The following is a 57,671-nucleotide window of genomic DNA, read 5'->3' on the forward strand; positions in this document are numbered from 1 at the left end:
AGAGGTTCTCAAATGCTGAAACCCGCTAAAACGACGGCACGATAAACTGCACGACCTCTTTGGGAGGGGGGAGACAGGTTGTGTCGCCGGTGCTGTTCAGGAAGCAAAGTTGCATGCGTTTTCAGAACGCCAATAGCAAACGTTCCACAGTCCAAGCGTTCTCCTCACGGTAGGTGTACCGCCAGCCAGAAGGCTGACGCTCGTTGACAGAGGGAATCGCATTTTGCTGCGAATGTTCACGGTGGTGGGTGACGGTCAACCAAGGAGAAAGCCAGCATGAAGCTGACGCATACCACACTGGCCCACAACGCCAATTCACCGAACTGAGGGATCAGTTTGATCGATTCTTCCATGCGGCGAACTCTCTTTTTGGTTTGAATCATTCACGTAGACACGCTGGCAGTTCAACGTCATTTGGATGGATTGGTTTCCGTGCGATTGCATTCGTGAATGGTGACGACCACTGCGGTGAGTTGCTTCGATCCAATGGTTGACACGAGTCGCATCTTGCCAGGAACACAGACAAGGGTCGTTTGGATGGTGCTGTTCAGAATGTCGGGCTTCGAGTCGCCCTTTGTGTCGTCTTCGATACGTGCTGTTATATAGTCGATGTTGACCAATGCGCCTCGAGGGTCCTCTCCCATTTGAATCCGAAGGGTGGTTCCAATTTCGATATCCTTGGTTTGGCGAGTGGTGACATCACCACGCGTCATCGTGGAGGTCACCACTGCGACCTGTTTTCCTTTTCGAACGTTACTCGGCATGTTAGGCATCGCGATCAGTCGGATCGTTTCGATTGGCTTGGCGCCGGACTGAAGGATGGTCTGAATCACTTCGGCTTCGTTCATACCGATCGCGATGGGTTCTTGGAGCTCAAATTCGGAAAGCTCGACGCAATACTGAGTTGAATCCGATTGAGGTTCGTTAGTTGCTTCCGCGATGGCAGCAACCTCGTCGCCGTGTAGGATTCCATTGAGAATGAAAAGCGAAGCAAGCAAGATCGAAAAGGATTTCATTTGAGCTTCCGATGTTGAAGGGTAGGAGGCATCTCATTCGACAGGACAATCCGTCAACCCTTGTTTGATCTGTCCGGGCGATCGGTCCAGCAATTTGGCAGTGATCTTCTCTCTGACGATTCTGGCCGAATGATGCGACGGGAGTCTTTTTGACTTGGATCCGCTGAGGACAATGCGTCGAACAAAGAGCGTCAATCGATGCATCTGATATTAGCGAACCTCGCATGGACATGTGGGGCGAAGGGGTATCGCGAGCCAAAGCGAGACGAGAATCGTTGATGGGAGGATCAGCAATAACCGGGCGTTGGCTCAGTGTTTGGTGGATCCAATGTCGGGTTTCTTGGTTGTCTTCGCTGTGTGGCGGATCTGCATGAACGCGCCTGCGATCGCGAGCAGCCATCCCAAGGTTTGTAAGCACGTGAGCGGGAGTCATTGGGCTTTATCACGTAGCGGCGTCTCTCCGAGACGCTGTCATTTGCGAGTCTCAGAGAGACTCGCCTACGTGAGGTTCTACCCGATCATTCCTGCCGAACTGCTTAGCATCAAGGAAATTGCAGCACTGGTTTGGTTGATTGTGAATCGAACGGAACCGTCTGGGAAATCAGTGCGGTCTTCATAGATGCCAAGCATCCATTGCTCGCCGAGGAAGGAAAGGAAGGATGCTGCGGCCAGGTAGAGGAGCAGGTGGGGAAATCGCGTGCGGTATGCACTGAACCCTGCTGCGATGGTGATTGCAAGCAGAGCCGCCACGGGAAGCCATGGACGAAGCATCTACAGATAGTGGTAGATGTTGATCATGTTGAATCCTTTCTGAGTCGTGGGAGCAACAATGCCTGCCGAAACAGTCCAAATGCCGAAAGACTGCTGCCGACCTGCTTAACGGGATCGAATGTAAACCTCCGATTCGCTTCGTGTGACGTTCCAAACGGAGGCGACTTGATCGTCGAGGTAGACCAGTCGCAGTTCAGCAGAGTAGTCGGTGTCAGGGACTGTAAGCGAAAGCGAACCCGCAGGAGTGACACGCCAGGAGACACCGCACATCTCCACTTCCATGATTTCCGTGTCGCCAGCCTTGATTCCAAGATGAGGCAAGTCCGTTTTGGGCGGACCGCCAATACTTGCGGTTCCAGCCTCCGCGTAAAAGCCAAAGTTCGCAATGCGTGACTCTGAAACAAGGGAATACTGCCAGCCAACAATCTGATCTTCGGACCAATGGATGGAGGGTGATTGATCGGTTGCGGTCGGGGCTGATGCAGCAATGCGAGAACGATTCAGTGCCCTTCCAATCTTCAGGAGCGGTTCTGAGAAACCGATGCAAAACACGATGGAAAGAGCAAATAGCCACGAGAATGTTGCTCTTCTACGCCTCATACTCTCCTCCACATATTGCAACAGGCAAGGCTGACCAGTCGTCGTCCAGTATAAGCAGGTTGGCAGCGGGGCTTCGGCATTCGAGCTGCTTGGTGAGCGTTGTTGCTTCCACGAACAACCGGGGCCAACGCCCAACCTGCGCACATTGCTATGCCCGACCATTCATGCCGACCTGCGTCAAACACATCAACCCCGCGGACTGATCGTTGGGCGGCCGAGTAATCCAACAGAGTCAGCGCGTCTTTCAGTCGACGCGAACAGCCCAAACGCGGACGGTCGGGTTGTTGGCTTTGGTGCCTTCCAGGACGCGGCCATTGGGAGAGAGCTTGACGTGGTCCGGTGACAATCTCTTCCATTGGAATTCGTAGACTTGTTCATGCGGGTTGATCAATCGCCAGCTTCCGTTTCCATTCGTTCGTCCGTTTTCGAGATTGCGGATATCGACGCCATTGCTCCAACGCCAAGTCCCTTGGATTCCTTTGGTGCGTGTAGAAACGCTTGCGTTGGTAGCGGTCGATTGCGACGTCGCCGGATGAGGCGGAACGATCTCTGTTGCTTCGATTTGTTCGATCTGCTCGCGGACCTGAATCGCTTGATCCAGTTTCCCTTTCTTGGTTAGGGCTTTTTGCTCCTTGGCCAGTGATTCGACAAGCGTTTGTTGCATCCGTTCTCGTTCAGAAAGGTAGGCTTCTTCCAAGCGAGCGAGATCCTCTTGGAACTTTCGATCCAGCGACCGGACATCGGTTCCATGTTGATCCAATTCGGCCGCCGTTCGAGCTTCCGAGGATTTCAGTTTCGAAACGTTTTCTTCACCCGTAGCCGGCGACATTGGCAAAGCAAACGCGGCAGCGACAGCGAACAATCGGAAGTTCATTTTGGCTCTTTCGAAAAATGGGGGGACCCAGGAAAGGGGCCGATTGTTGTGAATATTCGTTGGGGCGCAACGAAGGTTTCAGGCAAGCGTCTCGAGGGAAGTCGAATCTTGCGCGAGGATCGAGTGTTTTGGGTTCGGATCTCGCTCACGGATTTGGGAGTTGTGCTTTGCTTTCAAGGGTCATTCAACCAAAGATCGCAACTTCAAAACTCATGTGCCGGGTTACTAGGATACACCCTGCAGAGGATTCAGGGGGGTGAGGAATCGGACTGAACCCTTTTTCGCCTGCGCTTCGGGTTTCCAAAGACGAGTTTGAGTTTGTCCTCGCATACCGGCTTGTCGATTGGGTCGTCAACGAGGTTTCAACGCAGGTAGGATGGGCGCTCTTGCCCGTCGGAATGGCGGATGTCGGCCAGGAGTGGCCAACCTACCGCAAAATAAACGAGCCGTTCAGCGTGGCACTGCACTGCATCCCTACGCCGGCCCCATCCGGGGCGACCTTGTTTGTTCCCGCCACTGATCTCGGGGGCTTCTGCCCCGAGCTACTCACGACGGCCCCTCCGGGGCGCCTTCAGGAATCTCGACGCGTCATGGCTTGTCGATTGAGTCGTCAATGACGTTTCAACGCATGTAGGATGAGGGCTCTTGCCCGTCGGAGTAGCGGATGTTGGCCAAGAGTGGTCAACCCACAACAAAATCGACAAGAGCATACACTTCGGGTTTCCCGTCAGGAATGATTGAGTTGTCCAGCTCGTGAGCGAGAGAACTGTTCGAGTTTCTCGCTCACGTGTGGGCGGAGCTCATTGGCTGCCGTTGACGGCCAGGCGATTAGCCTTCGGCTGGGTCTTTGCCGTTGAGCCATGGACCGCCGTACTGCATATAGTCGGGGTCGCGTTGCTTGCTGCCGTATTCACCAGCGTTCCAGCCTGGGATGTGGGCGACGGGGCCGCCGTTGGCGGAACGCTCTTCCCACTTGGCTGCCCAACCGGGGTCTTGGTCGGAAATCTTGTGATCTTCGTCCACGAAGAACACTTTGCCTTGACGGTAGCTTTGGGCACCGAGGTTGACGACCGACATGGCTGCGGCACCAAGGTCAGGTTGGTTGTTGCAAAGCGATGGATCACCGGCTTCGCAAGCATCCAACCAGTTGGCGAAGTGAGCCATGGTGGTGTTGTCGATCGGGTTGGTGGTGATCCGCTCGGCTTCTTGTCGAACGTGGGTCACTGGACCGCGTTCAGGAATGAAGTCAAACCCATCGAAGGATTCGCCGTTGCCGAATGCGAACGTACCGTAGTGGCCACGGATCAGCTGATTGACGCGTGATTCTTGGTTGCACATCGTCGCGGTGATCAAGCCTTGAACACCTTCGTTGAAGTCGGCGACCACGGTGGCAACGTCTGGCACATCGCGTCCGTCGTACTCCAGGTAAACTCCGCCGGCACCGACGACGCGACCGGGCACGCGAAGGCCGGTGGCTTTCAACATGGAAGTGGTGCGGTGAACGAACAAGTCCGTGAACATGCCGCTGCCGAAGGGCCAGAAACGACGCCATTGCTTGTAGACTTCGCGGTCGAAGGGCACGTCTTCCGCAAGGTCATGTTCGGTGCCAAGCCAACGTTTCCAGTCGATGGTTTTGGGAGTCATGTCAGGCGTGAGTTTGTAGTAACGCCATTGTCCGACGTCGGAGTTGCGGAAGTATTCGGTTTGGAAACCCAAGACTTTGCCGAGTTTGCCTTCGCGAAGCAACGCGTTGACTTCGTTCCAAACCGGAAGGCTGGTCGACTGCACGCCGACCTGCATGACTTTGCCGCTGGCTCGCCATTTGTCTTCGACGTCGAAGGCTTCTTGGACCGTCTTCGTCATCGGCTTTTCGCAGTAGACGTTCAGTCCGGCTTCGAGCGCGTCGATGGTTTGGCGATGGTGCCAGTGGTCGGGAGTTCCGATGCAGACCGCGTCCAGATTTTCTTTCTCGATCATGTCGCGGTAGTCGACGTACTTGGCCGGTTTGGTCTTGGTGGCCTTTTCGATGTAGTCGGCGACTTTGTCGCGTTGGGATTCGAAGACTTCCGCGACGGCGACGAGGTCAATTTTGCGACCCGCTTCGTGATGTTTGCAGAGCGATTTGACGTGAGCGCCGAAACCGCGGCCACCGGGGCCGATGAAGCCAATTCGCATACGTTCGTTGCTGCCCGCGGGTGCGGCGGAGGCAGGTTGGCTGGTCGTGGTTGCTGCGGTGAGGGTCGCAGCTGAAATGGTCGCGGCAGCGGCGGAAGTTTTAAGGAATTCGCGTCGGTCGCTCATGGCGGAGTTTTCCGGGGTTGGGACTGGTGGGTGATTCAGGCCCATAGATTAACCGCCAAAGGACGTTGGGGCAATTTCCTACGCTAAAGCGTGGTTTGGGGAGTCGCTGATGCGCGGAGCGGGCGAAAGACGCCGAACCGCTCGTTGATAACTGGATAGAGACAGGTTGAGAGAGAGCACCCGCGATTGACGCGACTATCAATCGCATGAGTCACGTTGCGTTCACCAGAATGCGTTTCCGCGAAAACCGGGACTACCGTCCAAACGGCTCATTCATGATGGCGTTGTTGGGTTCAGCAGCGATCGGACCTGAGGAGGCTTTTCAGGTCACCGAGGCGGCGACGATTTTGGATTCGACGGCGAGGATTTCGCCGAGCGTTTCGTCGTCGCGGAAGATGGCGTCGTTGGTGCGGGAATTTGAGAAACTCGGTTGCGGCGCGTTCTGAGACGCGAATGAGGAGACCATTGCTCCGTTGGACGCTGTGGAATCCCCGGAGTCAGACGAATTGGAATCGGTAGGGCCGTTTGATTCCGAGGACGCGATGTATTCTCCGGCGGGTTCGGATCCACCATCGAGTTCGTTCAGTTTGTTGATGACTCGCAGAGCGTCTAACGCAGAAACATTGCCGTCGTTGGTGACATCGATTTTGAAACCGGCGGTTTCGGCAAACGTCAGCGTGCGATCCCCGTTGGCATTCAAGTCGTTGATGACTTGCAGTGCATCCAAGGCCGTTACCACTCCGTCGCCGTTGACGTCTTCGCCAAGGTCGGTGTTGTATCGTGGGCTGTCGACTCGTGTGGCGGCTACTGAAACCAGTCCCGCGGTTGTGGTGACTCCCGATGTGATTTCGCCACCAGACACGGTGATGGTCGCGTCGGCAATCGCGTGGATGACTTGTGTGGGTTGCCAACGCAATTGGTACTGGCCATCCGGCAAATTGGTTTGCGTGAATGCTCCCGAAGCATCGGTGACGACTTGCGGTTCGACACCATGACGCACCGCGGTGACTCCGATCGGTGTGTCAGCGTGGCCAGCGACTTCGATGCGAGCAATTCGGCCTTCGGGATCAACCAAGGTCAACGTCGAGGCTTCCCCATCGGCGAGACTTCCGCCGGCGGTGTTGCGAATGTCTGTCGTGACTCGGGTGAGCAAGTTGCCCGAAGCGTCGAAGGCTTGGACACGTCCGTAGCTGTCATCCTGCAGTCCGACAATGTCGACCTCGACGTATCCGACTGGTTCATCGAAGACGACGTCCAATCCGAGTCGGGAAGTCAGTGCCGGCCACCATCGATTCAGATTCTGATCCATGACGTGGATCAACGATTGATTGTCGAAGAGCGAGTTCTGTTTGACTTGCACTTCATTGCGAACGTTGTCACCGATGGCGGTGAACGTCATTCCGTTGGCGGCGGGAATGTCCGTGTCCAACGAAACGTCGTCGACATGGAACGATCCGCTGGCCAATTCGGTTCCGTTGGCGGCCAAGACGTCGAACTGGACTCCCGACAGCAGGGGCTCAAATTCGTTGCGGTTGGAGTCGTCGTCTTCATCGAGGTAGACAAACCCAGCGACCGGTGCTTCGGCGACGAGTGGCGTTGTGCGGGAAGCGGTCAGCGTTTGGCTGGTGATGCCCGTTGCGGCATCGATGACTCGCAACGAAACGCTCGTCATCGTCGGTGGAACGTCGAGCGAGAAATCGAACGTCGCCGTGGGACTGTCGGGCGTCTGCAGCGTCGTCCAATCACCACCATCGATGGAGACTTGCAGTTCGGACACAACATTTAGAGTGATGTCGCTTTGCGGGCCCGAGGGGTTTTCGTTGATCAGCGTTCCCGAAGAGGCTTCGCCGCGAAAATGCAGTTGGTTGGTTTCGGAGTCGTAGTGGCCGGTGCCTTCGAAGTTCAATGGCACGTCGAGCACATCAAAGATTCCGTCGCCGTCGGAATCTTGCCAGCCGATCATCGCGAAAGTGGACTCGGGGGAAACGAAGTTTTGGTAACCATTCACCAAGTTGTTTCCACCAGCCATGATGCTGGGTTGTTGAGTGAATCCGGGTGTCGGATTGTCAAAGGCATTGTCATTGGGCGTGTTGTAATAGCCGCGGCATTGATTGTACGAGCCACCGCCGCTGTATTCATCGAGTCCCCAAAAGATGTGCGAGATCTCGTGGGCAAACGTGCGAGCCGGCCGAGTTGAAGGCGCGATCACGTACAGGCCACCGGGGAATGCGAATGCGCCGGAGAAGGATCCACCGGAGGCAAAGAAGCCATCGGGATCATCTGACGAGTCACTGATGAAGAGTGAGAACGCCCAGTCGGTATCATGCGTTTCGCGTTGAGAATTGTTGAAGGCGAACATGCCTTCGTCCAATGACAGCGATGACGAGACGCCCATCCCGTCCAGGAACTGCCCCACGTAGGTGCTGTAGTTGTTGCTGGTTCGGTCGATCGGTTCGATGGGAATTTCAAACGGGTCGTTTGCGAACGTGTCGTCGATCACAAATTCCAGCGAGTGGACCGTGTCCAGTCGATCGAGGGCCTCCGTCCACCAGTTCAGCCCGACTGTGATCTCTTCCATCACCGCATCGATCTCACCGGCGGTCCAGTTTTGGGTCTTGGTGTCGGTTTGACCGTTTGAATCCAAGAAAATCGGTGTGACGGCGACTCGGCCCAAGAAAAACTCGGCTGTGTCGCTGGTCGTTGCACCGACGGGGATGCCAGCCGCCATGACTCGCCGTGTTTCCAACGGCTGGAGCGTCAGCGGCCGCCGGATCGCTTTGCGGCGACGTTTGGCGATTCGTTGGCTGGTTTTGTTGCTGGAAGCCCGTTTTCGCATGTCGGCCGATTGCAGGGAAAGCGTTTTGAATCGTGTTTGGCCGCCGTTTCCTAGTCCTTGGAGCCGACGAACGTGCAATTGGTTCCCAAATTCATTGCAGAAACGAAACAAGCGTGACGCAAAGTTCAATTGAATACGGTGGAACCGTCCAATCGAACTTTACGTCACGCCCGCGAAAATTGATTTCTGACCGGTGGTTTTCTTCGCGCCGATTAGTTCATCGACGCGAAGATTGAGTCCAATGCGGAAATTTCCGATTCCTCGGATTGATCCGCCTGATCCCGATCACTTGCCAAGGTTTCCACCACGTCGTCGAGGCTGATCACAGCCGCCGAATCGAAGACGCTGGAGGCATCCGCGACGGTTTTGGCGGCCGATTCGACGATTGGTTCGCCAGCAGGTTCGGACGACAAGGAGTCATCGTCATTGCGGGAAGTCGGATCGAACGCGATCGTTGCACTGGACGCCAGGACTCCATCGGAGACCGCCGAGTAGACCGAAGTGCTCGAGGACGAAGCGAGCAGAGGTTCGCCCGCACCGGTTGGGTCTTGGCCCGGTCCGGTGATCTCGTTCAGTCGGTTGATGACGATCAAAGCGTCCAACGCGGAGACGGTGCCGTTGCCGTTGACATCGGGGTACTGAGGCAACGTGATTCCCGCAGGAATGTTTGCCAGGTTGATGTCGCCGTCAGCTGCATTGATCGCGTTGATGATTAACAGAGCGTCGAGTGGTGTGATCGCTCCGCTGGCATTGACGTCGTGGATCAGCGATGGGTTCTGGTACGGGTTGTTGTTGATCGTGAACGTGTAGTCCTCGACCTCACCCGATTGAGCCAAGCCGCCGGACCCGAGTCCCGATTCGTTGGACAAACGGAATCGAGTTTGGATCTCACCCGTCACAGCCGTGGATGGCACGTTGATGTTGACGGTCGTTCCACCGGTTCCGATGACGCGAGCGACACCGGAGCCAATGCTGCCGAAGCGTTCGACTTCGGTTTCATCAAATGTTCCATCGCCGTTCCAATCGAACCAAGCGTCCAAGTAGAAGGCAGGTGTGACTCCGCCCACTGTTGGCGATTGAACATCGATGACGAACTGAGTCGAGAAGCCAGGTCGCATCGCACCCAGAATTGCGACTCCGTCATCGCCATCGGCGTTCGAGTCAGCCGTTCCGCTGCCATTGTCGACGCCACCGGCATCGGCAGTGATTCGGTCACCCAGTTGGAAGCCTTCGGTGATGACGTGGCGAGGACCGTTGTCATCGACACTGACTGGAGTGCGAGGATCGGCTGCGTCACCGAAGTCGAGCGGGTTGCCCACGAAGATGATCGCTTCACCGGCGAGCAATTGGTTGCCGACTTCATCGGTGATTCGTTCGCTGATCACGGACTGACCGCGAACCAAGGAGGCTCCTTCGATCAGGATGCGTGAATCAGGCTGTTGAACCACAACTGTTCCAGCAGCAATCTCGCTCGCGAAAGCGTCCGAGATGGCTTCGCCGTAGAGAGCAGCAATACGTTTGACGCCGGTTTGCGACATCGACAGGATGTCGATGATTGGCTGGATCGCAGCCAACTTGGTCGCACTGGATTGTTCCAGTCCGGTGACGACTGCACTGCGAACATCGTCCAGTGGCACGATCACAGGAATCGACGCGGGTTGGCCGGCGAATCCGGATTGTGACAACGATGTGTTGGCTAGGTTCAAGCTGTATTGATCGTCGCCACCGAGAGTCACGCGTCCGCCGCCAATGTTGACAGGGGACAGACCCGCGAAGTTGGCCGAGATAGCAGCCACCAAGGCATTGGCGACTTGATCCGGTGTTGATCCACCGAATCCGCCACCTGGGATCGAAACAGCAACCGCATTGGAATCGTTGAGGAATCCGTCGAAGTCGAGTTCGAAGGTGACAGCCTGTGCCGTGCCACGCGAAATCGTGAAGGTTTGACCGTCGGAAACCTGAGGTGAAACCTGGCCTTCTTCGGTTGGCACGATCAGACCAAAGCCGAACGAGGTGCCGATTTCGCTGTTGCCTTCCACAATGATCGAGTCGGTCAGCGAGGTGACAGAAATCGGTCCGTTGGTTCCCGAGATTCGGAAGTTGCCGGTGGCTCCGGAGGTTTCGACATTCAGTCCCGCGGTGCTGATCGCGGCCAGCAACTCAGCGGTGATTTGACGGGCGGTTGAATCCGTTCGGATTGCGACGACCACGTCAGCGTTCGCCGCGGCGACACCGTTGGAGTCAAATTCGAACGTGAGTTCTTGTTGTCCGTCGAAGATCGAAACTTGTTGACCGTCGAAGTCGTTGACGCCATTCGTCGTGGTGGTCAGCAGCGTGACGTCCAACACATGGTTGGTGTGACGCAGGAAGCTGTCCGCTTCGAACGAGACGTAACTGTTTTCGCTGGCGGCGGTGGTGCCGAGCAGTTGCAGACGACCCGTTTCGATCGTGGCATCATCAGCGACTTGCATGTGGATCGCAACGAGTTGCAATTCGGTGCCGTTGATTGCACGAGCGAAGATGTCGCTGATCTGTTCCGCGGTTGCGGCGGCAGGCAGACGAACGGGAACGTTTCCTTCGGCGACGTTGGCGATCGCTTCGGTGTCGAATTCGAACGTGACTTCGTTGACACCGTCAAAGATCGTCACGAGTTGTCCGTCAATGTTGGACTCGATCAGGTTGGTGAGCGGATTGACCCGAGTCAACTCGCTTGGCAGGATCGAGAGTCCGATGCCGGTGTCAGCTTCGAAGATCTTGTCACCGACTTGCGTGGTGGCACCATCGGCGTACACGCGGCCTTGTTCGGCTTTCAGGACACCGACCGAATCGCCGGACTGTGTGCTGCCGAGCAATTCGACGGTGTAGGTGGCGTTGTTTGGCCACACACCACCGATCGGAGTCAGGCGGATTTTGTTGTCGCCGGGCTCGTAGCTGAATCGATAGTCAACGCCTTCTGACAGCAATTCAACTTCGTTGCTGTCGGAGAAGAATCGAGTGACGCGAACCAGTTCGGAACGAACGGTCGAGTCGTCGATGCCAACTCCAGGTGCTGCGTCGGCGGGAGCGATTCCGTCGATGAGTTGAATTTCAAACGCATCGTGGATCGTTCCAACGCTGAAGGCTTGACCGGCCAAGTTGAACAGGTCGTCTCCGCGTGGCGATGTGACGACGAAGCGAGGCCCGTCGTTGTCGCCGCGTTCTTCGGCTCCGCGATCGACGAACACGTTGAAGCCGAGACCATTTGGCGAGGCAACGTTTGGATCGTCAGTACGAAGCTGACCGTTGAGGTCGTAGACCGGAGCAACGATTGGGCTTGGTGGCAAGCCGATCGCACCGCGAACGGTTTCGAGCGACGAGCGATCTTCCAGCGAGCTGATGCCGCTATCGATCGTTGCCGTGCCGGCTTGCGGAGTGAAGACCAGATTGACCGGGTCAACAAAGATTTGTTGGAACGGGCTGATGAATTGAGCAAACAATCCAGTGCTGCCAGCGGTCGCGTTGTTGGCGTTGCGGAAGAACGTGTTGCCACCGATGACGGTCAAGTCACCCGAGACATCGACGTCGCCAGGAACGTTGTTCTGAGGCGATGCAACGGCGATGCCCGTTTGGAAGTTGGCAACGATGTTATTCAGGATCGTCGGAGCTGAGTTCTGCTGAACGACGATGCCTTGGCTGCCCGGCGTGTAGATCTCACGAGCAATCGTGGAGATCGCACCGATGCCGTCGATGTCAGCACCAGCGGCACCGAAGTCGAACGTGCCCGAGGTGGACAAGTCGGTCAGGCGAACGAAGCCGAATTGATCGTTCGGGCCGAAGCCGAATGAATCGAGGTCGATCGTGTTGTCCGAGCCGAAGATTTGGCCAACCGAGAAGAACGTCACGCCATCGCGGCTGATTTCAACCGCAACGCGTTCTGGTGTTCCCGATTCGAAGATGACCAAGTCAGGGGCGGAGGTTCCGTCACCGACCAACAGGTTGTCTTGGAACAAGAACGTCGCTTGTCCGCCCGATCCCAACGAGAACGTGAATTGTCCCGAGGTCGGTTCTGGGCCGATGCCGTGGCAGTCAGGCGATCCCAACGCGGCTTCGGAATCCGTGAATTCGGAGCTGACGTCTGGGCCGAGCGACAACGTGTCTTGTACCACCGCGTCGGCGAACGAGATGCCACCTTGGTCGAACAAGATCGATTCGAAGACTTGGGGGCCGAGTTCCGCACCGCTTTCGATCGGTCCACCCACCAACGTGTTGTTGACAATGCGATCGAAGCCGACCGGGTCTTGTGCCGAAGCACCGTTGCCGTCCAAGCCGGTGATGCGAATTCCAGCGTCCGCGTTGAAGGCGATGACGTTGTTCTGAACGACCACACCTGGGATCAGGTTCTCAGTGTTGAGTTCGATCAGGTTGCGAGCGTAGGTAAGGATCGAAGGCGTCGCGTCACGCAAGTCGTCCGAGGTGACTCGGGCGGATGCGTCACGGTTGATGTCGACACCGGCGTTGGAGCTGAACAAGAACCGGTTGTTCTCGATCATGATCACGCCTTGCGATTCGTCGACACGGTTGGTGTCACCACGCAAGTCAGCGATTTCAATGTTCGCGAATGTTGGGCGTCCGGCTGTGTCAGGACGCAGGCTGAGGTCGCCGTACAGGTTGATACGTGTGTCAGCGTTGACCAAAGCGTTTGGCGAGCTGGCACTGGCTGGTGGCACGGTTCCGTTGGAACGAGCCGCACTGCCGTCGATCACCGCTTGGACTTGGTTGGAGTTGATCAAGCGAATGATTTCGTTGGCAACTTCGGCAGCCGATGCGGTTCGAGGCAATCGCACGACGACTCGGTTGTCATCGTTGACGAATCCATCGCTGGCACCGAAGTCGTTCAGGATATCGAATTCGAATGTCAAACGTGTGTTGGCGTCGGCCAACGTGAACGTTGCTCCGTCTTCGATTTCCGAGGCGGGCAGGGCGGTCAATGTGATGCCGCTGCTGAGCCGTTCGTTGGTGTCGAAGGTGCGGAAGCGAGCGTCGAAGGCGACACCGCGAAGTTGGACTGGTTCACCGGAAGTATCCAGGGCGACCAACGATCCGTCATCGATATTGATGCCGAACGGTCCGGTGAATCCGGTCAGATCCAGTGCCGCACCGTTGCCGTCCAAGAACTGGCCGTTCGCATTCGCTTGGACCTGCGTCCCATCGGGAGCAACGGCCACTTGAACCGCGGTGCCATTGGCGTTGCGTTGGACTTGTGGTGTGAAGGCAGGAACTTCGCCGCTGCTGACGTATTCCGATGCGTCGCGAATTTCTAGTTGATAGGAACCCGAAACGGTCGGCTGTGTTGGTTGGGCCGGAGTGGTCAAATTGACCGACTGATCCAACACGAAGTCTTCGTTGGCACCGATCGGGTTGGCCGCACTGACCATTTCGCCGCGTTCGGCGAATCCGATGATAATGTCATCGATGAAGGCTCCGTTGGATTCGTTGTCGGCGGCAGCACCACGGCCGTTGGCACCAAAGCGATCCCCGTATCGCTGCTCGGTGGAAGCAAACGGTCCGGAGTCGTTGATCGTCAAGTTTGGCAATCGAACGGCGGATCCAACCAATGGAATCAACGTTTCGTTGCCATCGGTGAATCGGTTTGCCAATGCTTGGCGAAGTGCCGCAGCGACTTCTTGCGAAGTAGCCGATTGGCTGATTCGAATCGGAATACCTGGCAGTGCGTTTTGCGATCCAACACGCAGTCCGCTGCCGGTCGAGACGGAGACCGAACCAACGCCGTTGAATTCAACCACGGAGGAGTTCGCACGAACGTCCAGTTGTGGGTTGATCGAAACGGTGACGTCGTAGCCGCCCACTTGAGCCGCACTGGTCGTTCCCGAAACGCGAGGATCGTAATCGCCGTTTTCAGGTCCGCTGATGCCGATGTAGATCACGCCATCCGAAGGTGCCGTGACGGAAACGGTTCCGTTGGCGGCGTTTTCAACCGCTAGCAAACCACCGGTTGGGCTTCGCAGTTCGACTCCGGTTGAATCGAAGAAGCGAACGTTCAGGTCGATGCCTGGGTTGTCGGCGAGCGTGCTGACAGTGATCGTCGTTCCAGCGGCCACTTCGACGCTGGACAAGTCCACGTCGCCGAGGTTGGTGACACCGGTTGGTGTGACGGTACCAAGCGTTCCGCGACCGGAGACTTGGGTATTGCCGTCGACATATGGAAGCGGTGTTGCTTGGAAGAGCAGGTCGTTGCGACCCACTGCACCGGCTGGGTTCGGGTTGCCAAACGGATCGACTGGATCCGATGCGTCACTGAAGTCGAAGTTGTCGACGGTGGTGAACTGAGGCGATTGAACGCCGGTGTTCTGTTCGACGACGGCTTGCAGTTCAGCTCCGATGTCCGATCGAGCGAAGTCGGCAATCGCGACGGAAACTTGACCGGTTTGGATCGATCGCGTTCCGTCGTTGAGCACGTACTCGACGCCGTCGATTTCGACGACGAAGGTTTCGGATGCGTCGCTGTACAGAGCGGAAAGTTGGTTCCCGGTTGGGACCAATTGATCGTAGTCGACCGTTCCGTCGGTTTCGCCGATGACAGCGGACAGGACACGAGCCACATCTTCTTGAGACAAGTCGACGACTTGATCGACATCTGGATCGGCGTCATCGAAGGTTTGGTAAACCGCCAGGATGTCGACGGGTACCAGAGCCGTTCCGGCGATCTGAGCCGTAGCATCCGCGGTGTCGCGGAAACCATCGTCCAACAGGAATTCAGTGCCGTTGATGAAAACGGTGCGGAATTCGTCCGGGTTATTCTGGTAGAAGACCGCCAGTTGAGCACCCGATGGAACCAAACGCTGGACGTTGACGCTGGTGTCGAATGTCGTGCTGACAGCCGCCGCGACATCGGCAGCGGTCAACGTGGCCAGGGCGGTCGGTTGACCGTCGGTCACATCGATTTCGATTTGGTCGGCCGAAACGGTGCGAGTTCCGTCGGTCAAGATGTACTCTTGGCCGTCGACGGTGAAGGTTGCTTCGGCGGTTGGTCCGCTGCTGAACAGTTGCGACAGTTGTGCTCCCGATGGGAACGCAATCGTTGGCGACAAATCGATCGAGAACAGTTGTCCGCCAATCGTGAATGTCTCGCCGTCGGTCAATCCGCTGGCGGCAACGGTTCGGATTTCTGCGGTGTTCGTCGCGGTGGTACCGGCGGTTGCGAATTCGATTCGCAGGGCGAGGTTGCTTTGACCGGCGAACTCGTTCAGCGGCACGCGAGCTTGACGCCATGTGCCGGTGTTGTCGAACAACTGTTGAACATCGACGTCAATGTCATCGTCGTAAATGCCGACTTGTGCCGGGTCATCGAACTCATCGTCGAAGCTGAAGTCGCCGCGGGATTCGTTGTTGGTCGCGACCAAGTGCTCGACACCGAACTGGTCGATGACGTAGACACGCAGGGTGTCACGATCTTCGGCGAACAAATCGTCGTCGTTGTCGGTTTGCGTGTCGTCGTCAACTCCATCTGTTTCCAGGAAGTAGTTGAAGTACATCGTCGGCAAGTCAGCCGACGCATATCCTTCCAGGCTGAAAGCGTTGGACTGAACGATCCCCTTGGCACCACCAGGCAGGTTGTAGGTGCTTTGAACGCTCTGGCCATCCTGACGGACGTTTTCGTTCACCGTGTTCAGGTTCTGAACAGGAGCTTCACCGAAGTTGTAGTTGCCGTTGAAGGCACCCGCGGTGTAGTTGAACTGCAGGGAGTTGCCGCCGGTGTAACCGACGCGAGTGTCGCTGAAGGTTTGGTTGTAGCCGTGCCCGGCGTCATCGGCGCGAGCACCGGCGACGTGCCAGAGGTTGTAGTCGAGGGTGCTGAAGTCCAGACCCAAGGCACCAAAGACTCCCGTTTCAATGAAGTTGCGTCCACCGGCGAAAATTGGCTGGAGTTCGCCCTGCGTGTTGAACGCGTAAATGCGTCCGTTGCTGGTCGTTCCGAACAAAATATCGCTGTAGGCACCATCTTCGACGCTGTTTGGTCCGGCACGCAGACCGGTGAAGTTCAATCCGATCAGGTCGGTCGCGGTCGAAACATAGTTTCCGACGAAGCGGCTGCCGGTTCCGCTGAGTTGTCCGCTCGGAACAAAGTACAAGCCACCGTTGTCGCTGACTCCGTACAGAGAGTTGCCGACGAGCTCGACGCCGGTGATCGTTCCGCCGTTTGGCGAACCACCCGCACGAATGGCTCCGGTCACGCTGCTGACGTTGGCAATCGCACCTGTGATGGCCAGCGAGTTGCCTTGTGGCGTCGCGGTGACGGTTGGCAGGGCTCCTCCCGTGTTGGCCGCTTGAACCGCTTGCGAGATGCGGAAAGCGATCGTTTCGGCGGTGTCGGTTGGCAGCAAGGTGACGGCGATGTTGCCGGCGGTGACGTTGTTGTTTCCGACCAATGCGATACCGTCAGCGGCGGTGGCACCAGGACCGGCCAACTGAACGTTGGTTGCGGTAGGCAATGCCAACTGAGTTCCCTTGGCGGAAACTGGAATCCCCTGTTGACGGATCACCGATGCCAAGTTGTCGATGAAGACAACGGCATCAGAGGTGCGATCCAGTTGGACTCGGATGTTGCCCGGTGGAATCGCGGCGGTGGAGTCCGTGATTTGGAATGTCACGGGAGCATTGCCGGGCGTTTCGACGGTCAACAACGTGTTGTTCAGAATGCTGGCAGGATCCAGCGTCGTGTCGGTCGCGATCGGAATCGCGGCGTTTGGCAACGTGGCTCCGGTCAAGGCGTCGGCTGGGGAAGCCGCCAAAATCGTGAAGCCTTGGTTCAGTTCGAACGTTTCGGTTTCGGTGCCGTTGGTCAGGCTGAACGTGTCACCGTCGAACAAACGGGCGACGGGTAAGCCGTTGGCGTTGTTGGCCGTTGCATTGGCGATGCCCAACTGGGTGTCTTGGTTGCCGATTGGAATCGACGTGTCGATCGCACCGATTTCGCGGCGATCTGTACCGGCACCTGAGTTGAACAGCGTGAGATCGAAGACCGGACCGGTCGCTTCACCTGTTTCCTCGTTGAAGGCATACAGGATGTTCTCGGTGTAGGTCAGACCTTGTTGTGCGGTCGGACGGTTACCGATGAAGAAGCCAGTTTCGGTTCCGAAACGTGCTCGGATCGTGATGCCTTCGACTTCGATTCCGTCATCACTGGCTTGATCCAGAATCTGCTGAGCCGGTGGGGCTTCGACGTCCAGGTCGTGGAACGTTTCGATGCCCGCACCAACGCTGAGCGGAGCACTGAGCTGACCGGTGGCGGTGTCGATTCGGTTGTAGGTCCACGTGGTGTCGCCAGCGGGACGGTCGTCGTACCCGGTGTAAGCGAACAGTTCGCCGTTGGCGGTGAACGCGATGTCGCGAATTTCGTCACCGAAGTTACCGATCGTGCCGTAGTTCTCGCCCGTGAATGGGTTGACCACGAACAACGTCGTTCCGGTGTTGACGTACAGCACGACGTCGTCGAGCGAGTAGTCGAGGATTGAGTTGTCATCGAACAAGACTGGCTGAACTGGAGTCGTTGCCGTTCCGGGATAGAAGAAGCTCGAGTTCGAGAAGTTCTCTTCCGCGATGCGTCGGATCGAGTCGACTGGTTCCAATCGCAACAATGGGTTGGCGGTGTCACGGTTGGTGAACTGATCCAACACAGCGGGTTGACGCGATTGGTTCGAAATCGCGACGTAGTAGGTGCCTTCGGGCAGTTCAGCCGAACCGATGTATGGGTCGGCCGTTCCGAACGAACCGCGTGACAGATCCGACGGGTCGAAGCCAGCACCAGCGGATGACTGGTCATCGGCAACGTTGCTGTCACCACCGATGAGAACCAGCTCACCAAGGGCGTTGAAGACATAAAGTGCGGTGTCGGCACGAGCCAATCCGTCGGAGTAGTCGAGGTCGAACACGGTCGCCAAGTACAACGCCGCGTCGTCTCGCGTGAGTTGCTTGTAGTCGATTTCGAATTCGTACCAGTCAACGTCGCCGCCGTCGGTCAACGATCCCGAGATGTTCTTCGACAGGCTGTCGCTGGACAATGGACCCGCGGCGTTTTCCAAGTCGATGTCGACTCGGTCGATGCCACCCGAATCACGGTTCAGCACGATGCTGCCATCGGCCAAGGTCGTGATAGTTCCATCGGACGTGTACTGACCGTCGTACAGACCCAAACGTTGTGCGTCGGCAAACGTGCCGTTGGGTGATTCGGTTTCGAAATCATCGCCGGCGAGTGGGCTGTGCATCGGACCGCCGATGACTTGAACGCCGTTGGTCGCGAAACGGACGTCGCTGTAGCGAACCTGTGTTCCTGCGAACACGTCGTCTTCGCCCAAGCGAATTTGCAATTGGTAGCTACCGGTCGTGCGGCCTTTGCCCAGCGAATCGCCGCTGGTCAGGAATCCGCCGCCATCGGGCAGAGTCACCGATTCAGCGGTGTCGGTCAGTCCGCTGCGAACTCGAACGTGATACAGCAAACGCTGTCCCGTCGTACCCGGCAGGATGATCCGCATGCCGGCATCACGGGCGTTGGTCGAGTAGTTGTCTTGGAACATCGAGTCGTCGGCGGTTGCGTCCACCAACGTGGTTCCGAGACCCAAGACTTGGTCGATATCGTAGCCGTTCAGGCCACCACCGCTACGACGAGCGATTTCTTCACGCAGAGCGGCACGGCGAGCGGCGGCGTTTGGATCGGTCGGGTCGACGGAAAGCAGTTCTTCAATCTGGCGGGCTTCTTCGAGCGAATCGTCCGACAGGATCAGCGTGTTGCCGTTGGCATCGATCAGTTCGATGACCGTGTCAAGGTTGGAATTCGTTCGGTCGATGTCCAGCCAAACTTGCGTGCCAGCTTCTGCGACAAAGGCGTAGACGTCTTCGTCACCACGGCTGCTGATTTCACCTTCGACGATCAAACCAATGCGACGTGATTCGTCGCCGGCTGCGATCGATGGGGCGAGTTCGCCGAGGTACTGCGATGTCGATGGGGTCGCGTTGGTGTCGCTGTTGCCAACGTTTCCAGGTTCGTTTTCGCTGGTGATTGAAACGTTCGCGTCAGATGCTGCTTCGCGAATCGTGATCCCGTCCCATGATCCCGCACCGTCGATGCTTTGCGGCAACGTGATGCTGGCTGGGTTGGCAGGATCGAATGGAATCCATTCGACAAACGAGGTCAGTCGAGCAGCGTCGGTGCCGCCGCTGAGTTGCCACACGTGAGCGGTTTCGATGTCGGCAGGTTGACCGTTTTGGCTGATCGCCGTTGTGCCGCTGGAAACGCCATCGAAGTTGGCGGAACCGGCAACGGGACCAAAAGCACCAGGGATGTCGCCGTTGATGTTGGCTGCGATGTCGAAGTTCAATCCGTTCTGAACGGTGTTCAGACGGTTGAGCAGATCGCCTGCGTCATCGGTGACCCAGCCGCTGTAAGAAGCGTTGAACTGGTTGATCGAATCGTTCTCGTAGACACCACCGTGAGTGAATCCAACGCGAGCGGTTTCGTTCAACGTCATCAAGCGGAAGTCGGCTTGGCCGGGCGTACCGATTTGATACAGAACATCCGCATCGTCGGCGGTGACACCTTGGTCAAGGTAGCTGATGACTCGGATCGCACCGATGTTTCCGGCAGTGAAGTTCGCACCGTCAACGGTTTCGAAATCGAGCTTGGTGTAGGCAACGGCGCGGTTATTGACGATGAACGTTTCCGCGGTGAAACGAATTTCACGGCCAAATGCGGTGAAGACGCCGCTGCTGCGAACGCGGTCGGGGCCAACCAGAATAGGGTTCGGGTTGTCGTTTGGTCCGAACGCATTGATCAATGGAATGCGTGTGCGTGTTCCGAAGTCGCTGGTGACTTCGATGAAGGTCGTGTACAAGAACGCGTAGTTTTGCTGAGCCAGCAATGCACCGCCGTTGTTCTGGTCGATGCCAGTGACAACGACGTTTTGCAGTTCACCACCGCCCAAGACGGTTGTGTTCAGGTAACCAGGCGAGTTGGGATCGATGTCGTTGTCGATCGTTGTGCCATTGTCGACTTCGGTTCGATCGGTGCGATCGTACTCTTGTCCCAGTGGCAACAACGCAGGCGTTTCTTGGCCTCCGCCGGTGTCGCTGGTCAGAATCGAGATTGGATTGCCATCGGCATCGACACGGACGCCGTTGTTGTCGGTGTCGATGTTGGCACGGCCGTCTGGAGTGAAGCCGGCACCCACGGTGTCATCGAGCAAGCTGGTCAACACGACGGGGAAGTCAGGCTGGCCGACGATTTGCAGGCTGCCACCGATTCGATCGGCGATGTCCAGCATTTCGTTCTCTGCCGTCAGCAGCGTACCACCGGCGACGATACCAGCTTGGCGACGCAGCAAGACGTCTTCGACATCGAGGTCTTGGTTTTGGAATTTGACAACCAACGATCCACGAGCGTCGCTTTCCAAACGCAACCCACCGTAGATGTGTTGGTTCGGGATTTCGATCATGTCGCGAACGATGTGAACGATATCGGTATCGTCCCAAACGACTTCGGTTGCCACGGTGCCGCCGCGAACTTCCAAGCCGTTCAGACCGGCGGTGATGATTCCCGCAGCGACATCGTCATCCGAAACGGTTGCGGAATCGATCGCATTACCAGCGATCAATGGACCGCTGTTGCCGGAAATCTCATAGCGATTGAGGCTGTCTTCAACCGGAGAACCGATTCCAAAGTCGCGCGACGCGGTTGAGCGACCAAGGTCGGTGACTTCTTGCCATGAGAAGCTGTTCACGTCGAAGCTCATCGCTGGGCCACTGCCATCGACGAATTCGTTGTCCACCACCACTGGTTGAGCACCGCGGACGAAGACCGTGCCGCTGGCGTTGTTGACTCGACCGACACGTTGTTCGCGTGGGTCTTCCGGGTTGTTGGTGTTGTTGCCGCTGTCGTTCAAGAAGCCACGGCCATCGGCGTTGCTTTCGAATCGCGAATTGGCGACTCGCAGACCGCTTTGATGAACTTCCAACACGTTGAAGCTGGCAAAGCCACCTTCGATTCGCGAGGTTCCACCGCCACCAGCCAACACAGCGTGGTCAAACGATGCGTCCGCACCGAAGGCCAGGTAGACGCCAGACCAATCGCCAGGCGACAGTTCATTCTGGCCGTCGTTGGTGCCCTGAGCGATGTTGTTGGTGTTGAACGCTCCGCCGGTTCCATACCGAGCGTCGTTCAGGCTGGTCAGGATGATCGGTTCTTTCGCTGTGCCTTCGGCGTACAGGTGCGATCCGAATGTCACGTCGATGCGTGCACCGTCGAGTTTGACAATCATGCCTGGATCGATCACCAAGCTCGGATCGAGACGACCAGCACGGGCTTGCAAAGGAGCCGTGACGGTGAGCAGATCCAAACGATCGGTACCGATCGAAGCGGCATCGGTGAAGGACGTTTGCGTTGCATTGAGAACGCTGACTTGGCGGTATTCGCCAACGGTTCCGTTGCTGGAAACTTCGGCACGGTAAACGATTCGCGATGCAAATCCGCTGCCGGCTGGAGCGGCTGGGATCCCGGAAACGCTGATCGAACCTTCGTCGATCGTTTCAATGATTTGCGATTCGCTACTTGGTCCCACTTCCGTGCCATCCGCGGTTGCGAATGTGAACCGGTAAACGTATTGGCCCGGCTCAACCATTCCCGTTCCGCCAGCGGCTGGGTTCGGGATCGAGCTGGTTTGAATCGTGCTGCTGGCTCCCGCCAACAACGTGCCCGCGATGATGCTTGGGTTCAGCAGGTTGCTGCCTTCGGCGGTCGAATCGCTAAACGACGTATCGCTGGTGTTCAAACGAGCGACCAAGCGGAATTCGCCAGGGTTTCCGTTGGCGTCAACGGTGGCTCGATACAGACGACGACCGGAGAACTCGCTGGAAGCCGGAACGGTTGGCAAGCCAGACAACTGAACCGAACCATTCGCTGGGACGGTGACCGCGGTGGTGTTGTCGCTTGGTGTCGATTCGAAACCGTTTTGGTCGACGAATGTCATGCGGTAGACATAGTTGCCCGCGTCCAATCCATCAGCGGTCGCCGGAGTGGCAGTTGCTGCGGTGCGAACCAACAAAACGCTTGGAGCTTCGTTGGCAGCGTTGACGCCACCAGGGTTGCCCTCGATCAACAGGTTCTCGGTCAGGACGTGAACGATGTCGGTGTCATCGAAGCGAGCGTTGACGTCGAGCGATTGAAGGTCACCGCCGGTGGGCGTCAGCAGACGAATTTGCAACCCGTTGATCGAGTTGTTCGTCAGGACGTTGCCGCGGATGTGTGGTCCGACGCGAGTGACATCGCTGGTGAAGTACGAAGGAGTCGACGCGCCAGGAGCGACCTGGTTTTGATACTGCGATTCGTCGAATCGTGTTTCGGCGAATGTGTTCGGCGTGGCTGCAATCGCGGCTTGGGCCGAGTTTCGGATCTGGTTGTTCAGAATCGTTGCGCGGACATCGGCGAGCTCGATTGGCGAGATCGTCAGGGTTTGGCCATCGACCGAAACCTGACCACCACCGTGCTGGATGTCGGCGTATTGGATGTGGTTGAGGAAGACGGCGTTGTCTTCCATGTTGGTCTTGCTGTCGTCGGCGTAGTCGATGTCGCCACGCAGATCGATACCGCCCCATGAGCCGACTTGTCCGTTCAGTCCGGCAAAGCTAACCGCATCGAAAGGCGTGCCCAAGATTTGCAATGAAGAGTTGCTGCGATCGACCGATTCGGAGGTGCTGCCAACGCCAATTCGGCTGCGCGACATCTTGAATTCCGAACCACCGTCGATGACCAACGCGATGTCCTGTGGAACATCGAGGCTGGTACCATCCTTCAAAGCGTTTCCAAACGCCGAACGTCCAATTTCGTAGCTACCGCCGCCGATCACGCGAATTTTGGTGACTGGCGTGCCGCCGTTGTTCAAACGGAACTCAGCCAAACGGATCGCGTCGTCAATTTCGGCGACGGGTTTGGTTGGCGTTCCCATCGTGACGAACAAGTCAAACTGGTTGACGTCCGACGTGGTGAAGTTGCGGTCGGGAAGGTTCGTGCCCGTGACACTGTCGACGTAAATGACCGCGTCGGGGTTGGTTGGGTTGAACCAGAAGTTGAATTCGCCACCGGGTTGTCCGTCCGCATCGCCGTCGAGCGGTTGAGCCGCGGTTCCGTTGACCGGCGTGTCCAGTAAGTTGCTGGCAGCTGCCGTTTCGTAGGACATGACCAATTCGTAAGTCCCCTCGGTCACACCGCCAATTCCGGTTCCGGTGATCACAGGGTTGTACGAGTTGTTGCCAGACGCACTGACACCGACGACGTAGTCGCCAGCTTCCAAAATGTCGATTTCGATCAGCGAATCGTCGCTGAAGTAATCGTCGTTGGCGGCGATTTCGATGTATTCGTCAGCACCGACTTGTTTGTACAGGCGAAGGGCCGTGTCCAGCGTGCTGGAGAGACTCAAACGCTGAGCAACCGTCGAGATCGAGAGCTTGCCCGGTTCGGTCAATTCGAATCGGTACAAGTCAATGTCGTTGGCTTCCGGACGGAACAAGTATTGTCCGTTGACGATGTCCGATGGGCTGGGGAACAACGCTTCGTTGTCATCGCCCAGTTGCGACGAGAAGTCGACCACGTCGGGTGACTCGGGGTTCACGCCTTCGAGCACCGAACCGGTCGACTGGGTGACAGGTTGTGGAAGGTGATCGGAGTAGCCGTATCCAAGCAGTTGGCCAATGCCCAAGAACGCACCGCGGAAGAACTCGCCGCCTGTTTGATCATCGACGCTGGCGTCAAAGTCTTGCGCATCCATCACCAAGAGCTGACGATCACCGATCGAAGCAGCGTTTGGATCGACGCCCAAGAATGTCTGGCCGTTGATGTCGAGCGGACGCGTGTCCAACGTCACTCCGCCAACCGCACTGTTGACGGTCAGGTTGTCATCGACGCTGCCGTAGAGCTCACCCAGGGTGATGCTCAACAAAGGGCTGCCCGATGGGATGCTGGTGACGGCACCCGATGCGGTGTCACCGATTTCAACAAACTGAACGCCCAAGTATTCGCTGAACAGCGACATGACTTCGCGAACGCGTTGTTTTTGTTCCGCGGTGATCTGGTTGATGTAAGTCTTGTCGAGATCCAAACCGCTGCTGCTCGGATCGTCGCCCAACCAACTGGTAGGGAAGTTGTAGTAAGCGGTCGTCACGCCATCGAACGTGTCCGCACCTCGACGCCACACGTCCAACGGAACGGTGCGTTCCAAGCGACTCGGATCGTCTTCGCGAATGTTGCGAACGCCTTGGTAGTCCGTACCACCAGGGAAGTCGAGCGTGTAGAGCGGATCGTTTGGATTGGGATTGTCGATCTCGCCCCCGGTCAAACGAACGCTGGCGGTTTGTCCTTGGCCAATTCCGGCCAGGTTGTTGATGACCGCTGCGGTGTCAAAGCTGTCGCCAGCGTCGGCTGCCACCGAAACATTGCCCGGAGTCATGGGCAACGCGCTGTCGTTGCCGACTTTCAATCGAATAGCGCCCGGGATCTTGGGCAGCTGGTCGATTGGCATCGGTGGGTTGGTTTGCTGAGTCAGGTCAGGAACTTCGGAGAAGCTGAAGTTACTGTTGCCGTCATTCAGGAAGTCGTCGAACGTCAAGCGAACCGCATTGGGTTTGCCAGCGATGGGCGAGATGTCCGTTGGAGTGAAGACATCGTCATCCGCACCCGTGACCGTATCGCGGGTGAAGATCAGTTGGAACAACTCGGTTTGGTTGGCCAAGTTGGCGACATCGACGTCTTCGGTGAAGTACACATCGATCATGTTCAACCGTGGCGTCCGTTGGCCTTGGTTGTCGACATCGATTGGTTCAGGAACCACTGCTAGGACTTGCGGTGGTTTGTTCAGGATGAATGGAACGGCGAAGTCGACGCCATCGTTGAACGCTTCGCCCGCGAGGTTTCGCAGAGCGCGATCGCCAGCACCAAAGATTTCGATTTGGTAGGCGTCATCGGGAAGTGGTTCCGCGAAACGGAAGACGACTTCGTTGGGGTTGCTGCCCAAACCGATGTAGCCCGCGTTGACGGGAGTGTCCGTCGCGCCGGTCAGTGGCAATGTGCCCGCGAAGGTGCCGATCGTTTGGCTGGTGCTTCCGCGTTCTTGTGTCGCGGTGACCAATTCGGCTGCGGTCGGAGTTGTGTTGATCGCGTTGATGAAATCAGCGATGGTCGTTGGGCTGGCTGCGTTGCGGTTGACTTGAACCGTGATGGTCTTGCCGCTGACGGAAACCAATGGAGCCGTTGGGCCACCGAAGTCACGCGACTGAACGATGACCGAGATGCCTTGTCCGCCGACGCCGGATTGGTTGGCGACGATCTTGGTGCTGAACGCGTTGCCCAAACCCAAGTCCGTGAACGTCTGGGCGGCGTTTGCACCCGACAATGTCAGCGAGATGGGGTTGCTGGCAACCGATTGACCGATGGGTGTAGAGGAAGGTCCGCTGACTTGGAAACCATCGGCGACCGTGTCGCGGTTCAGGTTCCGCTGGGTTGCGTTGTAGTCCTGAAGTGCCAAAGTCAAATCGCGGACCGTCGCCGGACGACTTGGGTTGGAGTTCAGATTCAGGCTGAGTGTTTTGTTCTCAGGATCCTGCGTGATGATCACAGGAGCGGTCGTCAGCGGACGCGACGTGCCCGTCAAAGTGACCGTCGTTCCATTGCCACTGACGCCAGCCGCGGAGGCGCGGAATTCCAGCAACACATTCCCATTGGTGTTGAAGTCCGTCACGGCCGTCGCCGCTTCGAACCCACCGTCTTCACCGGCACGCGTCACGCTGATGGCCAGCGGATTGTCCGCCGTGCCCAGCGTGCTTGGATCGATGGATGAATCGTCGTCGAAACGGAACGTCAGCTCGTTGGGTGAAACGTTCAGCAGTTCCAAACCGTTGACCGGACGAATCGTGCTGCTGTTGTCGATCAGCTCCGATGCGTTGGGCTGGATAGCAACCAGCTCAGGACCAGCCAGCAATTGGCGGGCTTCGAGCGATTGCGACTGAAGGCGTCGTTCCAGTTTGGCTCGTTGCGTTTTCCCGCGTCGCGATTGACCTCCTAGCAAGGAGGATCCGCTGCGGCGGCGACGATCATCACGCCGCTTAGCGGCAGATTCGTTGGCATTGTGCATGTTGGAAGAGTTGCCCGGGGTACCGATCGTCATCAGTGTTGGCCTCGTCGTGCCGCTCTTAACAAACCAATTTGGGGCTGGTTCGCGGCGGAGCAGGATGCGGGGGAAGTAGCGAAAATGGAAGCCAAAGTCAGAGAAAAAGCTCGTTTTTGGCAGTTTGGATAAGTTGCAGCGGCTGCGCAATTGGGGCTTGGCCGCGGGGGTCGAGTGTACTTGGGGTGCCTCGCAAAGCAACGAAAAACGCTGTTCTGACAGGGTTTATGTCGCTGCGTGACGGTCATGACGGTCATCCGGTTCAGATGACTTTCACCGGCGGTTGGATGCAAAATGAGACTAGAAAGTTCCCGAGTCGAATCCGCGGCCGATTCCAGCACCCGAGATCACAACTTCGTGCCGCGTTATGACGGTTTTGCGGAACTTAATCCCCCGCACGGGTTTGATGACGGTACATTCTTCCCCATCGCCCCTTCCTCTCTTGGAGAAACTTGGATGAAACACTTGATCGCGTTGGCATTGATTGCTTGTTTGGCTGCTTCTGCATCCGCGGATGACAAACCCGAAGGAAAGAAAAAACGGGGCGGAAATCGAAACGCCGGTGCATGGATGGCCGGGAACCTCGGCAAGACGCTCGAGAAGGTCGAATTGACCGACGAGCAGAAAGAGAAATGGAACGAAGCCAAGAAGAGCTTCACCGCACAAGTCAAAGATCTGCGGGAGGAAGGCCTGACCCCCGAACTGATGAAGAAGCGAAACGATGCTCACAAGGAAGCTCGTGAAGCTGGTTTGAAGGGCAAGGAGTTGGCTGCGAAGTTGAACGAAGGCTTCAGCGAAGAAGAACAGGCCTTGTTCAGCAAGCAACAGAAAGCGGTTCGTTCACTCCGCGCATCGGTGGCGGGCATGCTGACCCCCGAACAGATGGCAGCATTGCCCGAACAAGCCCGCAAGCAAATGACCGCCACGAAAGAACGCGGTGAGGGCAAAGGCAAGGGACGCGGAAAAGGCAAAGGCAAGAAGAAAGACGCCTGAGTCCGGCTGACCAGACGATCAATTCTGACCACGTGGGCTGCTGTCGGCCCACGTGGTTTTTGTTTGGGAAGTGGAAAGTGCCACAGGGACTCAGGACCACAGGTCAGCGTTTCGGTTTGCTCATCAGCAGTTTGTAGTGACCGGTTCCGAGAAGATCGTCCAGGCGTTCGCGAAGCTGCGGCGTGATGTCGACTCGGAATTTGTCGGCTTTGAAGTGCACCGTCTCTCCTTCGCACAACTGCATCGCCAACAACAAATCCTTGTTGCCCGGGTAGCCGCGAACGATTTCACGCACGTTGGACACCGTCTTCTCGTCGTGCTCGGCTTCGTCCAAACGAATCCGAATGCCGTGCGTGTACCGTGAATCCAATTCGTCCAGCGGCGTCAACTCGTCGATGATCAGGTTGATTTCATCCCCACCCCCGCGTCGGTCGATCTTGGCTTTGGCTAGCACCACGGCATCGGGCTGAATTCGTTCACCACAAACGGCGAATCCCTTCGGCCAACAAATGCAGCGAACGCTGCCAGCCATGTCTTCGAGATCAAAGTTGGCGTACTTGCTGGGCGCACCCGGTTTGGGATTCTTGGTGTGAGCGATTTTAATGCTGCTGATCATCCCACCAACGATGACTTCGTCGCGGTCTTTGCAATCCGCCATGGATTCGGTGGTGTGCGTACGGAACGTCGCCAGCTTGTTTTCAAACTCAGCCAGCGGGTGACTGTCGAGGTAGAAACCCAAGACTTCTTTTTCAGCCAACAACTTTTCGCGATCCGGCCATTCTTCGATGTCGGGCAACGGCACCGCGGCACTGGACTCGCCGTTTGAATCGGCATCGTCTTCCTCTTCAAACGCGTCGAAGAAGCTTGCTTGGCCGGTCTTTTTGTCAGCTTGAACCTTCGCTCCGGCTTGCATCGCCCGTTCCAGCACCGCGGCCAATTGGCTGCGTTTCGCACCAAAACAATCAAACGCGCCGGCTTTGATCAACGTTTCGATCGAGCTGCGGTTACAGTCGTGCGGGTCGACTCGTTCGCAGAAGTCAAAGATGTCTTTGAACGGTCCGTTCTTCTTGCGTTCCTCTTCGATGCTGATCGCGGTGGATCCGCCGCAGGCTTTGATGGCAGACAACGCAAATGGAATCTTGCCGTCCAGCACTCCGAAGTCAGCATCAGATTGATTGACATTGGGAGGCAGAACCTCGATGTCCATCCGATCGCAATCTTCCATGTGCTCAACAAGCGCATCCTTGCGTTTGAAGTTCCGCCCCGAGATGTCGCTGGACAGCAACGCTGCCATGAACTCGACGGGGTAGTGGGCTTTCAAGTACGCCGTTTGATACGCGACCAAGGCGTACGCGGTGGAGTGCGACTTGTTGAAACCGTAACCGGCGAACTTGACGATCAGGTTCCAGATGTCCTCGGCGTCCTTTTCCGCCAAACCGTTCTTGATCGAACCGGCGATAAAGACATCGTGGTTGGCATCGATCAGTGCCTGCTTCTTTTTACTAATCGCCTTGATACACGTGTACGCTTTAGCCAGCGGCACGTCACCGAGGCGGTTGAGAATCCGCATCACCTGTTCTTGGTAGACCATGATCGAGTTGGTCTCTTCCAAGATCTCCTTCAAGACCGGGTGCTTGTACTCCGGTTGCTGCCGCCCGTGTTTGATATTGACGTAGTCGTCGACCATCCCGCCCTCGAGCGGACCGGGACGATACAACGCCGCCGTCGCGATGATGTCGTTGAACGTGTCGGGCTTCATCCGTTGAAGCAAATCGCGGATACCACCGGACTCGAGTTGAAAGACGCCTTTGGTTTCGCCGCGTTGCAGCAAAGCGTAGGACGGTTTGTCATCCAGCGGAAACTTCAGCGGATCGATGGTGGTGCCGGTCGTTTGTTCGACCAACTTCACCGTTCGCGAAAGGATCGTCAGGTTGCGAAGTCCGAGGAAGTCCATCTTCAGCAAACCGGATGCTTCCACGTCGACCATCGCCCACTGCGTGATCACATCCTGCTTTCCGGGGACGCGGCCAAGCGGCACGTATTCGGTCAACGGTTTGTCGGCGATCACAACGGCGGCGGCGTGTGTGCCGACGTTGCGAGCCAGCCCTTCGATCTTCATCGCCAGATCGAGCAACTCGCGGATTTCCGGGTCGCCGTCGTAGATCATCTTCAGGTCGGCGCTCTTCTCGAGCGACTTTGCGATGGTAATCTTCAGCTCATCGGGCACCAACTCCGTGATTTGGTTGACGCGAGAAAGCGGAATGCCAAGCGCGCGACCGGTGTCCTTGATCGCGGCCTTTGCTGCCAGCGTTCCGAACGTTCCGATCTGGCAGACCATCTCGCTGCCGTAGCGTTCTTTCACATAGTCGATAACCTCGATCCGACGTTCCTTTTCGAAGTCGATATCGATATCGGGTGGCTCGGTTCGCGACTCATCGAGGAATCGCTCGAACAGCAAGTCGTATCGCAGCGGACAAACGTGCGACATGTAAAGCGCGTAACACACAATCGCACCCACCCCGGAACCCCGGGCGGTGGCACTGATCCCGATGTCACGAGCGTGGTTGACGAAGTCCCAAACGATGAGGAAGTAGGTCGGGTATCCCAGCTTTTCGATCACGTCCAATTCGCGATCCAGACGAGCCATCACTTCATCGGATAGCTTTCCATCGATGATCCGCTCGTCATCGCCTTCGTAGCGTTCCATCAATCCCTGCTCGCAAAGCTTTCGCAGGTAATCCAGCGGCGTCAGCTCGTCGGGGCAGGGGAAGCTCGGGAAGAAGTACTTGTTGAACTCCAGCTGAATGTCGACGGTGTCAGCGATCTCTTGGCTACGACCGACGGCGTCTTCCAGTCCCGGGAACTTCTCGTACATCTGCTGCGGGCTGCGAAGAAAGAACTGATCGTTCTCCATCTTCATCCGCGTGTTGTCGGTTCGAAAACGACCGGTATTGATGCACAACATGATGTCTTGTGCTTCCGCGTCTTCCTGATTGACGTAGTGGCAATCACTCGTCGCGACCAAAGGCAGGCCCATCTTGTTCGCAATGTCGACGGCGCCTTCGAGCTGGGTGCGTTGGATGTCGACGTCGTTGTTCATGATCTCGATGAAGTAACGATCGCCGAAGACCTTGTGGAACCAACCCGCAATCTTCTTGGCTTCTTCCTCGTGTTCTTTGGTTTGAATCCCCTTCAAAATCGCGCGACTGAATTCGCTGCTGACGCATCCGGACAAGCACACGATGCCTTCGTTGTACTTCTCCAGAATCTCCTTATCGATTCGTGGTTTGAAGTAGAAACCTTCGAGCGACGCGGCCGACGCCAGCTTGATCAGGTTTTTGAACCCAGTTCGATTCTGAGCCAATAGCGTCAGGTGATAACTCGCCGCTTTGCTGCTACTTGCTCCACCTTTGTCGAATCGACTTCCCGGTGCGATGTAGGCTTCGTATCCGATGATCGGATTGATGCCGGCGTCTTTTGCCTTGCGATAGAACTCGAGCGCGCCGTGCAGGTTGCCGTGGTCGGTCAGTGCCAGCGCATTCATCCCATGATCAACGGCTCGCTTGACCAATTTTCCAATGTCGCCGGCTCCATCGAGCAGGCTGTAGTGGCTGTGGCAGTGGAGGTGAACAAACGGTTTGGTTTCGGGAATTTCCGTCGCCGCTTCAATGTTCATTTCGGGAGCGATGATCGTATCCGACATTCAGCAAAATCCTTTTCGAGGGTGCGCGTCAGCCAACGTTTGTACCCGCTGAGCCAGCCGAGAGAAACTCGCGTTTGGTGATTGCAAATTTCTGCCCTGTTTGCCGGCGTTTTGGCCGCCGATTGTCGCGGTTTTTGCAAATGAGCTGATTCACACCACCCGCCAGCGATGCGCGCGGTTCGGTGGCGGGGCAGGGCGGTGCAGCGGTCATTCGATAGAGAACGGCCCGCGAAAAGGTCCGGTGAAAATGCTAAACTCGCGGAGTCAAAAATCGCTTTCCAAAGAAAACGCCACGATGCCAAGCATGACGAATCCGCATTTCGTAGGGACTGCTTCACGAATGGTTCGGGGCAGGGCGGTGAGCGTCCTTGTCGCCGTTTGCTGGATGGGCTGGCTTTCTATCGGATGCGAAATAGGTGTGGCGGCGGAACCCGTTCCAAAGTCGTCGAACGCGGCGGAGCAGGGCGGGGCGTTTGAGACGCGAGTGTTGAATCTGCCCGAGACGCCTTTCAACTACAGCGACATTGATTGGCCGGATCACTTTCGATCCGCAGTCGAACGCTTTGACAACACTCCGCCGGGCAACCCGCTGACCGATCACGGAGCGACGCTTGGACGCGTGTTGTTCTACGACAAATCGCTATCGGCCAACGGAACGGTTTCGTGTGCGTCGTGCCACAAACAAGAGTTGTCGTTCACCGATGACGAACCATTGAGCGTTGGTTTTGACGGAAAGAAGGTCGCTCGCAATTCGATGAGTCTTGTGAATGCTCGTTTCTATCAACGAGGTCGTTTCTTCTGGGACGAGCGTGCTCGTACGTTGGAACAACAAGTCTTGATGCCAATTGAAAATCCGATCGAGATGGGCCATGAGCTGGACAAGTTGATTCCGCAATTGGCGGCGGACCCGATTTATCCGCCTCTGTTCATAAAGGCGTTCGGGTCTTCGGATGTCACGGTCGATCGAGTCGCGAAAGCGTTGGCTCAATTTGTTCGCTCGATCGTTTCCTATCAATCGAAGTACGACATTGGTTTGGCAGAAGCCGGTTCGTATCGCAGGCCGTTTCCTAACTTCAGCGAACAAGAGAACCTGGGGAAGGACGTCTTTCTTCGGCGAGCCAATTGTGCGTCGTGCCACATGAGCAACGCGTTGCCGTTCAATCCCCATCGGCCCGACGAGCCATACGATTCGTCCAAGCGACCGCCTCGTCAAACAGCCTTTTTCACCATGACGACTCCTGCCGTCAACGGCGTCGACGCGGACACGGACGAAGTTGACTTGGGCGTGGGGGCGGTCAGCAATGCCAAGATGGATCGCGGCCGGTTCAAGTCCCCGTCGCTCCGAAACGTCGAACTGACCGGACCGTTCATGCATGACGGACGATTCCACACGCTTGACCAAGTCGTCGAGCACTACAACTGGAGCATCAAACCGCATCCGAACCTGGACGGACGGCTGGAGAACTTCTCTGCCAACGGGATGGGGCTGCCCGAAGTGCCCAAAGTGGCTCTGGTCGCGTTCCTGAAAACGCTGACCGACCGCACGATTCTGACGGACGAAAAATGGAGCGATCCGTTCGTGCGGGCTGTTTCTGAGTAGCGATGCTGCCGGGAGTTTTTGCGGGGGAGCGTCTGCAATCATAGACAGGCAGGGAACTTTGCCCCCCGAAAACGTCCTCGTATCGACAACGTTTCGCGTTGCAAGGATTCCACTTCGTGTGGCGTTTTTACAACGTTTGACGGCATGTGCGGACGCGGCCGAAAGGGCCTGCTTTTCATAAGTCACCCATTCGCAGTGACTTGCGATGAAAACGATGGTGGAAAGGTGCCGACGGCGCGGCGTCTGCAAATAGGTATCGGTTCGACCGCGGAGGTCTTCCGACTTGTTACCAGTGTTTCTGCATGCACGTTGTTCAGCTAACCGAACTTGCTTCCGTCCTGGCCTATCATGGGCCAGCGATGCTGTTGCAGCGCCGACCGATTTCGCCCGAGGCCATTGCGCAGTATTGGTCCGCATCGCGAAATCGATTGGACCTGTGGCATCAGGTCATGGCCAGGTTCAATCGCGTCAAATCAACGGGTGACTTCTACCGCATGCGATGTTGGTGGACCGACCACATGGGTGTGCTGGAAGAGATTCTGGCCAGCGAAGTGCTGACACGTGTCGTGGCCGCGATCGGAGACGGCATCGACCGGCGAAACGGAACCGATGAGTGTTCGCCGATCACGCAAGCCATCCATTTGTCTCATCTGGAAGCACGCAACCGAGTCCAATGGGCGATCTTGGATCGTCGCGGTTGCAGTGTGAGTGACGCGGTTCGGCTGAATCGATTGCGACGTGTGACCGAGCGTTGGATCGACGTCTTGGTTGGCAGCATCTCCGCCTACGATGCCGAGTTGACCCGGTTTGGAATGGATCTCACCCGGACTCGATCTCACGCCACCGCCGCGAGAGAATGCAGCACGACGCCATCGCACGAAACGGTCGCCTGGCTAACTCGCGCCGCAATGACAGAAGGTTTTCAAAAGCACGTTGCGAAACAAGCGTCTTTGCCGGCGGCGAATCAAGGCGTCGCTGATAGCGTCATGATGATGATGCGAGCAGACCTGTTCGACAGCATCGGGACGCTGAAGTCGTTGTGGATGCACCGCATCGAAAGCAAGGTCGACCAAACCGACCAGATGATCGCGGAGTTCCTGCGGCCTGACGTGAATGAGTCAACGACCGTCAACGCATACGAACAACTGCACGCAACCGCGCTGGCTCAGTGGTTCCGCTAGGCACGCAACTTGAGAGTTCTTCTCGCCAGGTCCACTGGAACGGGCCGCATCAAGCATCAGTGTGCATATGCTAGGCCGGCGAAAGCTGACATTCGTCATGCAAGCGAGAAATAGAGTCTCTGCTTGCATTTCAGGCGTCTGTCCTGTGACTGTTCAGTTCGGCAAAAATGATCGGGCAAAAGCATTTTAGCCGTTTGGGCGTTAGCCCCGGTTCTACGTGGATGCAGCAAGGTTTCGCACGACTATTCAAATGCCGAAAGATGGTTAACGACCTGTCGAACCGAGCGTAGAACACAGCATCGTAGTCAGTTTGCCGTCAACGACTTTGCGGGGCGTACGGGGCGCACTAGCGATTTGCATCTCAATCTAGTTCTGTCTGTTGTGCATTGATTACAAGCGGTCCGTTCGATTGGATTCATTGGATGATCGCACCTAAAGTGAAACGACCGCGAAAGCTTCAGCTTGAACGTAGGAAGCGTTTGGACTTCCGCGTGAATGTTGCAATCGCCGCCGCGGAACTGCCGGAAAACAAACAACATGCGACGCCAGAAAGGAGTACGACAGGCGTGGATGGTGTGTCCTCGAGCCACTGAGGTACATGACCTACTTGGCCTAATCGAATTAAGAATAGAAACGAGGCACCACATCCGTAGATGAATGCAGTTGCTGTTGAAGCACCAACGCGAGCAACTTGGATGGCACCAATCATCACCACAAGAAACGCGATTATCAAACCGGGCAGGTAGCTGTGTTTGCTGGTTGGAGGAATCGTGAACAAGAGTATGACGAAGGCGATCAAATAGAACGCAAGCAATCTTGCACTTACCGATGGTTTTGACAGTTCGCACGCAGCCTCGCTCATGACTGGCAAATCATCAAACGAATTGGATGTGTTACCCATAACGGTCCACCTTAGCAGTGTTGAAGCCACGGCAGTCTTGCAATATCAATTCGTTAACTGGTTTTGCCGATCTTTGGTGTCACCAGAAAACGCTGAAACCAATGCAGAGGACCATCGCAGACCCTGCAAGCTGTGGAAGATAGCGTTTGTCCAGCGTTCGAGCGAATGCCCAGCCGGATGCGGTCGTGCCGATGAGCCCCGGCATGAAAAGCATGTGTGGGCAGTCCTCGAATCCGGTTGGCGAAAGCCAGTGGTAGCCAATCATCAACGATCCCAAGATCGGCCACGCCCAGAACCAGTAGATAAGAAACTTTCGTTGCTCAATTCGGGAACGTCGCTCAAATGCTTCGGGACCATGAGTTCGCGGTCCCTCCACGATCTGCTTACCGCAAGAGTTGCAGCACCTCGTCGTCGCCACGCGCTTCGTGGACCGTGATAGGTCTGCGTTGCAGTTGGGGCAGATCAATGCGTAGCGTTGGGATTTGTGTTCGCCCCAAATCAACGCAGTGAGAAAGAATCCAATCGAAGGAAGAATCAACACGATGGGCAGTGCATCCGCGGTCGATTCACCAAAGTTTTGCCTCGCAGAGGCCACCACGGAGTCACGCCACGCGGCAACTACCGCGAAATATGCAAGCATGACCACAACACCAACGGTTGCGGCGGGGATAAGTATCCACATGCGTTTCTTCGACAAGGCGTTGATGTCTGCAGTCGACAGCATGAACCGATCTGATTTTGAATCCGAATGGTTGCGATCAGAGATCAGAGTGTCGCGATCGCGGTTTGTCATTTGCCAAGATGCCTGACCAACAGAATTCCGGTGAATTACTACTCCAGTCGTAATGTATGCGATCGATGTTCCACTTGAAAACTGAAGGCCGGCGGCTTGGCGTTCTGGCGAGTGCTGGACTGCCAGATTCTTGGGATTGGCACTGCTTTGGACCGCGTCTGTATTGTCCCACGACTTCGCCCAACGGGGCAGCCCTGTGCCAGCCCAGGGCAACTCGCTGGTTTGTGGCGGGACCAAGTTTGCAAAGCCCCAACGGGGCGGTCCTAGCGGATTCTTGGGGAGTCTGCCTTGGGGCCGCCCCGTTGGGGCTCAAGTCTCAAGTCGGAGTCTCCGCAACGCACCCCAGGCGATGCCTGGGGCTATCTTAGAGCTGCCCCTTCGGGGCGTGGGACAGAAACAAAACCAACACCGCATCTTTCGCGTCAACCATCAAGCTTTATCAGCCCAAGCTAGTGCTGTCCGCCAATTGGCAGTCCATCGCTCCAAGCAGAGGCCATTCCCGAAGCCATTGCGGTGTAGTCTGTTTCGACCGCTTTCTGATCACGTAACGCACAAGCTTTCGCGTCGGATTCAAACAAGCTGGACGCGAAAGCTCGCCCGCCCATGATGACTCGAGTCGTCTTGTTGAATCGTTTTCGAGTGAACTCAGCCATCGCGGTTTCCAGATCACCTGCTGACGCAGAAATTTCGCGAGCAAGGAACCAAGCATCCTCCAACGCTTGAGCAGCTCCCTGGCCCGATGTTGGAAGCGCCGCATGCGCCGCGTCTCCTATCATCAGCACATTGTCCCGATGCCAGTTCGGCACGGGGTTGTGATCGAAAAGTGGCACGCATTTTGTGTTGCTGTCCGATGCGGATCGTACGATCTCGCCAACGGGATCGGGCCAGTCGTCGAACGCTTGCTTCAGCTGATCGATGCTGGGGTGATCTTGGGCGAGCGACACATCCGACACAGCCAGGCCGCCCGCCCAGTAGGCGGTGTGCGCAGATACGGGGACAAGTCCAAAACGTGCTCCAACACCCCAATAGTCATGGACTTCCAAACGGTCGAATTCGGGTTGTTCCCATCGGTGGATACCAATCCAATTGACGAATCCTTGATAGACAGGTCGATTGTCATTCGTGATGAATTGACGTGCCTTGGAGTCCATTCTTCCGGCCGCACCAATGATGAGCGTTGGCGAAATGGAATTGCCATCATCGAACATGACTTGGCAACAGTCGCCAGTGCGCTCAATCGAGGTAGCGTGTGTGTTGAAGGCAATTGGAATTTCGCACTCTTCGGCACGTCTCAGCAGCACTCGCATCAGATCTTCACGCAGCACCGCGAGGCTGGGACATCCCATCTCATCATCGAGTTGTCCAACATCCAGAATCCCAAGCTCGACATCGTTTCGCGTGAAGCGTCTCATCGCGGTGATTCGTCCAGAGACAGCCATCAGCTCATCTAGGATTCCGAGCTCCGAGAGCACAAAGGTTGCGTTGGGCCAGCACACGACGCCAGCACCAAGATTGTGCACCGATTCTCTGCGTTCAAACACACGGACCGCGATGCCGACTTGTTTCAACGCAATCGCCGAAGCCAAACCCGCGACGCCAGCACCCAGTATTGCGACTTCCAAGAGAATTGACTCCTTTCAAGAACGTATGCGGCGAACGCCGTGTGTCACTGATTCGAAGCGAAAGTTTGTACTGTTAACACCGGCCGGCGTTCGTACGCCGGTGCACATGAGGGATAGGCGTCGTCGCGATCCAGTGGCCCAGCGAACGTATGGGCAACTTCTCCATGACCTCGTGAAGCATCTGTGATTGTCAGATCACCGAAAAGGTACGACGTGCACATGTTTAGTTGAGTCAAGGATCGATCGATTGGTCGCCAAAGAGGGCTCACCACTCCCGGCAAAGAGGTCGTGCAGTTTTTTGATGCCGCTTTTCGGCAGATTTACACACCGCGCACCTCTCCCGAAACGAAGTTTGGGGAGAGGTCGAGCGACGCCGTGCAGGCGTACGCGAGGGTGAGGGCCGAGCATGGGATATGGCGCGCACTACCTCCCCGGAACTTCTCGCTGAACGCTCGCATTCCGACCTCCCCAACTGCGTTCAGGAGGGTGATTTCAACCTTGCGAGCACGGCACTTCAAAACTGCACGACCTCCTTCGTCGGGAGAGGTGACACGCATGGGAGCCTTGTCTACGCGTTGCTACGTCACGGCCTGCGTGGATGGCGATCAACCTGTTTCTCGGTGGTCCCCACCGAGAAACTCATTATCGTCAACGCGGACATCACCACTTCAGTTGGGCATCGTCTTCGGTGAGCTTTCCGGGGCCGCGAATTTCTGAACCCGTGACCTTTTGAAGTTTGTCGCCGAGTTGTTGACGATAGGCATCCGCGGCGGCCTGCAGTTGCTTGACGACTTCGGGGTGGGCTTCGATCACGTTGGTGGTTTCTGAAACGTCGGCGTCCAAGTCGTACAGCTCCAAACCAGACTTGGTCATCGCGTAACCGTCGGGCATGCCGTCTTTTCCTGCTGTGCGATCACCAAGCGTTCGATAGGCATGCGGGAAAACCAATTTGAAACGTTCGTTGCGAATCGTTTGGAGTTGTCCGCCGCCGTAGTAGCCGACGAAGGATTCGTGAGGTGATTTCGCGCCCGGGACATTCAACATCAAGTCCAGGATGGAGTGGCCATCGATCTTTTGCTCGGGAGCCTCGCCGCCGGTCAACTCGACAATCGTTGGCAGCACATCGATGGTGGAGCAGAACGTGTCGCAGGTGGTGCCAGCCGGAATGGTGTCGGGCCACCACATCACAGTTGGTTCGCGAACGCCGCCTTCCCACTGAGTGCCTTTGCCTTCGCGAAGGGGACCGGCACTGCCGGCGTGGTTGCCATAAGAAAGCCACGGTCCGTTGTCGCTGGTGAAGATCACGAGCGTGTTCTTTTGTTGGTCGATGGATTCAATCGCGGAAAGAATTTGGCCGACCGACCAATCGATTTCCATCATCACGTCGCCGAACAGCCCTGCCCCGCTCTTGCCACGAAAACGCTCGGAGACATACAGCGGGACGTGGACCATCGGATGAGGCAGATACAGCAAGAACGGCTTGTCGCTGGATCGATCTTCGATGAATTCGACGCTGCGGCGTGTAAGTTCCACCGTCATCTGTTCTTGATCCGCTGGTTGGACGTTGTCGTTGACAATTCGAGGGGGCTGGCCCGCGACAGCTTCGATGATTGGCAGCGGTGGCCAGTTGCCTGGATCGTGGGGATCTTTCTGTTGACGACGGATGGTGTCGGGGTGCAACGGCCACATGTCGTTGCTGTAGGGAATGCCGTAGAACTGGTCAAATCCTTGGTTGGTTGGCAAGAATTTGGGGTGATGTCCCAGGTGCCATTTACCATGACAAGCGGTTCGGTAGCCCGCGGATCGGCAGACTTCGGCGAAGGTGGTTTCGGAGGGCGCGAGACCAATTTTGGCTTTCGGGCCGAGTGCTCCAGACAGTCCGAGGCGGCGGTGGTAGCAGCCGGTGAGAAGAGCCGAACGCGAGGCAGAACAGACAGCGGATGAAACGCTGAAATCGGTGAATTTGCGGCCTTCGCTGGCCATCCGTTCCAGGTTCGGCGTGGAGTAGCCTTGGGCACCAAAAGGGCCAATGTCGGCATAAGCCATGTCGTCCATGTAGATCACGACAATGTTGGGTCGTGATCCCGCGATATCTTCAGGGGCGGTGGCGGAGGCTGGAAGTGCGGTAAAAAAGGCAGGAAGGCATAAAGCCAGAAGGTGGGGGAGTCGCATGGGGTGGGTCAATCAGGGAGGAAGGTTCTTTGGGCAGCGCTGGCCCACCCTGTTTTACCATGAACGAAACCTCGAATGATCAAGGGACCCGATTCTCCGAGCGGAAGCTGCAGCGTTTGCAGGATGCGTTTGCCGGCTGGCACTTCGATCTTGTGTTCCGTGATCGTGGTGCCGTGCGCGTCGTGTTCGTTGGTTGAATCAGCGGGTGTTTGCGTAATCGCGGTCAGCGGTCTTTCAATCGCGATGATTAGGGTTCCCGCGATGGGGCTGGTGACGGCAATGCTGAGCGAACGAGCGGTCTCGCCGGCTAGGGCGTCTTCTTCCGATGGCTCGATGGACAGATCCAGCGGTTGGGGTGGATGCAATCGCAACGTGGGGTCGCCGAGAAGTTGATAGAGCGCCGCATGTTCGAGTCTTTCCTGCTGGAGATCCGTTCCAGCTGGCGAGATCATCGAGGCGAGGGTGTCGACCATGACTCGCATGGTGGATTGTTTTGCCTGTTGCTGGGATTGCAGACTGCGAGCGGCATGCAACATCGCATCGCCGATGCGATCGCAACCCGTATTCTGAGGACCACCCGAATACACCGATTGCAGCAGCCCCAAACCCATGCACGCATTTCCATAGGGCATCGACAAACGCGACGACGCGATCACCGCGATCGGGCCTCCGTCGGCAAGCATCATTCGTTCGGCCAAGCAGTCTCCCGGTGCGTCGTAAGCACCGGCGAAGCAAGCCAACAGGACGGCGATCGTGGCGCCATTGGGAGCACGTTTCAGTTGCGTTGCGTTTTGGTTATTGAGCAAAGACTCGACCGACCATTGTTCGCGGGCTGCCGGCGTCCCATCCGCCGCGGTTGTTTGCAGCAGTTCGAGGCGATCGATTTGGCCGTGGCCCGCGTACACCCAAAAGCGTGCACCCGTGCGATAGCGATTCAGGACCGCATCGGTGAACGATTTGCCGGGAGGGCAAAACGGATGGTTGGGACTGGCATAGGCAATTTGTGGTTTCGCATCCGCTGGCAGAACCGTCGTGATCACTCCGCGAGTGACGGATTCGATGGCGGTGTCGACCATCGCCCCAAAGCCACCGACTCCGCCGGTCAATTGAAACGAGCGTCGCCAGAGTCCAAAGTCGTCGGAGTTTTCGTACGCTTCAATTCGCTGGACCACACTGGCCAATTGCTCGGCAGACTGAATTGGCAAACGGCCGATGGCAGCGTCGCTGACCCGATCGCCGTCGCGATCACCATAAGGAAGATCGGTGGGCAGCGTGGACGTGGATCCGAATCGCGAGGTGATCGGAGCAGGAATCATCCAGGTGGGAATCTGATGCGATTGATTGCGACGCGTGTCGAAATCGGGGGTGTCGCCAACAAGAACGATGTAGCGAGTCGCGGCTCCACCAGCGTTCCAGATTTCTTGGTGGGTGAGCGTCGCGGTGTTCGCTGGTCGAACGGTCGCGATTCGAAGTCCTTCCTGGGATCTCATGTCGATCCAGGGTTGCAGGGCTGCGTCCAGTTCTGGTGAGGCGACCACGATGACATCCACGTCATCGGCCGAATTCGCAGTGGCGGGGAAGAAAACTGCCACCAGCACTAGCAGAGCCAGCAAGCATAAGCCAAAAGAAAGGGGGCGACGATTCATTGCGATCCATCTCTTCGAAAGGTTTTGAGTTCGTCCAGTGACAACGTCGACTGGGGCAAAACACAGCGTCGACTCGGGCAAAACACGGAACGTTCTGCTCCATCATGCATCATCGAGCGACTCATCGGAAGTTGAATCTTCCAGGCGGTGGCCCGCCAATTCGCCGCGGTAGCGGCAGGCTTCCAGAAACGATTCCAGCAAGACTTGTGCAGCAACGGCATCGACGCGTTGTTTGGTCTTTTTTCGTGTTGTTTTTCCCTGCCGAATTTTGGCATTGGCCGCGACAGTTGTGAAACGCTCATCGAACAGCCGCGTCGGCAGTCCGGTGTTTTCTTTCAACCAGGCCGCGAATTTTCGGCTTTCTTTGCTTTTGTCGCTTTCGCCACCGTCGCAGTGAATTGGAAGGCCAACGACCCAAGCAGCAATCCGTTCCGACTTCGCGAGGTCAATGAAGTACTGAGCGTCTTTCTCCGGCGTGCTGACCGGATGGGTTTCCAGGGGACTGGCCAGAATCCAGTCGGGATCGCAAATCGCGACGCCGATGCGAACGGTTCCGTAGTCGACCGATGCCAATCGTCCGGTCGCAGGGAATCCGTCGTCGGCAGTGGTGGTGGGAGTGGACATTCAGATGATGGGCGAAATGGAGTCGAATCAAAAAAGAATCACTCGCCGGTCGGTGATCCGTCCGGCGAGTGATCCAGTTGATTCTATCTTGAAGGGCCAAAGTAGAGCACTCCAAGTCATGTCCTACTTTAGTGAACAAGACAAGGAATCTTTTCGCACCGCCTTAAGCGGTCCGCTTTACTCTTTTTCACTGAGTGTTTGGCCGGCTGGGACTTTGAATCGGAGTCGTGCGGTCTAGCGGCGATCCAAGGAGTGGCGTTCCATCATCGGCAACTTTCATCGGTTGCAAGTGGAGTGCTCGGTTCCATCCAGGTTCGGGACCGACTTTCGCGTGAAAGATATGCCACCACTGTTTGCCGTCGAGTGATTGGACAAAGCATGAATGGCCGACACCGTAGACTGCTTCGGTACTTTCGAAGGCTGGTTCCGGCATCTTTTGCCACGCGCCCTCAGCCAATGGATCGTCCTTGACGAGTTCGAGTCGACCAAGTTTGTAAGTTGGTAGCCACGAAGCGCCGCAGGAATAGAGCAGCGACGTCTTTCCCTTCGCCTGGAAAATCTCGGGGCCTTCATTCAGCCCGCGTTGAGATGTGTCCGGCTCGACGCGTTCCCAAAGGTGGTCGTCGTTGTCGCAAATGAGAACCCGAGGTCCCGAAAGTTTGGTTGGTGAACTCATCGGTGCGATGTACAGGAATTGGTTGTCGCTGCCCGGTTTGTCCCAGCCTGACCAGATCCCGAAAAGTTTGTCGTTGTGTTGGAGGATGGTCATGTCGATCGCCCAAACGTTGGGCGATTGGCCGTCCTTGCCATCGCCGGTGGCCATCGGTCCGTGCAAGGTGAATTCACCCAGCGGATCGGACGTTTTGGATTCTAAGACGTACGTGAGATGGTTCGCGTTGTCGCCATCCGATGCGGCAAAGTAGACGTAGTACCGATCTCCGATCGCATGCAGTTCGGGTGCCCAGACTTCTTTTGAATAAGGTCCTTCGTCAGGGGCTTTCCAAACGAGGTGTCGCTTGCCGAGTCTGGTGAGATCGTCGCTTTCGAAAATGAGGATGCCGCGATCGTTGTCCGATTTGCACCACAGATAGCGAGGTTTGTGCGGATCTCGAATGACCCAAGGGTCGGCCCCCTTCGCGATTGGATTGTGGAAAATTTGGCCTTCGCCATCGATCGGAGAATCCTGGGCGTCGGCTTTCGCCGCGGGTAGAAGGCCAAGAATACACGTCAAAATCAAGGCCGCTGCCAGTCGCACACGCCATCCGCCATCAGCACTCATCGATATTTCCGCTTGAACAAGAACTAGACAATGTCTCCATCGGAGCGTCTGTGACGCAAAGATTGGTTGTCATCCTAGTCCGGTACGCTGGGCGGAGACAACAGAGCGCTAAATTTGGCGGAATCGCGGAAGACAAGAATCAGCTATTTCATCAACACGCGGCGCAGGAAACCGTGCTGTTGATGAGCGGAGCCGAGGCACCAAGTTTCTTGGATGTCAAAGTGACGGAACGTTTTGTCGGCTTCTTCGAAGAGTTTTCGAAGTCGAGCTCGAGTGATTTCCTGTTTTTCGAGAATGTCGTCGTCGACCTCGTGAGGCTCCTGGATCGATGCCAGATTTCGTTTGGATTGCTCAGCATCCTCCGCGGTGGTTTTGGTTCTTCGAGCGACCACGGCGGTAATGTCTTCGCCACCACTCTCGTGAGACCAAAACCAAATCGATACCGGGGAGATCAACAGCATCGTTGTCTTGGATGCACCCGCGTCAATCAGTGCGAGCGTCGGTTGTTTACTGGAGGAGGTCGCACTGAATGATTCGTCTTCGCTGGAATCGTCCGATCTTTCCTCGCCGGTCTTCGATTTCTTCTTTGCCGATTTGTCGGCTGGCGGTGCGAGTAGCTCGGAGAACTCGTGAGCCGCGAAGTTGGCCAGCGCGATCGGAGACGGAACCAAGCCATCCAGTTTCAATCCACCGATGCCAAGTAGATCGACACGTCGGCTGACGGTGAGCTTTGTTGCGGCGGCCATCACGACGGGACGCCCGACCGTGTTGCCTTTTTGCAAAGGTGCAATCCAAGTGATCAAAGCCAGATCATCGGATGAAATCGGAATTCGGGTTTTGACTTCGGTTTCAATCAGGCGTTCCGCGTCTTTGTCTTTGACTGGCGGCAACTCGCAGCACCGAGCGATGCCCTCGCATGCGGGCAAATTCGCGTAGACCTTTGAGTCGGAGACATCGACTTCTTCCATCAGTCGCGTGATGGCTTCGGGGATCAATTCGCTCGCCGATTTTGATCCACCGCGGCAAGTTGGATTCTTCAGCTCTACTCGATGGGCGGCTTCCACGATCGGCTGGTCAGAGCCTTTTTCGACTCGCATCTTGATCGCATGGATTCCGGATGCACCAACGTCGATGCCCCAAACCGCTTTGCTTTTACCCAAGCCGAGTTTTGACATCACGCCTTTTTTCGGCAGCAGATTGCCACTGATGCGGCTGAGTCCGAGTGCGTGCAATGCCAATCCGATGGCTTCCGCGAAAGGTGCGAACGATGGCGGGCGTTCAGCCAATTCGTCGAGGTTCAACGATTGGGGGTTGGCGAGAACGCCAACTCGTCCACCAATCCAGCTTTCTGGCTTGGTTCGCCACGGGGACAGGCCATCTCTCGCGGTCGCGCGTTTTGACTTCACCGCTTTGGCGAGTTGTTTGACGCAATCGGCAGCCTTTCCGTCGGAAGGGAACTCCTTCGCATAACGCATGGCCAGTCGGCCGAGAGCGTTGGTCGCATAAGGTTCCACGTCGAATTGTTTCGAAAGCCAACAAGCTAATTCGCTGCGACGGGAGAGGGCCGCGAACTGATTGTTGTGGCATATCGTCGGAAGCGAATTCAGGGCGTTGCGAGCCATCTGATATTCCTGTCGAGCGCACAGTTTCTCAGCTCGACGCAGTAGCTTGTCACCAACTTGTCGAGAAAGCTGTTGATACTTTTGGTTGTTGGGTTGCAGTTCCAACAGTTGTTGCAGAAGTCCCGCGACTTGGGAGTAGCTCTTTTCAGCCAATCCTTGCTGCAGGTCGCTATGCAGTGTTTTCAGTTGATCCAGGTGAACCTGACTGCTTTGAAGGATGCAGCGGGACTCTTCGTCAAGCAAGTTTTCAGGGACTTGAGCCAGTAGTTTGACCGCGGTCGAAAGATCGTTTTGTGAGTGAGCATCTTTTGCTGCAGCGATGCGCTGGCTGGCTTGGGTGTGAACCTTTTCCTGCAGGCTCTCGACTTTGCCTTTCGCCGCAACGGCTTGTTCTCGAACGGCCTGAAAACGATAGTCATCGCTCTTCGCCAAAAGATTGAGCAAACCCAAGGCACGGTCGTAGTTGTGGCTTTTCGCAGCGGTCACGGCATCGGAGAGCTTGGTCCTTTGTTCCTCAATTCGTTTCTCCAACCACGCGTTCAGGTCTTGCCCGCAACCGACACAAAACTTTTGAGTCAGGCTTACCAAGCCGCCACACTGAACGCATTTTTCGTGCAGGAAATGCCCGCACCCGCCACAGAATTGAGCTTCGGGAGCGTTCGAGTGTTTGCACGCGCCGCACGCTAGCGTTGCGGAGGTGGAAGAAGAAACGGACATCGTTTTGAACCCAAGCCAGGCATCATTGAAACCAATCGCTTGAGCTTAGTGATGCCTCGCTACTCGGGAAGGCTTCGAAACGAGGGTTCACCAACCTCACACCGAATGTTTATCGTTTCTTCACTTTGGGGATGGCGGGCGACCGCAGTCGTGCGACGAATGAGTCTTGGAGTTGGTGAGTAGCGACGCCAAGAGACGACGGCGTTTCCATCGGGAACAGAGAGCCCATGAACCGTGTCACTCTGTATTCGAAGGTGATGCTTCAGGACTTGAATAGGCTTCCAGCCCATTTTGAGCGGTTTCGTCAGACTGTTCTTGGGCTGGACCATGCGAGCGAACGACCAGCACTTGTGTGGTGACATTCTCACGGCCGTGTCGATCCAAGCCTGTCAGCACGAAACTCTTGCCTGGAGACAGCTTGAACTCCGAGGCAATCTTCTTGACCGCGGTTCGTCGGGCAATGTCCTGCCCCGGTGCGAGAGTTTCCAGCGAGGACGCGTATTGGAAAGTGTAGCTTTCCTGGTCACCAGGCCGGACCAGCAGGTTGAGTTTGAACGTGGTGTCGCCCATCGTGGTCGATTGATGCACGCGACTTCCCGGCGTGACACTTATTTCATGGTGCACCATCAAACGCGCAGATTTGCAGTCACCAAGCTCGGCGAGAACTTTGTTGGAGTTCTTGATCGAACTTGAGCTCGCCAGTTTCTTCGTCAGTTCGGGTTCCTGTGTCGAATCGAGTTCAAACCACTGAATCGTCACCCGATTCTGTTCGGCTGAAAAACAAGGGGCCACGAGCCCGAACAACAAGAGCGGAAGAGCGAAGAGCCGCATTGGGAAACGCCAGTTGAGACAGGGAAGTCAATGGAAAGCTTCATTGGATACCACATCGAAATTTGACGTCGGAAGACTGATGTCGTCGGCTCGAAACCCAGAAATATATCTCTCCGTTTGCGATTGGTTGTGGTACTTTTGGGTTCGAAGGAATAGCCAACGTACGGCCCAGGCGACGCGGGGCGTTCGGCGAACTGAAAATGAATCCATTGAATCGGCAGTGTCATTACACGGAGGTCACCCATGGTTTTGAAATTCATCGCGATTGCATTCTTGGCGGTCGCAGCAGCAGAACTTCATGCCGAGTCACCCATTCGCGAATTTCGGGATGGGGTGATCGGCCAGTGGGAAGTTGCTTCTTCCGAAAGGAATGGAAAGTCGCATACCAATCCAACGAACATTGAAACGGTTGTTGTCGATAAGAATTCAATTCGCCTCGTCGATACAAGAGGTGGCGAACGCCGTTTGGATTATCAGTTGCTGCTTGGCGAGACTGGATGGGCAATCGATCTGTACCGAAGAGGTGGTAAAGCAGATGCGATCCTGTTTCCGAGTCGCATTGACATGCATCAAAAAAGATGGCGGGTGCTTCTGCCGCTGAACGACAACGCTTCGCACTCAAGACCCGACTCCTTCGATACATCGGTGCACCGGAACTGGATTCTCTTGGAGCTCAAACCCGCTGAATCGTCGTTGTCGTCCGCGACACAGCCGAACGGTGCCACAGCCGGTCTTTCCCAACGACATTCCAATCCTGCCAGTGAGTCAGCATCTCGTTCAGACGCGGACGCCAACTTAGTGCCGCCGTCCGTTGATGCCGGTATGATGGCGGATGACCTCGGTCGAATGCAGCGGCTTGGTTCTAGCAAGGTGCAGCGATCGATTGACTTGATCGAGACCAATCCGCGTCGCGAAAAATGACCTGGATCATTCTTGTTGTGATTGCACTTGAGTCGTGAACATGGACATTCGAACCACGACGATCGCTCGCCTGCTCGCTGCAACCTTTTTTGCCGCATTGGCAATACACTTCTACTTGCTTCTTCGTCCGTATCCGTTGATCGGGATTCCAATCACGTTAGCGCTAGCCGGCGCAGCAATCAATGTCGGATTGCGAGGGCGTTCTGGCCTTGTGAACGGAATTGTGATTGGTGCTGTGCTCGTGCCCTTTTTTATTGCGATTTCGGCGGTATTCCGATAGACGAACACCACTTGCTCACTGCTTCTTTGTTTTTTGACGCGGGACTGTGCCGACGTCGTGGCATGGCAGTGGTGGAAGCGCGCTGAGGAAAAGTCGGCCGTAAGGTTTGGATCGAATTCGAGGGTCCAGAACCACGACCATCCCCGAATCATCGCGGGTGCGGATCAGACGCCCAAAGCCTTGCCGGAATTTGATCACGGCTTCGGGCAATTGGTAGTCGGGGAATGGGTGACCGCCGCGAGCACGGATGGTTTCGAGTCGTGCTTCGAGTAGTGGATGGTCGGGAACAGAGAACGGCAGCTTCGTGATCACGACGTTGGTGAGAGCGTCGCCAGGAACGTCGACTCCCTGCCAAAAACTGTCGGTGCCAAGCAGCACACCACGTGGATCTTTGCGAAAGGAATCGAGCAGTTGCGTTCGGTTTTGATCGCCCGCTTGGCTGTACAAGTGCAGGTCGCGTTCGATGCACCACGGCGTGATCGCTTCGGCGCATTTGCGAAGCAACGAGTAACTCGTGAAGAGCACAAACGCGTGGCCATCGGTGTGGCCAACGAATCGTTTGATTTGTTGCGGAAGTGCCGCTTCGAATTCGTCTCGTTTCGCGGAGGGATCGGGCAGTCCACGGACGATGATCAGTTTGGCCTGTTTCTCGTAGTCGAACGGGCTGCCGACTTGGAGCGAGCGGCCAGTCGTCAGACCCACACGACTGCGGAAGAATTTGAACTTGTCCTGTTCGCCAGTCGCGAGCGTGGCACTGGTCATGATGACGGAGCCAATTTCTTCGTTCTGAAACACTTCTTCGCGAAGCGTTTGGCCGATGTCGATTGGTGAAGCGGACAGGGAGACTCGGTCCATCCCGCGACGGCTGCCGGAGGTCTCAACCCAATAGACCGATTCTTGTTTGAGCGATTGGTCGAGCCATTCACGCAAGCCGCCGGCCAAGGCGAGAAGTCGATCGTGGGCAGACTGGAAGTCTTGCCGATCGGAGTCGTTGTCTTGTCCGTCCGCATGAGCTCGCAGCCGTCGAGCGAGGATCTCCATCGGTTCGCTGAGCGGATTGGGCACGACTTCGGGGTGATGCACGCGACCGTTGCGTGAACGTGATTCTTGCATCCAATCCAGCACACCGGCAAACATTTCGCTGGCCGCGAATCGGCATCGGTCGACCATTTTTTGCAAGGCTTCCAGCTCGTGAGCGACGAGCAAACCCTTTTGCTGGCGGTCGTTGTAGAGACGATCGAACAGGTAATCAAATTGGCCGCTGGTCAATCGAATGCCGAGGTGATCGCCGGCGACGGATTCGATGGTGTGGCATTCGTCGAGGATAATCGCGTCGTAGTCGGGCAGCAGCGAAACGCCCTGCCGTCGCATCGCGATGTCGGTGAACAGCATCGCGTGATTGACGATCAACAGTTGTGCGTTTTGGGCACGGCGTCGGGCTTGGAAGTAAAAGCAGTCCTTGAAGTTCGGGCATTTGTTGCGAAGGCAATTGCCCGTGTCACTGCGGACCTCGTCCCAGACTTGTCCGTCGGGTTTGATCGGCAATGTCGAGAGTGAACCGTCGGGAGTGTTGTCGGACCACTTGCGAATTTCGCGAAGCTGTTGCATTTGGAAATCGTTGGCCATCAACGACACCGATTTCTCAACCGCTCGTCCCATTCGTCGCAGAGACAAGTAGTTGTTGCGACCTTTCACCAACACCGCGGAAAACTCTCGCGGGATCACACTGTTGAGCAGCGGGATGTCTTTGCCAATCAGTTGTTCTTGCAGACTGATCGTGTGCGTCGAGATCAGGACGCGTTTGGGGCGATCGGGGTCTTTGTCTCGATCACTGGCCGGGCCGATTCGGTCGTCGGCGTCGTCCGTCGAACGCTTTGGCTTTTTGGTTCCGGGTTCGGTTTGATCCGACGTCGCGTGAAGGATCGCGGCCGCCAGATACGCGAAACTTTTTCCGGTACCCGTGCCCGCTTCGACGACCAAGTGTTCGCGGTCGGTCAACGCCGAGGAGACCGAACGAGCCATCTCCAATTGCTGTTCGCGGGGTTCGTAGCGGGGTAGTCGACGGCTGATGCTGCCGCCGGGACCCAGAATCGAATCGATCGAGAGTGGTTCGCTCACGTGGAAGCCTGTTCTGAATCCGGTGTCAGCGATCGATCGTAAATGCGGTGGGTTTTGCTTCGGGTCGCACCACCTCGCTCGATCGTACCTCGCGAAAGTTGGTTGCTCTCGAGTACCCAAGAGAACTCACCCATCTCGATTCCAAATTTGATCGCTTCGGGCAAGATCTTGTAGAGCGTGACCAAGCCAAGGCCCCACTTTTGGTATTCGGGCAACACATTGGCGCTGACCAAACGGAGACGCTTGAGTTTCTTCCGTCCCATCAAGAGTTTCAGCCAACCGAATGGGAAGAGCTTGCCGTTGATCTTTTTGATCAAGGGGTTGTAGTCGAGCAGACCAAATCCGGCACCGACGGGTTTGCCATCGATCTCGGCGATGCTGGTGAGTTTAGGAAGCAGCAGGTTCTTTAGCCCTTTGCTTTGATCGTCGACTTCCGCTTCGCTCATCGGGACGTAGCCCCAAGTTCGCTGCAAGGATTGGTTGTAGATGTCTAGGAATACGCGGACGTCTGCGTTGAAGTTCTTCGGATCGATCGAGCGGCACACGGCATTGAAACGCCGAGTTGATTCCTCGATGACAAACAATAGTTTCGGGTCGAGCGTTTCAAGGATGTCGATCGAAGCTTCGTAACTGTAGAGATCTTGCGACTTCTCAAATCCGGCAGCCTGAATCAGGCGTTCGTAATACGGGTGGTTGTATGGAATTAGAAAAGTCGGCGGCGTGTCGAAGCCATCGACCAGCAACCCGACCTCGTAGTTCAGGCTGGGGTGAACCGGGCCGCGAACACCGGTCATCCCGCGTTCTTTCAACCAGTCACCCGCAGTTTTGAGAAGTTCGATGGCGGCCTCTTCATCGTCCTCGCATTCAAAGAAGCCAAAGAACCCACGGGTTTCTTCGTGATAGCGATTGTGGGCGTGATTGACGACCGCCAAAACCCGGCCGACGACTCGATCGCCACGTCGCACGAGGAAGGTTTGGCCTTCCGCGTCATCGTAAAATGGGTGGTGCTTGAATCCGACCAATTTGACCCGTTCGCTCCACAGAGGCGGCACCCAGTTGGGATCGTCGCGGTAGAGGCGTTTTTCGAGATCGAGAAATGCCTTTTGGTCCTGGCGTCCGGAAACGGGTTGGCACAACACATTTTCGGACATTCGAGCGTTCAGGGGTTGGTAGCAGAGAAGCTGTTTGGCAAACGTTAGAAGATAGCAGACTCGGGTTGGTTCTCCCATCGAAGCGAATGTGCAAAAGTGTTGCCCCATGGAAACCATACGAAGCCTTCAAAATGCCGCCGTCCGCCGAATCGTCTCGCTGCGCCGTTCTCGAAAACGACGTGCCGCGGGAGTCGTTTTGGTCGATGGTCCGCGTGAATCGCTGCGGGCGATCGAGGCCGGGTTGAAGCTGACGGCGTTCTACGAGATCGAGCCGAAATCATCGGAAACCTCCGGCCCGCCGGACATGCCCGAGCAGGCCGTTGCGAGGCAGTACGCGATCGATGCCGGTGTGCATCGCTGGGTCACCGCCGAAGTGTTTCGCAAGATTGCGTACACGGCTTCGACGGATCGATGTGTGGCAGAGTTTGTGGCTCCGGACGATTCGCTGGAGCAGCTATTGGGTCGTTCGTCCTGGAACGACGGGCTGATCTTGGTACTCGACCGAGTTGAGAAACCCGGCAATTTGGGTGCTGTGTTTCGTTCGGCGGATGCGGCGGGCGTTTCGGCGGTCTTGTTGTCGGATTGTCCGTCGGATCGATTCAATCCCAACGCGATTCGAGGATCGTTGGGAGCCGTGTTCACCGTTCCATCGGCGTCGGGGAGCGAACTGCAGATCGAGGCGTTCCTGAAAACACATGGCTACCGCGTGGCAGCGATGCGCGTGGAAGGCTCGCGACCTCTTTTCGATTCGGATTTGCGAGGAAAGGTGGCGGTGGTGTTGGGCAGCGAAGCGGATGGATTGGCGGACCGCTGGGCGGGTGACTCCATCGATCCGGTCGCGTTGCCGATGGCTGGTCACGTCGACAGCTTGAACGTGTCCGTCAGCGCCGCAATTGTGGCTTTCGAAGCGGTTCGACAACGAAGCAACGGCTAACGAACCTGCCGAGCAAGGTGGCTGAGTGATGCCGTTCGTGAAACACCGTTGTGGCTGATATGTGCGCGTGCTGAACGCATATCGCCTCGCTGGTGGCTGAGCGTTTCCGCTCAACGGAGTGGGCCTGGCTGGTCCAAGCTGTATCTATGTCAAGACCGATCCAGCAGAACCAAACGTTCGATCTGGCAAAATCGTTAATGCCGGAACCACCCGACGACGATACAGAGGGTGTTCGGAGGTCCGGTGGATAATTTCACTTGGCCATCGACGCGGAAAATGTGCCGGGGGGGTACATGATCCTAAAAGATCGTGAGCGTAAGGATCCGCCATGCTGATTGGCAAGACAATGAACCCGACGGGCTCGAATCGATTGAGCAGCTGCCGCAAACGCGAAAGGCTGGCTCGTTGGTTGACCCAAGCTTTTGTTTGGGGTGGTTGCATTGCCGCGAGCCAAGTTGCCGGAAACACGGCGTTGGCGGACGAAGCGGCAGCCGCGAAATTGCCACCCATTCGATTGGTGTCCGGTACGGTTCAGAACAACCCGTTCGTGGAACAACCTGCTTCCCAAGCCGCGGTTTCATCGACCGCCGCTGGCAAGACTGCCGCGAGCAATGTGAACCTGATTCAAACTCAGGGCGATGCTGTGTCGGGCGGAACAACGGTGTTGTATCCGATTCGCCAGACTTCTGAGCAAACGATGTCGGAGATCAAGCTGAAGTCGATTGGCACCGCGGTTGGTTTGCTTCCGATCGGTGCTCCCGCGACGCAGCAGACACCGTTGGTCGTGGAGCCAGCCCGGACTCCTGTGCCGAGAATCAATCCACACGCTCAGCCGGATTACGATCGAGCTGAATCAAGCGGCATCGTCGAGTTGACACCTGCTCAGGTCTCGACCGATGTCCAAGCGAATCAATCCATCTCAACGGATTACGACGCCGACCAAACAGATGTGCAGTGGCAGCAACCCAAGATTGCTAGCCAGCCAACGCCCGTCATCGAGCAAAGTGTTGTCGCTGAAGAAGCCATGGTTCTCGCACCTGCCGTGCAAGAGCCAGTCGCACCACAGCCAGCCGAAGCGGAAGTCGTCGACGTTGCAGCCGTCGAAGAACCGGTTGCTGTAACCGCTGAAGAGTCAGAACCGATTGAGTTTTCGCTCAATGACGCGACGGATTCGTTGAGTGACGAAGGCGATTCGATTTCGCTGAGTTTCTCTGATTCAGATGAAACGAGCGAGAGCGTCGTCGCTGATGAATCGGTCTCGATGCCTGAGCCGATGAAGATCGCAGTGCCGACCAAGATCGCTCCGCCAGTGGAAGAACCCACGGTTGAATCGACTTTGCCGCGGCTGCCAAAGCCGGTGCAAATCAAAACGCCGTCGGAAATGATCGTTCAACAACAGCGTCATTTGCCAGTGAAGATTGACTCGCCAACGCAGTTGGAACGGGTTGATTCCGAACGCATGCAGAACGCTCCTGTTCGGCATCGTGCCGCGGTTGCTGTCGAAGCACCACCGATGGTTGCGGTCGCTAAGCGAGCCGCATCGGCTTCCAACGGATCTCGAGTCAGTGCCGCACGGATCGTTCCCGCCGCGCTGGCAAGTCATCGCGGTGAGTTTCAGCGTCCGACACCGGTTAACACCTCGGAACGGTCATTGCCAATCGAAGACACCATTCAATGCAACGCAAACGATGTCACTTCGCTGACAGTGGACGGCGTCATTGAAGCGGTTCGAGTCGAAGACGATTCGATTGCTCGAGTCATCGGCAGCACCTCGCGTCACTTGCGATTGATCGGGGTTCGCCCTGGCAAGACTCGCGTGTTGGTGCAGCAGAAAATGGCCGGCGACGCAGAATCTGTTCGTGAAATTTACGAACTGCATATCGCATCACCCAGCAACGTTCGTGGTGGCGAGAGCCAACAAGAGAGCTCTTTGATGGAGCTGATCGAACAAAAATATCGCACCGCGTCGGTGCAAATCTCGCGTCAAGGTGATCGCATCATCGTTCAAGGTGAATGCGATGATTCCCGCGACGCGAAAGAAATCGTTCGTTTGATTCGAAAGACTTACTTGGTGCCAGTTGAAGATCAACTGATCCTTCGTTAGTCCCTGTCACGTTCGTCAACCTACCACTACCCAGCCACCGTCGGTCACCGTGCCGCTTTGTTCGTCCTGAGGTTCAATTATGAACAACAACTGGTTTCCACGATTCGCCGCACGAATGTTCGGCACCCTTGCCGCGGTTGGTTTGGCTTGGTCGGGTTTGGGCAACGCTAACACGCATGCTCAGCAATTCGGCGGCCCATCATCTAGCAACACGATGATGCACGATGGCCAAGCGTTTCGTGTCGTGCAAGCCTCTGATCCTGCAGCCGGTGGCTGGGATCTCGGTGCGATGCAATCGGCCATGAACGCTTCGTCGTCCTCCTTTGGCAACGAAGTCGCTCAGGTTGGGCATCATGGCCTCGGCCAAACTCAATCGTGTGGCAGTTGCGGAACGCAGTGCGGTGGAGCTTGTGGTTCGGCTGGATTCGGCGGCGGAATGGCATGTCCCACATGCGACCCTTATCGCTATGCCAGCGTCGAAGCGTTGTTCATGCGTCGCGAAGGCATCGACAACTTCACCGTTGCTCGCGACTTTGCTCTCGACGATTTGGATTTCGAATGGGCTCCACGAATCACCGTTGGCGTCGTTCCTGACTGCGTCAACGGTTTCGAAGTGGGCTTCACCGGAGTCTTGGACTGGGAATCGGATGTGTCAGTCGCAGCGGTCGATGGTCTGTCGACACTGTTGATCGAAGATCCACTGCAACCAGGCACACTTGGGACGTTCGGTTTCGACGCAGCCGATGAAGCCGACGCTCAACGTCAAATTTATGAATCCCGGTTCTGGTCGGTTGAGATGAACCGAACGATGATGGCCTGGGACGTGGCGAAGTTGTTGATCGGTGGACGCTACATCGACTTTGAAGAAGACTTCAACTACTCAACCGTTAACGGTGCCAACACTGGCCTGCTTCGTAACAACGCTGCCAACCGCATGATTGGTTTGCAGGTCGGAGCGGATATCTACAACCCAATCGGACGATTCTCGTCGAGCTACGTTCGAGCTCGTGCGGGTGGATTCCTCAACATCGCCGAATCGAGCGTGTTGGTTCGCAACGAAACCGACATCCTCGCAAATGGCGCAGAAGAATCGACTGAGCTGAGCGGCATGTTCGAATTCGGAACCGGTGTCCGCTATCAAGTCGGAGAGCTGATGGCCGTCCGCGGAGGCTTTGAAGCTTGGTACCTGACTGGAGTGGCCACATCCGAAGAGCAAATCAGCTCGGCTACCGTCACGCCAACCTTCGGCCGCTCGTTGATCGCCGACGACGATGTGTTCTTCATCGGCCTGACCTTCGGTGCCGAACTGAAGTTCTGATCCGGTCGAGCGACATGAATGATCGCTTTTGAAAGAAAGCGGTCATGAATAGTCCGCACAAAACGACAATTCAATGCCATCGACGAGACCGCAAACGGATCTCATCGGTGGCATTATTTTTTGTCTCGTCGGATCTTCTTCTGAAGCCAACGTTTGGCGGAGTCACTGGGGCCGGCTGATGGCGTGTCGGACGAGCGTTTGGATTGTCCGATGCTGTGTTCGATGATGCGGGTCTTGGTGCGGTCCAAGTCTTTGCCGCACTCGGGGCAGATCGTGGGCGGTTGGCTCACGCGAACATTGCACTGGGGGCAGTAATGTTCAATCGATGGTCGTCGTGCGGCTTCAAACAATCCGCCGACCTCTGATGCCGAGAACCAGTTGGAATCGTCTTTACGAATCCTGGTTTCCGCGACGACCGATCCGTCTCGCACCAATGCCAACAATTCGGCGGGCTTGTACGGACCGAGTTGTTCATCGCCTTTCTGAACAAACCAAACGGACATGCTTAATTTTGCTCGATATGGATGCTGCGCCGTCGTCGTTCGGCACGTCGAATGTCATCGATCAAACCGGCCACTTCACCGACGTTGTTGATCCCAACCAACTCCAGCTCGGGATCGCTCTTGTCGGTGCTGATGATGGAGATTGAACCGACGTTGAACATTCGCTGGATCGGGCCCTGTTCGTAGCTTACATCGCTGATGTCGATCACTTCAATTCGATCGGTGCGGCGAGTCAGGATTCCGGTCTTGTGAATGAATCGTTGGCTGGTCAGTTCGTACTGCACACCCAGCCGTTTAGCGGCGTAGTTCAATCCCACCATGATCCAAAGAACTGCGATCACGATCAAAGCGATGCCGAATGTGAGTTGCTCGATGAATCCGGCCGCGACCAAAATGACAACGCTCAGGATGGCCAATCCGATCCAAGAACCAATCATCGCTTTGGGGCTGTAGCCACCTTCCCAAAGTGTCTCTTCTTCTTCGTGATCATCCAGTGATCGCTTCTTCGTGATTTCGTCCATGAACCTTTCTTTAGGAGTGCTCGCCGCTTGACCGGACTCAGGAGCCGGGGTGGACGATGCCGCCGAGGAAAGCGGATCGGGAACCGACTCCGTTTGAGCGGGAGTGGCGGGGGTTGCGTTTTCGTCTGTTGGGTTGGCCGGGTCAGTCATCGTTGAGTCGTTCCTGTTGATTCAATTCGAGGGTTGGTTCACGAGCGGTTTCAATCCAAAAATCGTGCCAGTGCTGGCAAGTCGTCGCAGAACCAAACAAATGTTCTGAGCCGAAACCGTTGTCCTACTTGGCCGAAATCACCGCGTTCTGGGGCGCGACACCGTGATGGCTCGGTCAGTGAATGTCAGACCAGACACCTCGCATCCGAAGACGTTCTGGACGATCATAGCACACCTTTGAAAGACTCGTGAATCATGCTTGCCCAGTGCACCGGGGCAGAGTGTTTGAAAATCGGGTGAATTTTCTACATTGAATTTGACTGCAAATGCGTTGCCCGTTCTGTCATTCCGATAACGACAAAGTCCAAGATTCGCGGACGGCCGAGGCTGGGTACGTGGTTCGTCGAAAGCGGCTGTGCCAAACGTGTCAGCGTCGTTTTACCACGCTGGAGCAAATCGATGCGTTGAACGTTCGAGTGGTCAAAAGCGACGAAACCCGTGAGCCGTTTGATCGCGAAAAAATCAAGCGTGGGATCGAGCGAGCGTGTTCGAAACGTGCTGTCACCAGCGACGAGATCGAAAAGACCGTCCAAAAAATCGAAGAAGCGATTTACGCGGAATTTGACATGGAAATTCCCACTGCAACGATCGGCGAAGTCGTGTTGCGGAAACTCGCGACGCTGGACGAAGTCGCTTACATTCGATTTGCGAGCGTTTACCGAGACTTTGACGACGCGAAGGATTTCTTGCAGATCGTTTCCAACCTTCAGCGTGACGCTGAAACAGAGGATCGCTGATGAGTCCACGCACCCCACTTGCCTGGAAAAATCTGATCGGCAATCCCGCGCGATTGTGCGTGGCTGCTGCGGGAGTGGGGTTTGCCGCCGTGCTGATGTTCACTCAAAACGGTTTTCGCAACGCGTTGCTGGACAGTCCCGTGCGACTGATCGAAGTGGTCGATTGCGAGTTGGTCGCAATCAGTCCCGCTCGCTACATGTTGCCGGTCGACGAAAGGTTCCCGCGTTCCTTGCTTCGCCGAGTCAAAGCGGATCCGGCGGTGACGGACGTGCAAGCGTTGTTGATCGAGCGAACGATGGCACGCGTGCGAGTCGAAGGCAGTCCATCGCGACCGATTCGGGTGATTTCGGTCCCCGACGCTAGTCTTTATTCCCCGGGTTCGAGCGATACATCACGACCCTGGTTGAATATCGCTGGGCTGAACGAGAGTCGCGATGCCTTGCGGCAAAGAGATACGGCGCTGGTCGATCGCAAAACCCGATCTGAATACGGGTTTCAGTTCGACGATTCGGGGAATCCAGCGGATCAGCGAATCGAGTTGTCGAACCAATCGATCGAACTGGTGGGTTCATTCACCTTGGGAACCGACTT

The 57,671-nt window shown here is 56.4% G+C and carries 31 protein-coding genes (1 of these 31 running past the window's edge); 10 read left to right on the forward strand and 21 right to left on the reverse strand.

Features of this window, described 5'->3' with window-relative positions; translation table 11 throughout:
- Positions 1 to 236: 236 nt before the first annotated feature.
- The 8 genes from RE6C_RS33205 to RE6C_RS28730 all read right to left on the reverse strand — a co-directional run bounded on the left by RE6C_RS33205 (position 237) and on the right by RE6C_RS28730 (position 26,598).
- Positions 237 to 383: a hypothetical protein gene (locus RE6C_RS33205; protein WP_008662452.1), complete on the reverse strand. Its 147-nt coding sequence runs from the start codon at positions 381 to 383 to the stop codon at positions 237 to 239.
- A gap of 27 nt (positions 384 to 410) precedes the next feature.
- Positions 411 to 1,016, reverse strand: coding sequence for a hypothetical protein (locus RE6C_RS28695; protein WP_008662454.1), 606 nt, complete (start codon positions 1,014 to 1,016; stop codon positions 411 to 413).
- Positions 1,017 to 1,526: 510 nt separating this feature from the next.
- Positions 1,527 to 1,787, reverse strand: a complete 261-nt coding sequence (locus RE6C_RS32350; protein WP_039963792.1) for a hypothetical protein — start codon at positions 1,785 to 1,787, stop codon at positions 1,527 to 1,529.
- Between the two features lie 105 nt (positions 1,788 to 1,892).
- Positions 1,893 to 2,108, reverse strand: a complete 216-nt coding sequence (locus tag RE6C_RS32010; protein WP_144054910.1) for a hypothetical protein — start codon at positions 2,106 to 2,108, stop codon at positions 1,893 to 1,895.
- A gap of 523 nt (positions 2,109 to 2,631) precedes the next feature.
- A complete protein-coding gene (locus RE6C_RS28715) occupies positions 2,632 to 3,261 on the reverse strand; it encodes a hypothetical protein (RefSeq protein ID WP_008662462.1) in 630 nt (209 codons plus the stop codon).
- An 828-nt stretch (positions 3,262 to 4,089) separates the two neighbouring features.
- Positions 4,090 to 5,562 (reverse strand): Gfo/Idh/MocA family protein, encoded by a 1,473-nt coding sequence (locus RE6C_RS28720; protein ID WP_039963801.1) that lies wholly within the window; start codon positions 5,560 to 5,562, stop codon positions 4,090 to 4,092.
- A gap of 322 nt (positions 5,563 to 5,884) precedes the next feature.
- Positions 5,885 to 8,398: a dockerin type I domain-containing protein gene (locus tag RE6C_RS28725; RefSeq protein ID WP_236618597.1), complete on the reverse strand. Its 2,514-nt coding sequence runs from the start codon at positions 8,396 to 8,398 to the stop codon at positions 5,885 to 5,887.
- A 212-nt stretch (positions 8,399 to 8,610) separates the two neighbouring features.
- Positions 8,611 to 26,598, reverse strand: a complete 17,988-nt coding sequence (locus tag RE6C_RS28730) for a GEVED domain-containing protein (RefSeq protein WP_008662467.1) — start codon at positions 26,596 to 26,598, stop codon at positions 8,611 to 8,613.
- A gap of 456 nt (positions 26,599 to 27,054) precedes the next feature.
- Between RE6C_RS28730 and RE6C_RS28735 the strand changes: the two genes are divergently transcribed.
- Positions 27,055 to 27,591, forward strand: a complete 537-nt coding sequence (locus RE6C_RS28735; protein WP_039963803.1) for a Spy/CpxP family protein refolding chaperone — start codon at positions 27,055 to 27,057, stop codon at positions 27,589 to 27,591.
- A 103-nt stretch (positions 27,592 to 27,694) separates the two neighbouring features.
- Here the strand turns inward: RE6C_RS28735 and dnaE are convergent, their stop codons facing one another.
- The gene (gene dnaE, locus RE6C_RS28740; RefSeq protein ID WP_008662472.1) at positions 27,695 to 31,294 is read right to left on the reverse strand and encodes a DNA polymerase III subunit alpha; all 3,600 of its coding nucleotides are present in this window, start codon (positions 31,292 to 31,294) and stop codon (positions 27,695 to 27,697) included.
- Positions 31,295 to 31,652: 358 nt separating this feature from the next.
- Here dnaE and RE6C_RS28750 point away from each other — a divergent pair, with 358 nt between their 5' ends.
- Positions 31,653 to 32,894: a cytochrome-c peroxidase gene (locus RE6C_RS28750; protein ID WP_039963805.1), complete on the forward strand. Its 1,242-nt coding sequence runs from the start codon at positions 31,653 to 31,655 to the stop codon at positions 32,892 to 32,894.
- Positions 32,895 to 33,196: 302 nt separating this feature from the next.
- Positions 33,197 to 34,075 carry a hypothetical protein gene (locus RE6C_RS28755; protein ID WP_008662475.1) on the forward strand — a complete coding sequence of 293 codons (879 nt, stop codon included), beginning with the start codon at positions 33,197 to 33,199 and terminating at the stop codon, positions 34,073 to 34,075.
- A 980-nt stretch (positions 34,076 to 35,055) separates the two neighbouring features.
- Here RE6C_RS28755 and RE6C_RS28765 read toward each other — a convergent pair.
- The 8 genes from RE6C_RS28765 to RE6C_RS28800 all read right to left on the reverse strand — a co-directional run bounded on the left by RE6C_RS28765 (position 35,056) and on the right by RE6C_RS28800 (position 46,210).
- Positions 35,056 to 35,769, reverse strand: coding sequence for a hypothetical protein (locus tag RE6C_RS28765; protein WP_236618598.1), 714 nt, complete (start codon positions 35,767 to 35,769; stop codon positions 35,056 to 35,058).
- 449 nt (positions 35,770 to 36,218) lie between these two features.
- Positions 36,219 to 37,391: an FAD-dependent oxidoreductase gene (locus RE6C_RS28770; RefSeq protein WP_008662480.1), complete on the reverse strand. Its 1,173-nt coding sequence runs from the start codon at positions 37,389 to 37,391 to the stop codon at positions 36,219 to 36,221.
- Between the two features lie 660 nt (positions 37,392 to 38,051).
- The gene (locus RE6C_RS28775; protein WP_039963794.1) at positions 38,052 to 39,563 is read right to left on the reverse strand and encodes a sulfatase family protein; all 1,512 of its coding nucleotides are present in this window, start codon (positions 39,561 to 39,563) and stop codon (positions 38,052 to 38,054) included.
- Between the two features lie 8 nt (positions 39,564 to 39,571).
- Positions 39,572 to 41,209 (reverse strand): C25 family cysteine peptidase, encoded by a 1,638-nt coding sequence (locus RE6C_RS28780; protein ID WP_236618599.1) that lies wholly within the window; start codon positions 41,207 to 41,209, stop codon positions 39,572 to 39,574.
- Positions 41,210 to 41,311: 102 nt separating this feature from the next.
- Complete coding sequence (gene ruvX, locus RE6C_RS28785) at positions 41,312 to 41,833, reverse strand: Holliday junction resolvase RuvX (protein WP_008662486.1); 522 nt, start codon at positions 41,831 to 41,833, stop codon at positions 41,312 to 41,314.
- Between the two features lie 187 nt (positions 41,834 to 42,020).
- A complete protein-coding gene (locus RE6C_RS28790; RefSeq protein WP_008662488.1) occupies positions 42,021 to 43,112 on the reverse strand; it encodes a glycoside hydrolase family 43 protein in 1,092 nt (363 codons plus the stop codon).
- 143 nt (positions 43,113 to 43,255) lie between these two features.
- Positions 43,256 to 45,451: a pilus assembly protein PilM gene (gene pilM / locus RE6C_RS28795; protein ID WP_008662489.1), complete on the reverse strand. Its 2,196-nt coding sequence runs from the start codon at positions 45,449 to 45,451 to the stop codon at positions 43,256 to 43,258.
- A 237-nt stretch (positions 45,452 to 45,688) separates the two neighbouring features.
- Positions 45,689 to 46,210 (reverse strand): hypothetical protein, encoded by a 522-nt coding sequence (locus tag RE6C_RS28800; RefSeq protein ID WP_008662493.1) that lies wholly within the window; start codon positions 46,208 to 46,210, stop codon positions 45,689 to 45,691.
- A 315-nt stretch (positions 46,211 to 46,525) separates the two neighbouring features.
- Between RE6C_RS28800 and RE6C_RS28805 the strand changes: the two genes are divergently transcribed.
- Complete coding sequence (locus RE6C_RS28805; RefSeq protein ID WP_008662494.1) at positions 46,526 to 47,203, forward strand: hypothetical protein; 678 nt, start codon at positions 46,526 to 46,528, stop codon at positions 47,201 to 47,203.
- 40 nt (positions 47,204 to 47,243) lie between these two features.
- Entirely contained in the window at positions 47,244 to 47,483 is a 240-nt protein-coding gene (locus tag RE6C_RS28810) for a hypothetical protein (RefSeq protein WP_236618600.1), read from the forward strand.
- A gap of 15 nt (positions 47,484 to 47,498) precedes the next feature.
- Here RE6C_RS28810 and RE6C_RS28815 read toward each other — a convergent pair whose 3' ends face one another.
- Both RE6C_RS28815 and RE6C_RS28820 read right to left on the reverse strand, forming a co-directional pair.
- Entirely contained in the window at positions 47,499 to 49,601 is a 2,103-nt protein-coding gene (locus RE6C_RS28815) for an ATP-dependent DNA helicase (RefSeq protein WP_008662497.1), read from the reverse strand.
- Complete coding sequence (locus RE6C_RS28820; RefSeq protein WP_039963798.1) at positions 49,598 to 50,860, reverse strand: hypothetical protein; 1,263 nt, start codon at positions 50,858 to 50,860, stop codon at positions 49,598 to 49,600. The genes RE6C_RS28815 and RE6C_RS28820 overlap by 4 nt, the downstream gene beginning before the upstream one ends.
- Between RE6C_RS28820 and RE6C_RS28825 the strand changes: the two genes are divergently transcribed.
- The 3 genes from RE6C_RS28825 to RE6C_RS28835 all read left to right on the forward strand — a co-directional run bounded on the left by RE6C_RS28825 (position 50,859) and on the right by RE6C_RS28835 (position 55,108).
- Entirely contained in the window at positions 50,859 to 51,686 is an 828-nt protein-coding gene (locus RE6C_RS28825) for an RNA methyltransferase (protein WP_008662501.1), read from the forward strand. The two genes, RE6C_RS28820 and RE6C_RS28825, sit on opposite strands and share 2 nt — an antisense overlap.
- A gap of 328 nt (positions 51,687 to 52,014) precedes the next feature.
- Positions 52,015 to 53,790 (forward strand): hypothetical protein, encoded by a 1,776-nt coding sequence (locus RE6C_RS28830; RefSeq protein WP_008662503.1) that lies wholly within the window; start codon positions 52,015 to 52,017, stop codon positions 53,788 to 53,790.
- Between the two features lie 79 nt (positions 53,791 to 53,869).
- A complete protein-coding gene (locus RE6C_RS28835; RefSeq protein WP_008662505.1) occupies positions 53,870 to 55,108 on the forward strand; it encodes a hypothetical protein in 1,239 nt (412 codons plus the stop codon).
- Between the two features lie 113 nt (positions 55,109 to 55,221).
- Here RE6C_RS28835 and RE6C_RS28840 read toward each other — a convergent pair whose 3' ends face one another.
- Positions 55,222 to 55,611 (reverse strand): DUF4339 domain-containing protein, encoded by a 390-nt coding sequence (locus RE6C_RS28840; protein ID WP_008662506.1) that lies wholly within the window; start codon positions 55,609 to 55,611, stop codon positions 55,222 to 55,224.
- Positions 55,612 to 55,613: 2 nt separating this feature from the next.
- Positions 55,614 to 56,282 carry a PH domain-containing protein gene (locus tag RE6C_RS28845; RefSeq protein WP_008662507.1) on the reverse strand — a complete coding sequence of 223 codons (669 nt, stop codon included), beginning with the start codon at positions 56,280 to 56,282 and terminating at the stop codon, positions 55,614 to 55,616.
- 326 nt (positions 56,283 to 56,608) lie between these two features.
- Between RE6C_RS28845 and nrdR the strand changes: the two genes are divergently transcribed.
- Together nrdR and RE6C_RS28855 are read left to right on the forward strand one after the other, a co-directional pair.
- Positions 56,609 to 57,079, forward strand: coding sequence for a transcriptional regulator NrdR (gene nrdR, locus RE6C_RS28850; RefSeq protein WP_008662509.1), 471 nt, complete (start codon positions 56,609 to 56,611; stop codon positions 57,077 to 57,079).
- A protein-coding gene (locus RE6C_RS28855) for an FtsX-like permease family protein (protein ID WP_008662511.1) crosses the window boundary here: on the forward strand, positions 57,079 to 57,671 show its 5' portion. 610 nt of this gene lie beyond the right edge of the window; only the first 593 of its 1,203 coding nucleotides appear in the window; its start codon is at positions 57,079 to 57,081; its stop codon lies off the right edge, out of view. The genes nrdR and RE6C_RS28855 overlap by 1 nt, the downstream gene beginning before the upstream one ends.

Origin of the sequence: Rhodopirellula europaea 6C, assembly GCF_000338295.1 — a bacterium.
GTDB classification, from domain to species: Bacteria; Planctomycetota; Planctomycetia; order Pirellulales; family Pirellulaceae; genus Rhodopirellula; species Rhodopirellula europaea.

What these genes read in the sequence shown, in the direction of transcription:
- RE6C_RS33205 (WP_008662452.1), bottom strand. Translation starts at nt 383, where the DNA reads ATGATTCAAACCAAAAAGAGAGTTCGCCGCATGGAAGAATCGATCAAA.
- RE6C_RS28695 (WP_008662454.1), bottom strand. Translation starts at nt 1,016, where the DNA reads ATGAAATCCTTTTCGATCTTGCTTGCTTCGCTTTTCATTCTCAATGGA.
- RE6C_RS32350 (WP_039963792.1), bottom strand. Translation starts at nt 1,787, where the DNA reads ATGCTTCGTCCATGGCTTCCCGTGGCGGCTCTGCTTGCAATCACCATC.
- RE6C_RS28715 (WP_008662462.1), bottom strand. Translation starts at nt 3,261, where the DNA reads ATGAACTTCCGATTGTTCGCTGTCGCTGCCGCGTTTGCTTTGCCAATG.
- RE6C_RS28720 (WP_039963801.1), bottom strand. Translation starts at nt 5,562, where the DNA reads ATGAGCGACCGACGCGAATTCCTTAAAACTTCCGCCGCTGCCGCGACC.
- RE6C_RS28725 (WP_236618597.1), bottom strand. Translation starts at nt 8,398, where the DNA reads ATGCGAAAACGGGCTTCCAGCAACAAAACCAGCCAACGAATCGCCAAA.
- RE6C_RS28730 (WP_008662467.1), bottom strand. Translation starts at nt 26,598, where the DNA reads ATGACGATCGGTACCCCGGGCAACTCTTCCAACATGCACAATGCCAAC.
- RE6C_RS28735 (WP_039963803.1), top strand. Translation starts at nt 27,055, where the DNA reads ATGAAACACTTGATCGCGTTGGCATTGATTGCTTGTTTGGCTGCTTCT.
- dnaE (WP_008662472.1), bottom strand. Translation starts at nt 31,294, where the DNA reads ATGTCGGATACGATCATCGCTCCCGAAATGAACATTGAAGCGGCGACG.
- RE6C_RS28755 (WP_008662475.1), top strand. Translation starts at nt 33,197, where the DNA reads ATGCACGTTGTTCAGCTAACCGAACTTGCTTCCGTCCTGGCCTATCAT.
- RE6C_RS28765 (WP_236618598.1), bottom strand. Translation starts at nt 35,769, where the DNA reads ATGACAAACCGCGATCGCGACACTCTGATCTCTGATCGCAACCATTCG.
- RE6C_RS28775 (WP_039963794.1), bottom strand. Translation starts at nt 39,563, where the DNA reads ATGCGACTCCCCCACCTTCTGGCTTTATGCCTTCCTGCCTTTTTTACC.
- RE6C_RS28780 (WP_236618599.1), bottom strand. Translation starts at nt 41,209, where the DNA reads ATGAATCGTCGCCCCCTTTCTTTTGGCTTATGCTTGCTGGCTCTGCTA.
- ruvX (WP_008662486.1), bottom strand. Translation starts at nt 41,833, where the DNA reads ATGTCCACTCCCACCACCACTGCCGACGACGGATTCCCTGCGACCGGA.
- RE6C_RS28790 (WP_008662488.1), bottom strand. Translation starts at nt 43,112, where the DNA reads ATGAGTGCTGATGGCGGATGGCGTGTGCGACTGGCAGCGGCCTTGATT.
- pilM (WP_008662489.1), bottom strand. Translation starts at nt 45,451, where the DNA reads ATGTCCGTTTCTTCTTCCACCTCCGCAACGCTAGCGTGCGGCGCGTGC.
- RE6C_RS28805 (WP_008662494.1), top strand. Translation starts at nt 46,526, where the DNA reads ATGGTTTTGAAATTCATCGCGATTGCATTCTTGGCGGTCGCAGCAGCA.
- RE6C_RS28810 (WP_236618600.1), top strand. Translation starts at nt 47,244, where the DNA reads ATGGACATTCGAACCACGACGATCGCTCGCCTGCTCGCTGCAACCTTT.
- RE6C_RS28825 (WP_008662501.1), top strand. Translation starts at nt 50,859, where the DNA reads ATGGAAACCATACGAAGCCTTCAAAATGCCGCCGTCCGCCGAATCGTC.
- RE6C_RS28820 (WP_039963798.1), bottom strand. Translation starts at nt 50,860, where the DNA reads ATGGGGCAACACTTTTGCACATTCGCTTCGATGGGAGAACCAACCCGA.
- RE6C_RS28830 (WP_008662503.1), top strand. Translation starts at nt 52,015, where the DNA reads ATGCTGATTGGCAAGACAATGAACCCGACGGGCTCGAATCGATTGAGC.
- RE6C_RS28835 (WP_008662505.1), top strand. Translation starts at nt 53,870, where the DNA reads ATGAACAACAACTGGTTTCCACGATTCGCCGCACGAATGTTCGGCACC.
- RE6C_RS28840 (WP_008662506.1), bottom strand. Translation starts at nt 55,611, where the DNA reads ATGTCCGTTTGGTTTGTTCAGAAAGGCGATGAACAACTCGGTCCGTAC.
- RE6C_RS28845 (WP_008662507.1), bottom strand. Translation starts at nt 56,282, where the DNA reads ATGACTGACCCGGCCAACCCAACAGACGAAAACGCAACCCCCGCCACT.
- nrdR (WP_008662509.1), top strand. Translation starts at nt 56,609, where the DNA reads ATGCGTTGCCCGTTCTGTCATTCCGATAACGACAAAGTCCAAGATTCG.